Source organism: Streptomyces hazeniae (assembly GCF_031845485.1).
GTDB classification, from domain to species: Bacteria; Actinomycetota; Actinomycetes; order Streptomycetales; family Streptomycetaceae; genus Streptomyces; species Streptomyces hazeniae.
Map to the genome: position 1 here is coordinate 56114 of NZ_JAVREQ010000006.1, position 56406 is coordinate 112519.

The following is a 56406-nucleotide window of genomic DNA, read 5'->3' on the forward strand; positions in this document are numbered from 1 at the left end:
GCGCGAGCCCGAAGGGCCGTCGGCACCGCCCCGTCAGGCCTGACCCGGGCGTCGGCCGCTCCGGATCAGCTCGCGGGGGCGACGTCCTGGATGCGCCGCCAGGGCCGGTCGGCCTCCAGGGCGAAGGCGACGTCGAGCAGGGCGCGTTCGTCGCCCGGCCGGGCGGAGAACATGACCCCGATCGGCAGCCCCTCGTCCGTCGCCCTGGCGGCGGGCAGGGAGAGCGACGGCGTGCCCACGACGTTGTTCAGCGGGGTGAACGCCACGTAGGCGGTGATCCGCTCGATGAGCGTGTCGTACGGGACGGCGGGGCTGAGCCTGCCGAGCCGGGGCGTGGTGTGGGCGAGGACCGGGCTCAGGATGAGGTCGAGGCCGCGGAACGCCGCCGCGTAGCCCTCCCGGGACCGCTTGAGCCGTCGCAGCACGGCTGGTGTCCGGTGCATGGCCCGGAGGTAGTCGGCGCGCAGGCCCCGGCTGAGTCCGTCCATGCGGCGGTGGTCGAAGCCGGTGCCGAGCCTGCGCCCGGTGACGGCGATGAGGAAGGCCAGCATGCCCCAGTAGGTCAGGAAGTCCTGCGTGAACCGCGGGTCCACGGCGACGCGCACCGGTTCGACGGTGTGTCCCAGCCTCTCCAGTGCGGCGGCCGTCTCCGTCACGGCTGCCCCGGTGGCTGCGTCGATCGGGACGCCGGTCGGCGACTCGGCGAGCAGCCCGATGCGCAGCCGTCGCGCGGAGGGCCCTTCGACCAGGCCCAGCGGCGGCAGCTTCGGGTTGCGCCAGTGCGTCTCGGCGGCGGCGAGGAACGCGGCGGTGTCGCGTACGGAACGGCTCACGATGCCGTCGTTGACGACGTCGATCGGCAGCGGCCTGCTCTGCTCGTTCGCCACGAGGCGGCCGCGGGTGGCCTTGAGCCCGACCAGTCCGCAGCAGGCGGCCGGGATGCGGATGGATCCGCCGCCGTCGTTGGCGTGCGCGACCGGCACCGCGCCGGCCGCGACCAGCGCCGCACTGCCGCCGGACGAGCCGCCCGCGGAGTAGTCGGTGTGCCAGGGGTTGCGGACGGGTTCCTCGTCCTCGAACTCCGTGGTCGCGTTGAAGCCGAACTCCGGCAGCCTGGTCTTGCCCAGCACCGTGACACCGGTGCTGAGGAACTGCTCGCCGAACGGCGCGTGCCGCCGCGCGATCCGGGGCACGAACGCCCCGCTGCCGTGCCCGGTCGGCAGCCCCAGGTAGTCGACGTTGTCCTTGACGAAGCTGGGCACCCCGGCGAACGCGCCGCCTCCGCCGGGCGAGCGGGCCGGGACGTCGAGGTCCGCCTGGACGGCGTTCAGGGCGCGGGCGTCCCCGACCCGCACCGCCGCGTCCCGCGCCACTTCGGCCGCGCCGACCTCGCCGCGCCGTATCGCCGCGGCGAGCCCGACGGCGTCGTGCTCGCCGAGGGCGTCGTCCCGGAACGTGTGCACCGTGGTCCGCTTCTCCGGAGCCGTCACCGCCGTCTCCCCCCTGCCGCGTCCGTCATCGGCCGCCATCATGACTTACCAGCGGGTAATAAGCGAGGGGTTCCCCGCACCGTCCCAGGGTGCGGTCACGCACGCTCCGACCGGTAGGCTGCCCTCCCCGATTCCCCTCCGGCCACCTGGAGCCGCACGTGCCGATCCTCGTCGCCCGGTTCGTCCAGGCCCTGCGCTCCCGCGTGCACGGGTGGCGGGCGGCGCTCGCGGTCGGCCTGTTCGTGTTCGGCAGCAGCTGGCTGGCGATGTGGCTGGCCGAGCCCGGGTCGAACGCGATCACCGAGCCGCAGAACTACTGGTGGTACTTCCTGGTCACCGGATCGACGGTCGGATACGGCGACTTCTTCCCGGAGACGGGCGCCGGTCACGTGGTCGGGGGCTATGTCATCGTCGGCGGAATCGCCACTCTCACCATCCTCTTCACCGAGCTGGCGAGCCACATCCAGTCCGTCAGGGGGAAGCGCATGAAGGGCGTCGTCGCTCTCGACCTCGCAGACCACATCGTCATCCTCGGCTACCACCCGGGCCGCACCGAGCGGATCGTCCAGGAGCTGCTGCTGGAGGAACGCGTCCGTGAACTCGTGCTGTGCGCCTGGGACGACGTGCCGCAGCACCCGATGCCGGAGCAGGACGGCGTCCTGTTCGTGCGCGGTGACCTGCGCGACGCGGACGTGCTGAAACGGGCCTGCGTGGACCGTGCCGCGACGGTGGTGATCGACGCCCGGGACGACAACGAGGCGCTCGCCCTGGCCGTCGCCGTCGACCACCTGCGTCCCGAGGTGCACATGGTGGCGGCGCTGCACGACATGAACCGCGCCGCGCACCTGCGGTACGTGAGCCCGACGGTCCAGTGCGTGCAGTGGCACGTGCCGAACCTGCTGACCGAGGAGGCCCTCGATCCGGGTATCACCGAGGTGTACGCGGACCTGATGAGCAGCCGCGGTGAGGGCAACACCTACTCGGTGCGGCTGCCGGAGGCCCTGGGCGGACAGCAGTTCGGCGCCTGCCAGCAGCGGTTCGGCCGCGACTTCGGCGCCACGGTGATCGCCGTGCGGCAGGACGGCTCCATGAAGGTCAGCCCGCCGTGGGACGCCCCGCTGCGCGCCGGAGCGGTGCTGTACTACCTCGCCGGGGAGCGCATCGACGAGAGCCGCCTGGCCGCCAGGACCCGCTGATCCGCCCGCCGGCCCCCGTCAGAGCTGGGCGGGGGCCTCGGTGGCGATGCGGGCGAACACGTCCGGGTCGGCCTCGAAGCGGGTGCCGGGGATCGGCCAGTGCAGCACGACCTCGTCGATGCCCGCCTCCGCGTGCCGCCCGGCGAAGTCCACGAAGGCGTCGACGGAGTCGAGCAGCGGGTCGGGAGTGAAGCCGACGAGCATGATCCGGTGCAGGTCGGCCGGGTCGCGTCCCTCCTCGGCGCAGGCCTCCCCGAGGCGTGCGACCTGCCGTTCGACGGCGGCGAGCGATGCCTGAGGGGTGGCGTCGGGAGCGGAGACGACCTTGGGGTCGCCGGTCGTCACCCACGCCTGCCCGTAACGGGCGGTGAGCCGCAGGCCGCGGGGCCCGGTGGCGGCGACGGCGAACGGCAGCCGGGGGCGCTGTACGCAGCCGGGGATGTTCCGCACCTCAAGCGCGGAGTAGTAGGTGCCGCGGTACGTGGTCGCGTCACCGGTCAGCAGCTGGTCGAGCAGGGTGACGAACTCGGCGAACCGGTCGGCCCGTTCGCGCGGCGTCCACGGCTCCTGGCCGAGCGCGGTGGCGTCGAAGCCGGTGCCGCCGGCGCCGACGCCCAGCGTCACGCGACCGCCGCTGACGTCGTCGAGGGTCAGCAGCTCCTTGGCGAGGGTGACGGGGTGGCGGAAGTTCGGCGAGGTCACCAGCGTGCCGAGGCGCAGCCGGGAGGTGACACCGGCCGCGGCGGTCAGGGTGGGAACCGCCCCGAACCAGGGGCCGTCCCGGAAGGGGACCCGCCAGGACAGGTGGTCGTAGGTGTAGGCCGCGTGGAAGCCGAGTTCCTCGGCGCGCGTCCACCGTTCCCGGCCTCCCTCGTGCCAGCGGTGGACCGGGAGGATGCAGGTACTCAGTCGCATGTCACGACCCTACGGCGCCGGTTCCGGCACCCGTGCGGCGCGGCGCCGGTCGGGACTGCCCCGGCCGGGGCGGAGGACGGCGGTCCTCCGCCCCGGAGGGCTGGTGCGTCGTCAGCCCCGGAGACGGTCCAGAACGGTCTCCGCCCGCTTCAGCAGTTCGGCCAGCACCTCCGCGGACTCCGCCCGGGCGCCGGCCTTCTGCCCGTCGCCGCCCTGCCCGTCGCCGCCCTGCCCGTCGCGCAGACGCTCCAGCTCGGCCGCGAAGGACTCGACGCGTGCCACGGACTCCTCGCCCCGGCCCAGTTCGCACGCGGCCCACGCCGCCCCGGCGCACACCTGGAAGCGCTCCTCCAGCGCTTCCCCGCCGAGATCCGCGTAACCGGCCTCCGAAGCGGTGTACAGACCGAGCACCTCCTCGCGCAGCGCCCGCACCTCCGCGGACTCCGCCCGGTCGTCCCCGTCCGCCGCGCTTTCTGCCTCGCCGCCCCCGTCCGGGTACGTCGCGAGGACCTCGTCGGCGTACTGGTCGATCAGGCGGGCGAGCTGCTGCGCGGTCTGCGCACGCTCGAAGCGCAGGGGCGGCGCGTCCGGGTGCGCGTCGAGCACCGCGGACGCCTCGCCCATCCGGGCGCGTGCCCGCTCCAGCGCGGCGGCGGCCCGCGCCGCGTACACCCCTTCCTGCTCCCCGTCCTCGTCGTACCAGTCGTGCGTCGCCAGCCAGGCCAGCGAACGGAGCACCCGCACCTCGGCCACCGGCTCGTCGCCCGCCTGCCGCCACAGGTCCAGCGACCGGACGTACGCCGCCTCCGCCTGGTCATCGAGCCCGGCACGGGTGAGCGCTTCGGCGGCCCCGTGCGCCAGTTGCGCCTGCCCTCGCGGGTCGTCCCAGCCCTTGGCGACGTCGGCGGCCAGCAGGAACTGCTCGGCGGCGGCGCGCGGGTCGTTCAGGTTCAGGAGCAGCCCGCCGAGGGTCTCGCGGGCCGCCACCTCCCGCCCCTCGCCGTGCTGCACGAGATCGGGCAGCGCCGACTGGAGCACCTCGGCCGCCTCGGCGGTACGCCCTGCCGTCGCGTAGGCCCGCGCCAGCAGTTGCCGGGCCTGCGCGCCGCCGGCCTCGGCCAGTCCGGCCTGGTCGAACCAGTGCGCGGCGTCGAGGGCGTGCCGCGCCGCCTCTTCCGGAGCCCGGCCCCGTCGCAGCAGGATGTCGGCCAGGGTGAGACGTACGGCGCCCTGCTCCTCGGGGTCGGTCAGCTCGGCGGCGTGGTCCAGCGCGGTACGTGCGCAGGTTTCGGCCCCTGCCGCGTCCCCGTGCCCGAAGAGCAGGCCGGCCCGGGTGGTCAGCGGCTCCGTGGCCTCCCACGGCCGGCCCGCGGCGACGGCGCGTTCCGCCGCGGAGGCGAACAGCCGCTCGGCGGCGGCGGGGTCGCCGCGGTCGAGGGCGAGCCGGCCCAGCGTCGTCTCGGCCTCGGCCAGCAGATGGGCCACACCGTCCTCCGTCGCGCACCCCGCGCTGTCCGCCACGAAGGCGGCCACCTCCTCGGCGTAGCGCGCGTCGGCGTCGTGGGGATGGCCGTCGGCGTGGTCGGACTCCCGCACCCGCAGGTACGCCTCGACCCGGATGCGCAGCCACTGTGCGGTGGCGATGCGCCGCGCCCGCTCGGGGTCGTCCGCGGCGAGCCCCGCCGCTGCACGGTCGGCGGTCTCCAGCAGCGCCCGTATCTCGTCGGGTTCGGCCCCGGAGGAGGCCGCGGCGCTGACCGCGCGGACCGCGGCGAAGGCGGCGCGGCCGGGCTGACCGGCCGCGTGATGGGCACGCGCGCTCTCCGCGATCAGGTCCCGGGCCTCTGGGGCGCCGGCCAGGGCCGCGCACCGCGCGCGATGCTCGAGCAGGTCGGCCGCCAGGGCGCGGTCCGGCTCGGTGCCGTCGGCGGCGATCCGGGCCGCGACCCGGTCCCAGGCGGCGTGCGTGCCCGGGTGTCCCTCGGCTCGCAGCTCCCGCGCACGCACCAGCAGGTCGTCGAGCGGATCGGCCGGTGCGCGCCGCGGGGCGTGACGTGCCGGCACCGGTGGGGGTGCGGCCGCGGGCTCGGGCAGCCGCGCGCTGCGCACGCCGAGCGGCAGAGCGTCGATCAGTGGCTGCGCGGCGATCCGGGCGGTGAACCGGTCGGAGACGACGGTGTTGCCGTTGCGCGCGTCGAACCGCGCGGCGATGGCCGCGGCCTCGGCGTGCAGCAGCCGGTGCAGGTCGGCTGCCGTCCGCATCTCGCCCTGGTAGGTGACGGTCGGCTGCTCGCCGTGCCCGAGGTCCACGAGGCGCCGCAGCAGCACGAGGACGCCGCCGGTCAGGCGCAGCCGGGCCTCCACGTCGGCGAGCGGGCCGAGATGGGCGGCGTGCGCGGCCAGGATCTCCAGGCCGCGCGCCTCGTTGCCGGTCAGCGCGCAGAACTCGATGTGCTCGCCGGTCTCGCGCAGCAGGCTCTCGTTTCCACGGGTCAGGCGGTAGCCGCGCAGGTGGTGCGTGCGGGCGTCGTCGAGCCGGCCGAGCCGGAGCAGGGGGAGCAGCGAGTGGGCGAGGACCCGGTGCGGCTCTTCCATGCAGGTGTCACGCCCGGCGAGGACCGGTCCCCACACCCGCAGCGCCTCCGGGTCGTCGTCGCGGCGCACCCGGTAGGTGCCCTGCTCGTTGAGTTCGCAGGCGTGGCAGTCGCTCATCGCGTCCCGCTCGGCCGCGGTCCACGCGGCGAGGGCCCGGTCGGCCCGGTCGGTGTCCGCGACGGCCTCGGCGAGGTAGTACTCGGCCTGCCGTACCGCGCGGACGCTGTAACCCGCCAGGCGGTAGCGCCGCTCCATGTCCTCGAGCCACTTCTCCACCGATGCGAGGGGCACGTCGGGAGAATCGAGGATGCTGCCGGTCACCCACTTGAAGCGCCAGAACAGGCTGTGCACCTCATGCCTGCCGAACGCCGCCGGGTCGCGATCGTACTCCTGGAGTACTCGCGCGAAGGGCACCGTCATCCGGGTGCGTTCGGCGCTGTACTCGTAGGCGTCGATCAGGGAGAACAGCGCGTGCCGGAAGACCTCGCGGTCGCCGCAGCGTTCGGCGGCGGCGGCCAGTTCCTCCGCGCGGGCGTTGCGCACGGGACCGTTGGGGGAGGCGTTGTTCTCGTACAACGCCGAGCGTATCTCCGCGGGGGTGGTCGTACTCATGCGCGGTCCTCCGGGGAGTCGTCGGCCGGCGTGTCGGTCGCCGGGTGGGTGGCCCACTCCAGAAGGCCGAGGAAGGCCCGGTTGAGCAGGTTGGTGTCGGCGGGCCGCAGCGGACGCTGCGACATCAGCAGCGCCTGCCCGTACAGCGACTCGACGGCGGTGCCGGTCAGTTCGGCCTCCGGCAGCCCGGCGACGCGGCGGATCAGCGGGTTGTTGTGGTTGAGGACCAGCCTGGCGCGGGGTGCGGAGCCGCGCAGCGAGCCGAGGATGTCGCTCCACAGGCTGTCGGCGTTCTCCTGCGCGGTGGCGCGGTCGCGTTCGTGGCGCGCCTGGCGGTCGTCGAGGAACAGCGCGGGAACGCCCACCGGCTGGAAGGCGCGCAGGGCGACGTCGCAGCCGAGCGGGTCGAGCCGGGTGCGGGCGGTGGCCAGGAAGGCGGCGAGAGCCAGTTCGGCGTCGGCGCCGACCGGGTCCAGCCGGTCTGTCACGGCACCGGCGTCGAGTTCGGCGACCTTCACGGTGGGCCGGACGGCCGGGACCTGTGCCAGCAGGTCGGCGTCGTAGGTGTAGCCGGCGTTGACGACGCCGAGGCCGTGCGCGGCGGCGATCGGCGCGATCTGCCGGAACTCCTCGACGGTGCGCGTGAAGTGGATCTCGTTGTGGACGGCCGCGAACTCCTCGAGGTTCATCTGCCCGTCGCTGGTCTCGAAGGGCAGCCAGGGCAGCATCAGGTCCAGCAGCTCGGTGTCGTGCCGTGCGAGCGACTTCACTCCGAGGTGGTGCACGCGCAGGAACGCGGCCAGCCGGTCCGGTTCGCCGGCAGCCAGCTCGGTCAGCCAGTCCCGCACCCGGGCGCCGAGCGCGTCCCGCACGGCGGCGAGGGTTTCGTCGTCGTACAGGTTCTCCCGCGACGCGGTGGGACGCAGGGTGTCGGTGTCCAGGACGACGCGCACGAAGAACGCCCAGTCCGGCAGCAGGTTGTCGGCCCGGTCGGTCAGCAGCATGCCCTTGAGGTGTACGCGGTGTCCGGCGCGGTGCGCGGGGCTGGTCGGCTCGGGCAGCACGTACGCCACACCGCGTATCCCGGCGAGCGGCAGGTCGAGGTCGATCGAGTCGAGCGGGCTGAACCCGAACAGCTCGGTGCAGTGCCGGGCCAGGGCCACGCGCCGGGCCGCGGGAGAGGGATGGCCGCGGTCCCAGACGGCGGGCAGGTCGGTGACCGGCCGGGACGCGCCGTCGTCGCCCGTGAAGGTGATGTCGTAGGGCAGCAGGGAGCCGTAGTCGCGGGCGAGTTCCTCGACGCGGGCGGGTGTCGTCCACTCCTCGGCGCCGGGGCGCGGCTCCAGGTGGACCGTGGTGCCCGGCTCGGGACGGGCGTCGTCGGGAAGCGTGCGGACGGTGTACGAGCCGTCGTCGGCGGCCAGCCATTCCACCGGCGGAGCCTGGGGGTCGCGGGCGGACCGGGTCACGACGCGGATGCGGCGGGCCACCACGAAGCAGGCGAGCAGTCCGATGCCGAACTGGCCGAGAAACTCGCGGCGGGCGCTCTCCAGCCCGTGTTCGCCGCCCCGCTTGGAGCTGCGGCCGATGGTGGCGAGCAGGGTGTGCACCTCGTCGGCGGTCAGGCCGATGCCGGTGTCCTCGATCCGGACCGCGCCGTCGGCGGCGACCAGCCGGATCCGGATGCGCGCTGCCCCGTCGTGCGCGCGGCGTGCGGTGACGGCGTCCACGGCGTTCTGCAGCAGCTCGCGGACGTAGACCCGCGGGCTGGAGTAGAGGTGGTGGGAGAGCAGGTCGACGAGGCCCCGCAGATCGACCTGGAAACTGTTCACCGCCGGGACGTGTTCGCCGTCGACGGCGTGCTCGTCGGGAACGGGTGACGGCATGCTGCATCTCCTCGCGCACGGAAGGAACCGATCGCGAGGACCCCCCTCATCGATCGCGGACTGGACACCACAGTAGGCCCGGCCGCCGACAACGGGCTGCGGATTTCTTCGCGGCGCACGCACGGCGGGCCCATGTTTCGGGCACGCTTCCTCCACATGCGCACCACCACGATTGGCTCATCCGTGCGCCTTGCCGCACGCCTGTGCGGCGAAATAGGCGAAGATGTGTGCGTGATGCATCCTGCCGCGCACCGCGCGCCCGCCGACGCCCTCAGGTCACGGCCCCGGCTCATCGCCACCGACCTGGACGGGACCCTGCTGCACGACGACAAGTCCGTCTCCGACCGCACGGTCGAGGCACTCGCCGCCGCCGAGCAGGCCGGCGTCGAGGTCTTCTTCGTGACCGGCCGTCCGGCCCGCTGGATGGGGGTGGTCAGCGACCACGTGCACGGCCACGGGCTGGCCATCTGCGCCAACGGGGCGGCCGTGGTGGACCTGCACCGCGGCCGCCGGATCGTGCAGGTCCGGGAGCTGGCGGAGCACGACGCGCGGAGAGTCGTGCACGCGCTGCGGGAGGCCGCTCCGGGAGTGACCTTCGCCGTGGAGCGCACCGGCGGGTTCCACTACGAGCCGTCGTATCCGCCCGTGCACCTCGATCCCAGCGCCGTGGTGGCGCCGGTGGAGAAGCTGCTGGCCGAGGCCGGCACCGACGGCACGGGGAAACCTTTCACCAGCCAGCCGGTGCTGAAGCTGCTGGCGCAGCACCCCCGGCTGGATCCGGACGCCTTCCTCACCCTGGCACGGCTGAGCGCGGGACGGTACGCCGAGATCACCCGTTCCAGCCCCACGGCTCTGCTGGAGATCAGCGGTCTCGGCGTGAGCAAGGCCAGCACGCTGGCGCTGTGCTGCGCCCAGCGCGGCATCTCCGCCGACGAGGTGGTGGCCTTCGGCGACATGCCCAACGACCTGGAGATGCTCGGCTGGGCCGGCACCTCGTACGCGATGGCCAACGCGCACCCGGACGTGCTGGCCGCGACCACCCACCGGACGGCGTCCAACCAGGACGACGGCGTGGCCGCGGTCATCGAACGGCTGCTGGCGGACGGCCACTGACCGTCCGCACCGGACCGCCCGGCGCGCACGCCGATCGGGCCGTTCGGGAGCGGCCGGGACCGCGCTCCGCCTACGCCGTCCGTCCGGCGGCGCGTTCCGCCGTGGCCGCCTCGCGGTCCAGCATGGCGCGGAAGCGACCACCCTTCCGGGCGGCGAGTTCGGCGTACGTGCCGCGCTCCGCCGTGCGGCCGCCGTCGAGGACGATCACCTCGTCGACGGCCTCCAGCCCGTGCAGGCGGTGGGTGATCAGCACCGTGGTGCGGTTCTCGGTGACGGCCAGCAGGTCGGCGGTCAGCGCGTCCGCGGTGGGCAGGTCGAGGTGTTCGGCGGGCTCGTCCAGCACCAGCACCGGGAATCCGGCGAGCAGCGCCCGGGCCAGGGCGAGGCGCTGACGCTGTCCGCCGGAGAGGCGGGCACCGTGTTCGCCGACGCGGGTGTCCAGGCCGTCCGGCAGGCTGTGCACCCAGGCGTCGAGGCGGGCGGCGGCCAACGCCCGGTGCAGCACGGCGTCGGTGCCCGCGCCGCCCTCCGCCGGGGCGCCCTCCGCCGGGGCGCCGTCCGCGGTGCGGGGCAGGGCGAGCCGGAGGTTCTCCCGGAGGGTGCTGTCGAAGAGGTGGGCGTCCTGGGCGCACAGGCCCACGAGGCGCCGTAGGGCGTCGCCGTCCACCGACGTGGCGTCCACCTCGGGCCCGCCGCCGCTCGGCGCACCACCGTTCGGCACACCGCTGTCCGGCGCGCCGCTGTCCGGCGCACCGCCGTGCAGCAGATACGCGCCGGACTCCGGGTCCAGGAAGCGGAGCAGCACCTGCGCCAGCGTCGTCTTGCCGGAGCCGGACGGGCCGATCACGGCGACCCGGTGACCGGGTGTCAGGTCGAGGTCGAAGCCGGCGAGGGCGGGCCGCTCCTGGCCGGGGTGGCGGGCGGTGACCCCGCGCAGCGTGAGGCGCGGACCGTTCGCGTCGTGGGGGCGGTGGCCGGACCGCTCGTCGGCACGCCATGCCGCGGTGAGGGCTGCCAGTCGTTCCCGCCCGCTGCCCGGGTGCTCCTGCACGGGCGCGGGTGCGTCGAGCACGTCGTGGACGCGTTCCGCCGCCCGCCGCGTGCGCTGCCGGTACTGCACGGCGAGGGGCATGCCCGCGACCGCCTCGAAGGCGGCGAGCGCGGTGAGCACCACGACGGCGAGGAGCACCCCGTCCAGCCGTCCGCCGCCGACCGCGACCGCGCCGGCCCAGGCCGCGGCGGTCACCGTCCCGCCGGTGACCAGCGCGGTCAGCCCGGCGCCGGCACCGGTACGGGCGGCGCTGCGGGCCGCGATGCGCGTCAGCTCGGCGTCGGCGGCCCGCACGGCATCGGTGCGTGCGGGCAGGGCCCCGGCAACGGTCAGTTCGCCGGTACCGCCGAGGAGGTCGACGGTCCGGACGGCCAGGGTGCCGCGGGCGGGGGCGAGGCGCCGTTCGGTGTGCCGGGACAGCGCCGCGGTGAGCAGGGGAACGGCGGCGCCCGCGGTGACCAGGCCGACGGCGAGCACGGCGCCCGCCTCCGGGAGCAGCGCGGCGGTGAAGCCGACCGCACCGAGGGACACGGCGACGGCCGTTCCGGCGGGGAGCAGCCAACGCAGGAAGTGGTCCTGGAGGGCGTCGACGTCGGAGACCAACCGGGAGAGCAGGTCGCCTCGTCGGGTCTCCCGGAGACCTGCCGGGGCCAGACGCTCCAGGCGGGTGTAGACGGCGACCCGGAGTCCGGCGAGCAGCCGCAGCACCGCGTCGTGGGAGACGAGGCGCTCGGCGTAGCGGAAGAAGGCGCGCCCGATGCCGAAGGCGCGGGTCGCGGTGACCGCGACCATCAGGTAGAGCACGGGCGGCTGCTGGGAGGCGCGGGAGATGAGCCATCCGGAGGTGGCCATGAGGCCGACCGCGCTGCCGAGCGCGAGCGTGCCGAGCAGCAGGGCGAGGGCGAGGCGGGCGCGCAGCGGACGGGCGGCGCGGCGCACCCGGGCGAGCGGGCTGCGCCCCGGTCCGCCCGGGTCGCCGGCTCCGGCGGCGGCCTCCACGGCCGGCTCCCGCTCTGCGGACCGCGCCTGCGCATGCTGCGCTGCGGCGGCGTCGGGCGCGGCGGGCTCGGGTCCGACGGCCCTCGCCGCGGCGGCCTCCGGGGTGTCGCCATGGGCGACCGCCTCCGCCCAGTGCGGGTGGGCCTCCGCGGCCGTCGCCGGCCGGTCGTCGGGAGCGGGGAGGACGACGACCCGGTCGGCGAGCGGGAGCAGAGCGGGCCGGTGGGCCACCAGCAGCGTGGTGCGGCCCCGGGTCAGGCGTCCGATGGCGGCGGCCACGGACTCCTCGGTGGCCAGGTCCAGGGCGGCGGTGGGTTCGTCGAGCAGGAGGATCGGCCGGTCGGCGAGGAAGGCCCGGGCCAGGGCGACGCGTTGGCGCTGTCCCGCCGAGAGCCCTGCGCCCTGTTCGCCCAGCAGGGCGTCGGGGTCGAGGTCGGGGGCCCCGGCCGCGTCCAGCGCGGCCCGCACTTCGGAGTCGTCGGCCTGCGGGCGGGCCAGACGTACGTTCTCGGCCAGAGTGCCGGCGAACAGGTGCGGGTGCTGTGGCACCCAGGCGATCCGGGCGTGCCAGCTCGTCGGGTCGGTGCCGGCGAGGTCCTGGCCGTCCAGCAGGACGCGTCCCTCGGTGGGGCGGGTCAGGCCGAGGAGGGTGTGCAGCAGGGTCGACTTGCCCGCCCCGGACGGTCCGACGAGCGCGACGGTCTCTCCGGGCGCGAGGGTGAGGGTGGTCGGGGGCAGCGAGTCACCCGAACGGCCCTCGTGGCGGACGCGTACCCCCTCCAGGGTGACGACGGGCCGGGCGGGGGCCGGGCCGGTGCCCGGGACCGGTGCGGGGGTCTCCAGGACGCGGAACACCTGGTCGGCGGCGGAGAGCCCCTCGGCGGCCGCGTGGTACTGGGTGCCGACCTGACGCAGCGGCAGGTAGGCCTCGGGCGCCAGGATCAGCACCACCAGGCCGGTGGCGAGGTCCAGGTCGCCGTGCACCAGGCGCATGCCCACGCCGACGGCGACCAGCGCGACGGAGAGAGTGGCGAGCAGTTCCAGGGCGAAGGAGGAGAGGAAGGCCAGGCGCAGGGTGCGCAGGGTGGCCCGCCGGTAGTCGCCGGTCAGCGCGCGGATACTCTCCGCCTGCGCCTTGGCACGGCCGAACACCTTGAGGGTGGGGAGCCCTGCGACGACGTCCAGGAAGTGGTGCGCGAGCCGGGACAGCAGAGCCCACTGGCGGTCCATGCGGGCTTGGGTGGCCCAGCCGATGAGCACCATGAAGACCGGGATGAGCGGCAGGGTGACCGCGATGGTGAGGGCGGAGATCCAGTCGGAGACCACGATCCGGGCCAGCACGGCGGCGGGTACCACGACGGCGAGCCCGAGTTGCGGCAGGTAGCGGGCGAAGTAGTCGTCGAGGGCGTCGATGCCGCGGGTGGCGAGCGTGGCCAGCTCGCCGGTGCCCTGCACCCTGTCCGGGCCGAGGGCGGTGGCGTGAACGAGCAGCCGCATCCGCAGTTCCGACTTGACGGCCGCACCGGCCCGGTGCGCGGCGAGTTCGGTCAGCCAGGCGACGGCGGCGCGCCCGACGGCGGTGGCCGCGAGCAACGTCAGGGCGTCGGCGGCCAGGCGGTCCCGCTGGAACGCCTCGACGATCACCTCGGCGAGCAGCACCGCCTGGGCGACGACCAGGCCCGCCCCGGCCAGCCCCAGGGCCACGCTCGCGAACAGGAAGACGCGGGTGGCGCGGGCGTACCGGAGCAGGCGGGGGTCGACGGGTTTCACGTGAAACCTTCCCTGCGGTCGGACGGACGAGCGAGGATCCGGACGGGTGTGCGCATGGCGAACGGGGGCGGGAGGTCAGTGTGAGGTCTGCTGGAGGTGCCGGGTTCCGATGCGCTTGCGGAAGACCCAGTATGTCCAGCCCTGGTAGAGCAGGACGACCGGCGTGGCGAGGGCGGCGAGCCAGGTCATGATCTCCAGCGTGTACGGGCTGGAGGCGGTCTGAGCGACGGTGAGGCTCCATTCCGGGTCGAGCGTCGAGGGCATCACCGCCGGGAAAAGGCTGAGGAAGAGCATCGCCGTGGTGGCGACGACGGTCAGCCCGGAGCAGGCGAACGCCCAGCCCTCCCGCCCCCGGTGGTTGGCGACCAGCGCGGCGGCCAGGGTGGCGACCGCCACGGCCAGGGCGACCAGCGCGACGCCGTCGCCGTGCCGCAGCTGCGTCCGGCCCAGGAAGAGCGTGAGGACGGCCAGCGCACCGGCCCCGACTCCGGCGGCCAGCCGGCGGGTGCGGCGGCGGATGTCGCCGAGGGTCTTGAGCGCAGCGAAGACGGCGCCGTGGAAGGTGAACAACGCCAGGGTGGCCAGCCCACCGAGCAGCGTGTACGGCGAGAACAGGTCGAGCAGCCCGCCGGTGTGCTCCTTGTCCGGGCCGATGGGCAGCCCGCGCACCATGGCGGCGAAGAGCAGTCCCCACAGCAGGGCGGGCAGCAGGCTGCACCAGAAGATCGCACGCTCCCAGTTGCGCTGCCAGCGCTCCTCGTTCCGCTTGGCGCGGTATTCGAACGCGACTCCGCGCAGGATCAGGCAGACCAGGATCAGCAGCACCGGCAGGTAGAAGCCGGAGAGCAGGGTGGCGTACCAGTCGGGGAAGGCGGCGAAGGTGGCGCCGACAGCGGTCAACAGCCACACCTCGTTGCCGTCCCAGACCGGGCCGATGGTGTTGATCAGGACGCGCCGCTCGGCACGGTCCCGGGCGAGCAGCCGGGTGAGGACGCCGATGCCGAAGTCGAAGCCCTCGAGGAAGAAGTAGCCGGTCCACAGGACGGCGATGAGGACGAACCAGAGGTCGTGGAGTGCCATCGTCTTCTCTCCTCGCTTCTCAGTAGGAGAAGGCCATGGGGCGGTCGGCGTCGGCGGGGTCGCCGCCGACCCGGTCGGGCGGGTTGCGGTCGGAGTCGGTGAGTTCGGGCGGCCCGGCCTTGACGTATGTGGCGAGCAGCCGGACCTCGATCACCGCGAGGACGGCGTAGAGCAGGGTGAAGACGGTCATGGAGGCCAGCACCTCGGCCTGGGACACTCCGGGGGAGACGGCGTCGCGGGTGCGGAGCACGCCGTAGACGACCCAGGGCTGGCGGCCCGTCTCGGTGAAGATCCAGCCCCAGGAGTTCGCGACCAGGGGGAAGCCCAGGGTGAGGAAGGCCAGCTTCCAGTACCAGTCGCCGAGGGCCGGCCCGAGCGTGCGGTCCCGGGTGAGGGCCAGCCGGGGCACCTCGTCGGGCCCGGTGCGCAGCCGGGGCGCCAGCCACAGCCTGCGCCGGGTGAGCCAGAGGCCGACGGCGCCGAGGGCGGCGGAGGCCATGCCGAAGCCGATCATCCAGCGGAAGCTCCAGTAGGCCACGGGGATGTTGGGCCGGTAGTCGCCGGGGCCGAAGCGTTCCTGCGACGCCTCGTTGACGTCGTTGATGCCGGGCACGGTCGTGGTGAAGTCGCTGTGGGCCAGGAAGGAGAGGGCCGCCGGGACCTCGACCGCCACCTCGTTGTGTCCCTCGTCCACGTCGCCGTAGGCGAACAGGGAGAAGGGAGCGGGCGCCTCGGAGTCCCAGAGCGCCTCCGCGGCGGCCATCTTCATGGGCTGCTGCTCGAACATCACCTTGGCGAGCTGGTCGCCGCTGACGGCCGTGAGGGCGCCACCGGCGACGAGGGTGACCAGGCCCAGTCGCAGCGAGGTGCGCATCACCGGTACGTGCCGGCCCCGCCGCAGGTGCCAGGCGGCGATGCCGGCCACGAAGGCGCCGCCGGTCAGGAAGGCGGCGGTCAGGGTGTGGAAGACGACGACCACGGTGGTGTTCTGGGTGAGGACGGCGAGGAAGTCGGTCAGCTCGGCGCGTCCGCTCCCGGGGTCGATCCGGTAGCCGACGGGGTGCTGCATCCAGGAGTTGGCGGCCAGGATGAAGTACGAGGAGAGGAGAGTGCCGGCGGAGACCGTCCACATGCAGGCGGCGTGCAGCTTGGGCGGCAGCTTGTCCCACCCGAAGATCCACAGGCCGATGAAGGTCGACTCGAAGAAGAAGGCGATGAGCGCCTCGAACGCGAGCGGGGCGCCGAAGACGTCGCCGACGAAGCGCGAGTAGTCGGACCAGTTCATGCCGAACTGGAACTCCTGGACGATGCCGGTGACCACGCCCATGGCGATGTTGATCAGGAAGAGCTTGCCCCAGAACTTGGTCGCCCGCAGGTACTTCTCGTTCCGGGTGCGGACCCAGGCGGTCTCCAGGCCCGCGGTGAGGGCGGCGAGCGAGATCGTCAGCGGGACGAAGAGGAAGTGGTAGACGGTGGTGATCCCGAACTGCCATCGGGCCAGCGTCTCCGGTGCCAGCGCGAGGTCCATCTCGCCGCCTCCTTCGGTCGCACGGCACGGCGGGGTGCCTGCCGGTGTGCGGGGTGCGCACAGCGCGGCTTGTGAATGCGTTCACATTCACAAGCAATTATCACCCCCTGCCTCCGGCGATCTGGCACCGGGGGTGGGTGAGGACGGACACATCCGCCACCGGGGCCCGGTGGGCCCGTGCGAAAACGGGTGAGCCCCGGCCCGCGAAGGGGCCGGGGCTCACCCGGTGAGCGGCTCGGACGACGACGCGCCGTGCGTGTCGTGTCGTGCTGTGCCGTGCCGTGTCCTGCGTGCCGTGCGGTTGCCTACAGCTCCTTGCGGAACGCGGCGGCCGCCTGGAGGAAGAGGTCGTTCGCCTCGGTCTCGCCGATCGTCACCCGCACGCCCTCGCCCGGGAAGGGCCGGACCACCACGCCTGCCTCGTCGCAGGCGGCCGCGAAGTCCGTCGTACGGTCCCCCAGCCGCAGCCACACGAAGTTGGCCTGCGACTCCGGCACCGTCCAGCCCTGGGTGACCAGCTCGCGGGAGACCCGGGCGCGCTCGGCCACCAGGCCCTCGACCCGCTCCAGCAGGGCGTCCTCGCTCTTCAGCGACTTCACCGCGGCGTCCTGGGCGAGCTGCGTGACACCGAACGGGACGGCGGTCTTGCGCAGCGCCGCCGCCACCTCGGGGTGCGCCACCGCGAACCCCACCCGCAGGCCGGCCAGGCCGTACGCCTTGGAGAAGGTGCGCAGCACGCAGACGTTCGCACGCTCCCGGTACAGCTCCAGGCCGTCCACCACGTTCTCGTCGCGGACGAACTCGCGGTACGCCTCGTCCAGCACCACCAGCACGTCGCCCGGCACGCGGTCCAGGAAGCGCTCCAGCTCGGCGCGGGGGATGGCCACGCCGGTCGGGTTGTTCGGGTTGCAGACGAAGATCAGCCGGGTGCGCTCGGTGATCGCGTCCGCCATCGCGTCGAGGTCGTGCTCCTCGTCCGCGGTCAGCGGCACCTGCACCGGCTTCGCGCCGGAGATCTGCGTGATGATCGGGTACGCCTCGAAGGACCGCCAGGCGTAGATCACCTCGTCGCCCGGGTCGACGGTCGACTGGAGCAGCTGCTGGGCGACGCCGACCGAGCCGGTGCCCGTGGCAAGGTGGTCGACCGGGACGCCGAAGCGCTCGGAGAGCGTCTCCATGAGCTCGGTGCAGGCCATGTCCGGGTAGCGGTTGAACGAGGCCGCGGCCGAGGTCACCGACTCCATCACGCCGGGCAGCGGCGAGTGCGGGTTCTCGTTGGAGGAGAGCTTGTAGCTCACCGTTCCGCTTCCCGCGTCCCGCTTGCCGGGCTTGTACGTCGGAACGCCGTCGAGCGCTGCGCGCAGCCTCGGGGTCTTCTCGGTCACCGCAGGTCCTCCTTGACCCTCGCAGGAAAAGCTCCGCCGCCGCCGGCGGCCGCGCAGGATCACTGGACGTCGGCCGGGGCGCGGCCCGGACCCCACCCTATGCGGCGCCCCCCGGAGGGTGCACAGGCCGTGGGTCACAGTCCGCCCGGTCCCTTGTCCGCACATCCCTCTCCGCACACCCCGCGCGCGTCCGCGCCCCCACGCCCGCGCACACCCGTGCCCGCGCGCCCTGGCGTGCGCGGTGGCGCGCGTCACTCGTGAAGGTGAGTTGCAACCTCATCGCAACCTTGGGGATTGTGCGGGGACAACGCGGCCGGAAATGCACGATCCACTTGGCTGCCCCGTCAACTACCGTTTATTCCAAGGCTGTTCACGAGTTTTCGTCGTGCAGAATCGTGCCTTCCGCCCCTTGTCCTCTCGTCCCCGCCCACACACCTTCGCGGGCCTACGATCGGGTCGCCATGACAGCAGCAGAGAAGCATCAGGTGAGCCGGAGCTCCACCTCCCACGCTGGACGCCGGCGCCAGGGCCGTGCAGGGATCCGTGATGTCGCGGCCGCCGCCGGTGTCTCCATCACGACTGTCTCCGACGCGCTCAACGGCAAGGGCCGCCTGCCGGACGCCACCCGCAGCCACGTGCGCGCCGTGGCCGACCGCCTCGGCTACCGCCCCTCGGCGGCCGCCCGGACGCTGCGCACCGGGAAGTCCGGCCTCATCGGGCTCACGGTCACCACCTACGGCGAAGAACCGTTCACCTTCACCGAGTTCGCCTACTTCGCCGAGATGGCGCGGGCCGCCACCTCCGCCGCGCTGGCCCGCGGCTACGCCCTGGTCATCCTGCCCGCGACCTCGCGCCACAGCGCCTTCGACATCTGGTCGAACGTCGCCCTCGACGGCACCGTGGTCATCGACCCGTCCGACCGCGACCCGCTGGTCACCGAACTCGTCCGCTCCGGCATCCCCGTCGTCTCCGACGGCCGCCCGGCCGGAAACCTGCCCGTCACCGCCTGGGTCGACAACGACCACGAGGCCGCCGTACGCGGACTGCTCGACCACCTCGCGGAGTCCGGCGCCCGCCGCATCGGCCTGCTCACCGGCACCAGCACCGACACCTACACCCGCCTGTCCACCAGCGCCTACCTCGACTGGTGCGAGCGCGTGGGCCAGGAGCCGGTGGTGGAGGCCTACCCGGCGCACGACCCGGCCGCCGGCGCCGTCGCCGCCGACCGCCTGCTGGCCCGGCCCGACCGCCCCGACGCCGTCTACGGCCTCTTCGACCCCAACGGGACCGACCTGCTGGCCGCCGCGCGCCGCTACGGGCTGCGCGTGCCCGAGGACCTGCTCCTGGTCTGCTGCAGCGAGTCGGCCGTGTACGCGGGCACCGAACCGCCCATCACCACGCTCTCGCTCAAGCCGGGCCGCATCGGCAACACGGTGATCCAGCTCCTCATCGACGCCATCGAAGGAGAGGGCTCGGCGCGCCCCGTGGAACAGGTCATGCCCACCGACCTGATCGTCCGCACCAGTTCACGCCGCCGCCCGCCCCGCACGACCGTCAGCGCCCCCCGCGGACCCTCGTCCGAGTGACGCCGGCACGACGGCGGACCGCGCGGCGCGCAGCGTGAGGAGCCGCGGGACCGCGCCGTCCGGGAACAGCGAGCGGGAACGCCCCGGGGCCGTACCGCGGGAAAAGGGGAGGAAAGGCCCCGCCGGAAGGTACGCGTGACGATCCGCCGGGCAAATGCCGACCCAGGTATGTCACAAGGAGCGACCGTCGTTCCTATGATGGGCTCTCCACGCACCGGGACCGGCGCGCGACCTGGGGAGACCACTCCGGGACGTCGGCCAGGGCAGGACTCCGGCAGGGGATGAGGCGCGCGAAGGTGGAGGGGTCGATGATCCAGGGGGCAGGGCACGTACCCGGCGGGTGGCCGGGCACGTCAGGATCCGTGCCGGGCGGCGCCGCCACGCACGCGCACCACCCGCAGTCCTCGCGCAGCGGCGGGCCGGTGACGCCGCAGGCTCCGCCCGCGACGCTCCCCGCCCAGCCCGCCGGCTACACCCCGACCCAGCGCGATCTGCCCGTCATCGGCGCCGCCACGCACCCGCCCGGACACGAACCGACTGTGATCGACATGCCCTCCCCCGCACCCGCCCCCGAAGGCCCCTCGCCGCTCTACGTCGTCGGCGACGTGCACGGCTACCTCGACGAACTCCGCGACGAGCTGCGGAAAGCAGGGCTCGTGGACGCCGACGACCAGTGGACCGGCGGCAACGCCCGGCTGTGGTTCCTCGGCGACTTCACCGACCGCGGCCCGGACGGCATCGGCGTCGTCGACCTCGTCATGCGACTCTCCGCGGAGGCCGCCGCCGCGGGCGGCTACTGCAAGGCCCTGCTGGGCAACCACGAACTGCTGCTCATCGGCGCCAAGCGGTTCGGCGACACCCCCGTCGAGTCCGGCGCCGGCACCGCGTCCTTCCAGGCCGCCTGGCTGCTCAACGGCGGCCAGCAGGCCGACATGGAGCGGCTGGAGGACCACCACATCCAGTGGATGTCCCGGCTGCACGCCATGGCCGTCGAGGACGACCACCTGCTGCTGCACTCCGACGCCACCTGCTACCTCGAGTTCGGCGACACCGTGTCCGAGGTCAACGAGGCGGTCACGCAGGCCGTGCAACGCGCCGACGCCGACGAGACGTGGGACCTCTTCCGCCGCTTCACCAAGCGCTTCGCCTTCCGCGACGAGGGCTCCGGCACGGCCGCGGCCCGCGAACTCCTCGACGCCTTCGGCGGCAGCCGCGTCGTGCACGGCCACAGCCCCATCCCGTACCTGACCGGCGACACCGGCGACGACTCCGGCGAGACGCCGCAGGTCACCGGCCCGCACGTGTACGCCGACGGGCTGGCCGTCGCGATGGACGGCGGCGTCACCATGGACGGCAGGCTGCTCGTCACCCGCCTCCCGGTGAACGAGGCGTCCGTGAACGGCCGCCGGTAGCGGTGCCGTAGCGCCCCGCCGCGGCCCTCACGACGGGCCCCGCGGACGAGCCCGCGGCGGTCTCCCGGCCGGGTGCGCGGCACCCACGGGCACAGGGGGCGCGCGTACGGATTCGGTGAACTCCCTGTCACCGGCCGCCATGAGCGCTCTACCATCTACTCCTGCCGTAGCAGCTCTCCTCCGTCGTCCGCGCCGAGAACCGACGCCGCGGAACCACCCGCGACGTCGCCGCGGCGACCCGCGGAACCACGGAGCATCGGGGGGATGCACATGAACAGCGCTCCGCAACTGCTCAGGGAGGACCGCGCCGAATTCGAGCGGCTCCTCGACGAGACGCTGCGCACCGCCGACCGCTACCCCGGCCTGTCCCGGGTCGGTGACCGGCTCGGCCGGGCGCAGCTGCGCAGCATGGCCGTCAGCGCCGCCCTGCCGATAGCCGCGTGCGCCGACGCCGAGTACCGCCGGTTCGTCGCGCTGCGCCGGGAACTGCGCGAGCGCGCCAACGACGCGACGGCCACAGTGGCCGGCCGCGACGGCGCGGGCCTCCTCGCGATCGTCTCCGTCCTCGCCCCGCTGCTGGCCGGCACGGCCGCACTGATCTTCCTCCTGGTGGGCTACGGGCTGCATCTGCTCGACCCGGAGCCGTCCCTCGCCGCCCCGATGCGCAACGCCGGCTGGACGTTCGCCGTCCTGGCCGCCGGAACCGCCCTGCTCGGCATGGGCGGGGTGCTGCTGACCGCGCTGCGCAACGGTCCCAGCGCCGTCGCCGCCCCCGGCAGACCGCGCCGCAGACGCGGCCCCGCGCCCGAGCCCGCCTCCGTGCCCGGAGATCTTGCCCAGGAGGTCGCCGCGGCCCGGTCCGCCTGGCAGACGGCGCTGCGGGACCGCGGCATCGTGCCGTTCCTGCGCGAGGCGCTGGCCGACCCGGCGGGGGCCGAGAAGTCCCCCGAGGCGCTGGCCCGCGAACTGCCGGAACAGCCCCGCACGCCGCGGCTGGGGTACTCCCACCCCGGCTTCTCCCACCCCGGCTTCTCCAGCCCCGCGACGGGTTCCGGCAGCGACTCGGCGTCCACGCGCCCCCGGTTCTCCAGCCCGGAGTTCGCCGCACCGGACTACGACGGCCCGGCCTACGGCGGCCCCGAGACGCAGCCGGAGTGACGCTCCGGGCGCAACACCACCGGAAGGGTCACCGGACGGCGAAGACCGGCCGCCGTACGCCGTCCGGCGAGGACGAAGCGCGGCGGCGCAGCGCCTACCGCACCGAACCGGGGTCCTTCAGCCCGTCGGTGTCGTGGGTCGCCAGGTACTCCGTGACGCGGTCCTCCCGGATCGCCTCCCACAGCGGCGCGGCCCGCTCACGGTCCAGCAGCACCACGGACTGCCCCTGGCGGGTGCCGAAGCCGTCCACGGGCGCGTTGAGGAACCGCACGTCGGAGGTACGCAGCCCGCGCATGCCCCACGCCAGGTCGTACAGGCCGCTGTTGGACAGGCCGTCGTCCACCCCGACCACGTCGCCGACCGAGTCCAGCAGGCCGCTGATCCGGGAAGGGCTGGACAGCGTCTCGCCGCTGAGCACCCGGCCCATCAGCGCCCGCAGGAAGTTCTGCTGCCGCGCCGTACGGTCCAGGTCGCCGCGCGGCAGGCCCTTGCGTTCGCGGACGTAGGCCAGCGCCTCCTCGCCGTTCATGCGGTGGGTGCCGGCCCGGTGGGCGAGAGCGTCGCCGCGGCCGGGTATGTCGCGCGGCACGGTGATGTCCACACCGCCCACGGCATCGGTCAGCTCACGGAAACCGTTCCAGTCCACGACCGCCAGGTGGTCGACCCGGACACCGGTGAGGTCCTGCACGGTCCGCACGGCGAGGGCCGGACCGCCCCAGGAGTAGGCGGCGTTGAGCTTGGCCTCACCGTGCCCCGGTATCTCCACCCAGGTGTCGCGGGCCAGTGAGACCACCGCCGCGTCCTCGCGGTCCGCCGACAGGTGGAAGAGCATCATCGTGTCGCTGCGCGAGGCCCCGGCCCTCCACGCGGGCGCCTGCGCGTCGTCACCGGTGGTCGGCACCCCGGACCTGGTGTCGAGGCCGACGAGCAGGAACGTCACGCCGTCCCCGGGCGGCGGCTGCTGCCTCTCGGGCACGTCCGGCAGAGCGTCCGGGATGCGTGGGATCGAGTCGGCGGCACTCTCCGCCCGCCACCACCCGTACCCGGCGGGGCCGCCGACCAGCAGCAGCACACCGGCGAGGCACCAGAGCAGCACCCTCCGCGCACGGCGGCGCTTCGGCCCGCCGGACGGCGTCGCCGCACCGCGGTCTCCGCTGCCTCCGCCACCGCTCCCGTCCCGCCCGGGGCGGGCGGCGGGGACGTCCGCGCGCTCTTCGACAGTGCTTTCGGTGTGCGTCATGCGGGCATTCTTCCGCCGCTGACGCCCTTGCGCCGTCGAACAGCGATATCGACCGAAAGGCCCGACCCGTCAGCCCTGTTGCGCGGCCGCGTGCTCCACCGCGTGCCGGAGGTCGGCGACCAGGTCCTCCGGGTCCTCCACACCGACGGACATCCGCACGAAACCCTCCGGCACGGCGTCGCCGCCCCACCGGCCACGCCGCTCCGCGGTGCTGCGCACGCCGCCGAAGCTGGTGGCGTCGTCGACCAGCCGCAGCGCGGCCAGGAAGCGTTCGGCGAAGCCCTTGTCCGGCAGCGTGAACGACACCACGCAGCCGTAGCGGCGCATCTGACGGGCCGCCACCGGGTGCGACGGGTCCTCGGGCAGCCCGGGGTGGCGTACGTCCGTCACCCCGGGCAGCTCGCGCAGCGCCCGCGCGACGGCCAGCGCGCCGGCCGCCTGCTGCCGGGTGCGCAGCTCCAGGGTGGCCAGCGAACGGTGCGCCAGCCACGCCTCCATCGGGCCGGGGACGGCGCCGACTGTCTTGCGCCACAGACGCACCGCGTCGGCGAGGGCGGCGTCCCGGCAGGCGACGTAGCCGAGCAGCAGGTCGCCGTGGCCGGTGAGCGCCTTGGTGCCGGAGGCGACGGAGAAGTCCGCGCCGAGTTCCAGCGGGCGCTGCCCCAGCGGGGTGGCGAGGGTGTTGTCGACGGCCACCAGCGCGCCGCGTGCGTGGGCCTCGTCCGTCAGGGCCCGGACGTCGCACACGTCCAGCCCCGGGTTCGACGGCGACTCGATCCACAGCAGCCGGGCGCCGTCGAGGAGTTCGCGCTGCGCGTCACCGCCGGTCGGCGCCGTGCGCACCTCGACGCCCAGCGACTCCAGGCGTTCCCGGGTCGGCACCAGCAGGTTGTACCCGTCGGACGGCAGCACCACCGCCTCGCCGGGCCGCACCTGGGAGAACAGCACGGCGGAGATCGCGGCCATGCCGGAGGCGAAGGCGAGCGCGTGCACCTGCTCGCCGGGGACCCCGGCAGGCGCCTCCAGTGCACCGACGGCGCGCTCCAGCGCCGTCCAGGTCGGGTTGGCGTCCCGGCCGTAGGCGTACGGGGCGTCGTGCGGGTCGCCGGGCAGGTGGTAGTGCGCGGCGAACACCGGCCCGGGCAGCGGCGGCGCGTACGGCTCCTCCGGCGGCAGCCCCGCCCGCACCACCCGGGTCGCGTCGCGGTCGTCCCTGCTCATCTCGCTGCGCCTGCCTCTCACTCCGGTCACTCGGGTCACTCGGGTCACTCCTGCCAGGCCCGTTCGCCGCGGCCTCCGCAGGTCCGCCGGTGTCACCGGTCCCGCGGGTCACGCCAGGGCGGCGCGCGCCACCTGCCCGCAGCGGGCACCGTACCCGCCGCCGAAGAGCACCGCGTGCACGAGGAGGTGCTGCAGCTGATGCAGCCCCGTCCGCGCGGCGCGGCCGGGAACGGGCCGCACCTCCTCGTACGCGGCGAGCACGCGGTCCAGGTGCGGGCAGCCGAACAGCTCCAGCATCGCCAGGTCGGTCTCCGGATGGCCGCCCTGCGCGGCGGGGTCGATGAGCGAGGCCCGGCCGGTCGCGGACCAGTGCACGTTGCCGGACCACAGGTCGCCGTGGATCACGGCCGGCCGCTGCGGGGGCCCGGCCACCTCGTCGATGCGGGCGCACAGCCCCTCCACGGCCCGTACGTCGCCGTCGGCCATCGCGCCGGCGTCGGCGGCCCGCCGCAGGAAGGGGAGCAGCCGGTACGCGGCGTGGAAGGCGGGCCAGTCGCCCGGATCGGCCAGGCGTGCGTCGGGCGAGGGCAGCGGCAGCGGCCCGAGGAAGGCGGGCCGGCCGGGCGTGCCCCATGCCTCGGCCGGGCTGTCGTGCAGCGCGGCCAGATCGCGGCCCAGCCGCTCCGCCGCCCCGGGCGACGGCCGGCCGGGCTCGATCCAGTCGAGCACCAGCACGTCCCGCGCCGCCGCCACCACCGCGGGCACCGCGACCACGCCCGTTCCGGCAAGCAGCGCCAGGCCGTCCGCCTCGGCGCGGAAGAAGCCCTCCGGAGCGTCGGCGAGGGTCTTGGCGAAGAGCGTCCGGCCGTCGGCGTCGAGCCGGTAGGCGGCGCAGACGTCGCCGCCGCCCACCGGCCGCGCCTCCCCGACCGGCACGCCGGACACCTCGCGCACCCGGTCGGCGATCACGGCCCGCCGCCCCCCGCAGGGTCGCTCCCGGTCCGGCCCTCCCGGCCCTCCACCACCGCGGCCACCTCGGCGAGCAGACCGGGCATGGCCGCCTCGACGAGATCCAGGCACTCCCGGAAGCCCTCGTCACCGCCGTGGTACGGGTCGGGGACGTCCAGCTCACCGTGCTCGGCCGACACCGGGTCGTACGACCTCAGCAGCCGGACCTTCCCGGCTTCCGCGGCATCCGGCGCGAGCCGACGCAGCTCGCTGCGGTGCCCCTCGTCCAGCGCGATCACCAGGTCGATGTCCTGGAACCAGTCCGGCTCGAACCGGCGCGCGGCGTGCAGCAGCGGGTAGTCGGCCGTCCCCAGCACCGCGGCGGTACGGGGGTCTGCGGGGTCGCCGACGTGCCAGCCGCCGGTGCCGGCGCTGTCCGTGCGGACCCGGTCGTCCAGCCCCGCATCCTCCAGCCGGGCCCGGAACACCGCCTCGGCCATGGGGGAGCGGCAGATGTTGCCCGTGCACACGAAGCACACCCGGTAGCGGCGGTCGGGGTCGTGCACCGGCATCAGTCGTCGTCCGGAAGGATCATGTTCAGGGCCCAGGAGACGATCGAGATGATCAGGCCGCCGAGCAGTGCCGCCCAGAAGCCGTCGACGTGGAAGCTGAGGTCGACCACGTCCGCCAGCCACGACGTCAGCAGGAGCATCAGCGCGTTGATCACCAGGGTGAACAGGCCGAGGGTGAGGATGAGCACCGGCAGCGAGAGCAGCTTCACGACCGGCTTGACCACGAAGTTGACCAGGCCGAAGATCAGGGCGACGAGCACGAGGGTGAGCGCCTGGCGGCCGGTGTCCTCGCCGGTGAGCGTGATGCCGGCGATCAGCCACACGGCGACGAGCAGCGCCGCCGCGTTGGCGACGGTCTTGATGAGGAAGTTCGTCATACGCTGATGGTTCCATCCGAACCGGTGGATCGAACACAGAAGGTGGGGGGCCGGTGTGAAGGCGTTCCGGCTGGAAGAGCTGGAGGCGGAGCGCGCCGCGAACGACGGCGCCTATCTGCAGTTCCTGCGCGAGCGTCACATGTCGGTCGGCCTGTACGCCGTGGACCGGGGCGGGGCGGACCCGCAGCAGCCGCACGCGCAGGACGAGGTGTACTTCGTGGTCAGCGGCCGTGCGGCGCTCACCGTCGGGGACGAGACGACGCCCGTGGCGCGCGGCAGCGTGGTGTACGTGCCGGCCGGCGTGCCGCACCGCTTCCACCACGTCAGCGAGGACCTGCGGGTCATGGTGGTGTTCTCGCCCCCGGAGAGCTGACGCGCGCCCGCCGGAGCCGTAGGGGTCGATTCAGGGTCGCGCCGGGGTCGGTGCCACTCCCGCAGCGCCGCCGCTCGCCTTAGCATCGAGGGCAGACGGTGCGTTCGTCCCGGGCGCACCGCCGTCCTCGAGTCCTTCACGGAGAGTTGTCATGGCTGTCAAGGAAGTGCTCGCCACCTTGCCGTGGTGGGTGAAGTGGGTCGCCATACCGGTGATCGCGCTCGTCGTGTTCGGCGGGCTGATCGCCAGCGTGGTCGGCTTCCTGGTCGGCCTGCTCTTCAAGGTGCTGCTCTTCGCGGCCCTGGTGGGCGGTCTGATCTACCTGGTGCGCCAGTTCACCTCTTCTTCCTCCTCCTCCCGCGACGACTGGTGACCGTCGCGCCGGGCGCCGCCCCGGCGGGCACCGGAGCGCCGGGGACCTCGGCGGTGCCGGGGGCCGTCCCCGGCCGGCGGTCCGCGGAGACCACCAGCGCCGCCAGGAGCGTGGTGACGGGCACGGACGCGACCAGCCCGATGGACCCGATGAGGGTCCGCACGATCTCCTCCGCCACCAACTCCGAACCGGCGACCGTGGCCACGCTGCTCTCCGCGATGGAGAAGAGCAGGAGCAGCGGCAGGGCCGCGCCCGCGTAGGCGAGCACCAGGGTGTTGACCACGGACGCGATGTGGTCGCGTCCGATGCGCATCGCGGCGCCGTACAGCTGCCGCCAACCCGCCGACGGGTCGGCGTCCCTCAGCTCCCACACGGCCGAGGTCTGGGTGACCGTGACGTCGTCCAGTACGCCGAGCGAACCGATGAGCACACCGGCGAGCAGCAGGCCCTGGATCTTGATGTCGGGGTAGAGCCCGTGCACGAGCCCCGTCTGGTCGTCGGTGTTGCCCGTGAGTTCCGCCCAGCCGATGAACAGCGAACCCAGCACGCCGATCAGCAGCAGCGACACCAGCGTGCCGAGCGCCGCGACGGAGGTGCGTGCGGACAGGCCGTGACAGAGGTAGAGCGTGGCCAGCATGATCGCGCTGCCGCCCACCACGGCGACCAGCAGCGGGTTGGAGCCCTGGAGGATCGCCGGGAGGATGAACAGCGTCAGCACGGCGAAGCTCACCCCCAGCCCGACCAGCGCCAGCATCCCGCGCAGCCGTCCCACCAGCACCACCACCACGGCGAAGATCGCGGCGAGCAGCGCCATCGGCAGGTCGCGGTCCACGTCGATCACCGCGTACTGGAGGTCCCGCGGCGCGTTCTCCGCGTAGGCGACGACGACGTCCTGCCCGGCGGACAGGGTGCGGGTGGCGTCCGGGGTGATGACGTGGGGGAAGGTACGTCCGGTGCCGGGGCCGCTGGTGACCTCGACGGTCGCCAGGCGGCACGCCTGGTCGCCGCCGGCGCCGGCGCCGCCCGCGCCGGATTCGGGCTGCTGCCCGATCCCGCCCGACGGGCGGGCGTTGACGTCGGCGCAGTCCACCGTGCGCACGGCCGTGACGCGCGCGTCGTAGGTGGGCCGGTCGAAGCCGACGCCGCTGCGACCGTCCTCCTGCCCGCCCGGTGTCCCGCCGGGCCAGAGCAGCACCAGCCCCGTGACGACGGCGGCGGCGAAGGGGATGAGCACGGAGGCGACGACCTTGCGCAGGTGGCGGGAGACGGGCGTCGCCGGGCCATGCGCGTGCCCGTGGCCGCCGTGGCCATGGCCGCCGTGACCGCCGTGACCGCCGTGGCCGTGCCCGCCGTGCCCGCCGTGACCGCCGTGACCGCCGCCGTGGGCGGGCGGGTGGCCGTACTCGGGGCGCCGGCCGTGCTGGTGGGCGTGGCCGGACCGAGGGCCGTCCCCCCACCCGGAGGACGGCGGCTGCGGCTGCTGCGGTGGCGTCGTCACACACCGATCATCGCAAGAAGCCGGGGGCCCTCTGGCCACCCCGCCCGGTGAGCCGTTAGCGTGGAGCCGCTTTGCACATCGCGGGAGCTCCGAGCACGGGGCTGAGAGGGCGCTGAACGGCTGCGTCGACCGCCGAACCTGTTACCGGGTAATGCCGGCGTAGGGAGTAGGTCTCATGACCATGCAGGATGCACGCACGCCCGAAAACCCCTCCGGCGCTGCCGAAGCGCAGCGGAAGCCGGGCTGGCACAAGGGCTACGTCGGGGGATCGCGCCCGGACATCCGGGTCCCGGTCCGCCGGGTGCACCTCACCAACGGCCAGGACGTGACGCTGTACGACACGTCCGGCCCGTACACCGACCCCACCATCGACACCGACGTCCGCCGCGGCCTGCCGCCGCTGCGGGAGAACTGGATCATCTCCCGGGGAGACACCGAGGAGTACGCGGGCCGTGAACTGCGGCCCGAGGACGACGGGATCAAGCACACCTCGCCGCGCGGCGGTCTGAAGAACCTGGACGCGGTCTTCCCCGGCCGTCCGCGCCAGCCCCGGCGGGCACGCGGCGACGTGGCCGTCACGCAGCTCGCGTACGCCCGGCGCGGCGACGTCACCCCGGAGATGGAGTACGTCGCCGTCCGGGAGAACGTCTCCCCCGAGTTCGTGCGCGACGAGATCGCGGCGGGACGCGCCGTCCTCCCGGCCAACGTCAACCACCCGGAGAGCGAGCCGATGATCATCGGCAAGAACTTCCTGGTGAAGGTCAACGCCAACATCGGCAACTCCGCCGTCACCTCCTCCATCGAGGAGGAGGTGGAGAAGATGACCTGGGCGAGCCGCTGGGGCGCCGACACGGTCATGGACCTCTCCACGGGCCGCAACATCCACACCACCCGCGAGTGGGTGCTGCGCAACTCTCCCGTGCCCATCGGCACGGTGCCGCTCTACCAGGCGCTGGAGAAGGTCGACGGCAAGGCCGAGGAGCTGAGCTGGGAGGTCTACAAGGACACCGTCCTGGAGCAGTGCGAGCAGGGCGTCGACTACATGACCGTCCACGCCGGCGTGCTGCTGCGCTACGTGCCGCTCACCGCGCGGCGCAAGACCGGCATCGTCTCGCGCGGCGGCTCCATCATGGCCGCCTGGTGCCTGGCGCACCACCAGGAGAGCTTCCTCTACACCCACTTCGAGGAACTCTGCGACATCCTGCGCACGTACGACGTGACGTTCTCGCTCGGCGACGGCCTCCGGCCGGGATCGATCGCCGACGCCAACGACGAGGCGCAGTTCGCCGAACTGCGCACGCTCGGCGAACTGAACCGGATCGCCAAGGCGCGCGGCGTGCAGACGATGATCGAGGGCCCCGGGCACGTCCCGATGCACAAGATCAAGGAGAACATCGACCTCCAGCAGGAGATCTGCGAGGAGGCGCCCTTCTACACCCTGGGCCCGCTCACCACCGACATCGCCCCGGCGTACGACCACATCACCTCGGGCATCGGCGCCGCGATGATCGGCTGGTGGGGCACGGCGATGCTCTGCTACGTCACGCCGAAGGAGCACCTGGGCCTGCCCGACCGGGACGACGTCAAGACCGGCGTGATCACGTACAAGATCGCGGCGCACGCGGCGGACCTGGCCAAGGGCCACCCGGGCGCGCAGGACTGGGACGACGCGCTGTCCGACGCGCGCTTCGAGTTCCGCTGGGAGGACCAGTTCAACCTGGCCCTCGACCCGGACACCGCCCGGGAGTTCCACGACGCGACCCTCCCGGCCGAACCGGCCAAGACGGCGCACTTCTGCTCAATGTGCGGGCCGAAGTTCTGCTCGATGAGGATCAGCAGAAGCATCACAGAGCAGTTCGGCGCGGGCGAGTCTCTGACCAGCGAAGACGAGATCCGAGACGGGATGCTTGCGAAGTCCCGCGAGTTCGCCGAGTCGGGCAACCGCGTCTACCTTCCGCTGGCCGACTGACCGGGCGCACCGCCGTCCGCCGCCCGCAGCGGTGCGCCGCACCGGGCGGCGGGCGGCGGTGCGTTCCACGGACGGCGGTGCGCTCACGGCGGGCGGTGGCGCTCACGGCGGGGGCTGGTTCCGGTCAGCCGCCGTCCACGCCCGCCGCACCCACCGGGCCTGCCGGTGACGCCGAACGGTGGCGGCGCTGCCACTCCCGCGGCGCGACCCCGTGTGCCGCGCGGAACCGACGGGCGAAGTGGCTGGGGTCGGTGAATCCCCACGCGGCGGCGACGGAGGCGATGGTCCGGGAGCTGCCCGGTGGGACGGCGAGCGCCAGGCTCGCCCCGTCGAGCCGTCGCGCGATGATCCACTGCTCCAGACTGACGCCCGCCTCGTGGCACAGGCGATACAGGTGGCGCACCGAGACGTGGTGCGCGTCGGCGATCCGGCCGGGGCTGAGTTCCCGGTCGGTGAGGTGGGCTCGCGTGTAGTCCAGGACGTCCTCGATGCGGGGCGCGCCCGGGGTCTCCGGGTCCGGCGGCGCGCTCCTGCCGGCGGCCGACGCGATGAGCGCCCGGAGCAGTTCGGCCGTGGCCGCTCCCACGGCCGCCCGCCCGGGGTCGTCCGCGATGCCGCCCGCTTCCCTGGACATCTCGGCGAGGTGGTGCCCGACCAGGTCGTGCAGCGGACTGTCCCGAAGGGCGCCACCGCCGCTGCGTACCGTCTCCGAGGGAAGGCCCAGGGTCTCCCGGTCCACCAGCAGGGCCCGGCCCGCGCCCTCGCCGTGCCAGGTGAGCTCGCTCGGCGCGGCCAGGTCGTCCAGCACGAGAGCGCCGTCGGTGAGTGGCTGCCGTCGCCCGTGCTGCGCGAACCGCCCGGACCCGCGCGTGCTCTGCATCAGCAGCACCCCCGACGTGCCGTCCTCCCGGCGGCGGTGACGGCCCCGGCGCATCCGCAGCCCGCTGGCGACCGTACTGAGCAGGGTGACCGGCCCGAGCCGCCAGTACTCGATCCGGGCGTGTACGGCCGCGCCCTCCGGCACGTCGTGGGTGACCGCGCACGGCGCCCCCACGACCTGCGCCAGGGCACGGTCCACCGCACGGATGCGCCGGTGAGCGGGGATCTGCCGGGTGTCGATGAGCAGCATGTGCGTCACCGCCCTGCTCGACGGGTCGGGTCGGTCAGTGTGGGCCTCTCACGGTGCACTCAGGGCCGCACCGCGGGCCACGCGTCGGGTATGCCCGAAACGTACCGGTCTACTCGTGCTGCGGAGAGGTGCCGACATGACGACCGTCCCGAAACCGACGATGCGGCGCGACCTCGAGCGGATCGAGGAGGTGAACGCCGGTACGCGCACCCCCGTCGTCTTCGTGCACGGGCTGTGGATGCTCGCCGGGAGCTGGGAACCGTGGGCGAGGTACTTCGAGGAGCACGGCTACGCCCCCCTGTCCCTGTCCTGGCCCGACGACCCGGAGTCCGTCGCCGAAGCCCACGAGCACCCCGACGCCTTCGCCGGGAAGGCGGTGGGCCCGGTGGCCGACCACCTCGAGTCCCTGATCGACCGGATCGACCGCAAACCCGTGGTCGTCGGACACTCCTTCGGCGGGCTGCTGACCCAGATCCTCGCCGGCCGCGGGCTCGCGGCCGCCTCCGTGGCGATCGACCCGGCGCCGTTCCGCGGCGTGCTGCCGCTGCCCCTCTCCGCCCTGCGCGGCTCCCGGCCGGTACTGGGCAACCCGGCCAACCGGCGCCGGGCGGTGGCACTGACCTTCGACGAATTCCGCTACGCCTTCGCCAACGCGGTCGACGAGGACGAGGCCCGCACGCTGTACGAGCGGCACGCGGTCGCCGCCTCCGGCATCCCCCTCTTCCAGGCCGCGTCCGCGAACGTCAACCCCCGCACGGAGGTGCGGGCGGACACCCGCAACCCCGACCGCGGGCCGCTCCTGATCGTCTCGGGCGAGAAGGACCACCTGGTGACCTGGTCGATGGCGCACGCCGCCTACCGCAAGCAGCTCAGGAACCCCGGCGTGACCGAGATCGTCGAGATGCCGGGCCGTGGCCACGCCCTGGTCATCGACTCCGGCTGGCGCGAGGTGGCGGACACCGCGCTCCGCTTCGTCCGGCGCTTCGCATGACCCACCCCGCCGCCGTACCCCGCCGCCGTACTCCGCGCGGGACGCAACGAGGCAAGGAGGACCGCAGATGCCGCACGTGACCACGACCGACGGAACCCACATCCACTACAAGGACTGGGGTGCCGGGCGTCCCGTGGTGTTCAGCCACGGCTGGCCCCTGAACGCCGACGTCTGGGACCCCGAACTGCTCGCCGTCGCCGAGCACGGCCACCGCGTCGTCGCGCACGACCGGCGCGGGCACGGCCGGTCGTCGCAGCCCTGGCACGGCAACGACATGGACACCTACGCCGACGACCTCGCCGCCCTCGTCGAGGCCCTGGACCTCACCGACCTCACGCTTGTCGGCCACTCCACGGGAGGCGGCGAGGTCACCCGCTACCTCGGACGGCACGGCACGGCACGGACCCGGTCGCTGGTACTGCTCGGCGCCGTACCGCCGCTGATGCTGCGCACCGACCACAACCCGGAGGGCCAGCCGATCGAGGTGTTCGACGATCTGCGCGCCTCGGTCCGCGCCGACAGGTCCCAGTTCTACCGCGACCTGTCCGGCCCGTTCTACGGTGCGAACCGGTCCGGTGCCACCGTCTCGCAGGGCGTCCGGGACGCCTTCTGGCTGATGAGCATGCAGGTGGGGATCAAGGGCGCGCTCGACTGCATCGCGCAGTTCTCCGAGACCGACTTCGAGGAGGACCTGCTCCGCATCGACGTTCCCACGCTCGTGGCCCACGGCGACGACGACCAGATCGTGCCTCTGCAGGCTTCCGCGCCCAAGTCCGCGGAACGACTGAAGGACGCCACGCTCCGCATCTATCCGGGAGCACCGCACGGGCTGGTCGGCGACTACCGGACGCGGTTCCACCGGGATCTGCTCGACTTCCTCGCCGGGTGAGCCGGGACGGTCTCCCGGCAGGGGAGCGCCCCCGCGCCGACGACCGGGGGCCGCACCGATCGGTGCGGCCCCCGGTCGCGGTGTGCCCCCGTACATCCCCCCGGCGCCCCTGTACGTCCCCCGGGGCGTGCGGCCGAAGCGGTCGGTGAACGACGTTTCGAGACTCCCCCCTCCTGTCTCGAACGCGCCGTTTTTCAACGCGCGAAGAACCGCACCCCAAGGCTAGTTGACTCAGCGTCAGTGTCCAATCACCGTAGTGACACTTGCCTATCGATATATTTATCGTTGCGATACCCACCGTGACGATGCGGAAGGGACCGGGGACGCACAGCCACACCCCGTCCGCTTCCTCGCGCGCCCCGGCGCGCGTTCCGCACGTTCGCACCCCCGCACACGAGTGGAGGACCGATGGACCTGGCGCTGCTGCGCACGTTCCTGGCGGTGCACCGCGCCGGTTCCTTCACCCGCGGCGCGGTACTCCTCGGTCTCTCCCAGCCGGCCGTCACCGGGCAGATCCGCACCCTGGAGGGCCAGATCGGCCGTCCGCTCTTCCACCGGATGGCCCGCGGCGTCACCGCCACCGCCGTCGGCGAGGAGCTCGCCCGCAAGGTCGCCCCACACCTCGACGCCCTGACCGAGATCACCGAAAGGGGCCTCGACGAGGAGAGCGCCGGCCGCACCGTGCACCTCGCCGGCCCGCCCGAGTTCACCGCGCTGCGGGCCGTGCCCGCACTCACCGCCCTGGTCGACCAGGGCCTTTCCCTGCGCGCCGCGTTCGGCAGCACCGAGGAGGTTCTCGAAGGGCTCGCCGCCGGCCACAGCGACCTCGCCCTCACCACCGGCCGCCCCCGCGGCCGCCTCCTGGCCACCACCCCGCTGTGCGACGAGGAGCTGGTCCTGGTCGCCGCGCCCCGCTGGGCCGCCCGGCTCGGCGGCGCGGCCGTGGTGCGCGCAAAGGGACCCGCCGCGCTGGAGGACGTACCGGCGCTGTCGGTCCACGAGAGCATGCCGCTGATGACCCGCTACTGGGCCGCCGTCTTCGACCAGCCGCTGCTCCAGTCCGGCACGGTCATCGCCCCGGACCTGCGCGCCGTGCTCCAGTGCGTGCTGCACGGCGCGGGCATGGCCGTGCTGCCCCGCTACCTGTGCGCCGAGCACCTGGCGAGCGGGGCGCTGGCCGCCCTGCTGGAGCCGCCCGTGCCCCCGCTGCGCACCTACTTCCTCACCGTGCGGGCGGGCACCCTGGCCCTCCCGCACATCGCCCGCACCCACGAGTGGCTGTTGCGCGCGTCCGCCGACTGGTGACCTCCGGCGGCTCCGCCGGGCCAACGGCGCGCACGCCGCGCCCCCGGGCCGGCCGCGCAGCAGGCGGGTTTCAGCCGCCGCACCACGGGCCAGACCTCCTGCATGACCCCCGAACGTCCCGTGGTCAAACGCACCGCCCGCGCCATCCTGCTCGACGGCGACCACATGATCGTCATCAAGCGGACGAAGCCCGGCCTGGCCCCGTACTGGATCACCCCGGGCGGGGGCGTGGAACCCGACGTGGACGAAAGCGTCGTACGGGCCCTGCACCGCGAGGTCGACGAGGAACTCGGCGCCGAGGTGGGCGACGTCGTCCCCGCCTTCGTCGACACCGTCCCGCACACCACGGACGACGGCCGGGAGGGCGTGAAGGTGCAGTTCTTCTTCGCCTGCCGGCTGGAGAGCATGGACCTCTCCCGGCGGCACGGACCCGAGGTCGAGGAACCCTGCGGCGAGTACGAGGTCGTACGTCTCCCCTTCACCCGCGAGGGCATCGCCTCCGTCGACGTCGTCCCGCCGACGCTGCGCGGCTACCTCGACCGCAACCTGGAGGGCGTCCGGGCCCTGCTGGACCCCGGCCTCGACTGAACCACGACCGGGGCCGCCGTGCCCGCCCGTTTCCCCCGACGCCCGACCGGCCGCGACGACCCGGAACCGGTCTCAGCCGAACCAGCCCTGGAACGAGGAGGACTCCTCGTCCGCCGCCCGTTGCTGCGCGTCCTCCAACGCCCGTTCCGCCTCCATGCGCCAGGACTCCGCGTCCTCGCCCGTCGGCACCGCGCCGCGCGCCGCGATCACCGCGGACGCCCCGGCCGCCGCACCCGCCCCGGGCGGCACCCGGGCGGCGCCGTTCTCGCCGTACACGTCACCACCGCCGAACGCGTCACCACCCGGGAACGCGTCACCACCCGGGAACGCGTCACCACCGCCGTACGACCCGGCGCCGTGGGTGGATGCGTGGACCTCACCGTGCCGGTACCGCCACGGCGCGTCGCCTCGCGCGGCGGCCTGCGGCGGCACCCCGGGCAGCGGCGGCACCTGCCGACCCGAAGCACCCGGCACGGCCCGCCACTGCGCGACCGGCGTCTGGTGCTCCGGGTACCTGCGGGCGTGCCGCGGCGCGCCGTACGCGGGTATCCGCTCGAAGCTCTGCGTGGGGGCGTCCTCGGGAACCTGCTCCCTCGACGCGACGGGTTCCAGGGCCGGTTCGGCCGCCGGCACACCCGCCGGTTCCGCGGCCGGTTCCGCCGCCGGCTCGGCGCCCGGCTCCGCGACGGACGGCAGCGCGGGCCGGGGCGGCAGGTCCTCCGGCTGGGCCAGCGGCCGCTGCCCGGGCAGCGGCGGCGGCTCGTGCTCCCGCGGCTCCCACTCGACCGGTCCGCGCTCCCGCGCCTCCCGCGCGCTGCCGAAGAAGTCGCCGCCCTTGCGCTTGTGGTCGTCGGTGCCCCAGTCGCGCCCCGCGCCCTTGGGGACCTTCTGCAGGTGAGGGATGTGCTTCGCACAGTGGATGTACGCCTCGTCCACCCACACCTTCACCCACATCCGCGCCCGGCGGCCCGGCACCGGGTCCTCCGGCAGATCGGGGTGCTCGGTGCGCACCGCCGTGTCCTCGAGGACCTCCGCGCGCCCGTTGACGTGCAGACCGATCCGCGCCCGGAGGAAGTCCATCAGCAGGATGCCCACGTGCGGGTTCTCCTGCAGGTTGCCGAGCGAGGCGTGCACGCCGTTGCCCCGGTACTCGGGGAAGAGCAGAGTGCGTTCGTCCAGCACCCGCAGGAAGCCGGGCGGCCCGGCCCGGAAGGTGTTGTCGCACTCGCCGTGCCGGTCCGCGGTGGCCAGGAAGAACATCTCCTGGCCCTGCACGAACTCCCGCATCCGCTCGTTGAGGTGGTCCAGGACCTGCTGGTCGTAGAACCGGTCCGCGCGCTCCGCCGTGCCCATGCGCTGCTGCAGCGCATGCTCGCCGTCGCTGCCCGGCCGGCGCAGCGGGACGGCCGTCGCCGCACCGTGCTCGTCGGATCTCCCGTCCGCCCCGGCCCCGTGGGCCCTCTCGGCGTCTGCCACCTCAGCTGTCTCCTTCTCCGACTTCCCCTGGACCCGGCCGCCGACCGCCGGCCCCAACCATGTTCCGCGCGTAGAGCGGCGGCGTCACTCCGCCGCGGCGACCAGTTCCTCCAGGGAGTCGTGCCGTATCCGGTGCGCCGGTATCCCGACCCCCCGGAGCGCGTCGACACCGCTGCGGATCAGCCCCGGCGGACCGGAGAGATACCCGGTGTACGCACTCCACGGCCCGTACTGCTGCACCACCTCGGGCAGGTCGCCGGCCAGCAGCGCGGCCCCCGCCGCGTCCGCGTTCACCGACGGGCGCCGGAACGCCGGATCGCCGTCCGAGACCACCGGCCGCACCGACAGCCACCGGTGCCGCTCCTCCATGCGCAGCATGGTCCGCAGGTCGTACAGGTCGTGGTCGTTGCGCGCGCCGTAGAACACCTCGACCGGACGGGCCCGGCCGTGCTCCGCGACGTCCTCGATCAGCGCCTTGATCGGCGCGATGCCCGTACCGCCGCCCAGACAGAGCAGACCGCTGTCCGTCGCGTGGTCGACCGTCATCGAACCGGCAGGCGGACCCAGCCGGACCACGTCGCCCTGCCGCGCCCGGTTGACCAGCGCACTGGAGACCCAGCCGGCGGGCACGCACTTCACGTGGAAGGTGAGCAATCCGTCCGAACGCGGCGCCGACGCGAAGGAGTAGTGCCGCCACACCCGCGGCCACCACGGCGTCTCCACGCTCGTGTACTGCCCGGCCAGAAAGGGATACGGCTGGTCCGGGCGCACGGTGATCACCGCGATGTCCCGGGTCCGCATCTCGTGCGCCACGATCTCCGCGTTCCACCACGCGGGCGCGTGCTTCTCGTCCTCCGCCGCCGCGTCGATCATCGTCTGCGAGATCGCGGTGTACGCCCGCACCCAGGCGGCCTCCGCCTCGTCGCTCCAGGTGGTGCGGCAGTACTGGGTGAGCGCGCCCAACAGGCACTCGCCGACCGCCGGATAGTGCTCCGGCGCGGTGCCGTACTTGCGGTGGCCGCGGCCGAGCCCGGACAGGTACTTGCCCAGGGTCTCCGGCTCGTCGATCAGCCGGGCCGCCGTCAGCAACGCCCGGAACAGGCGGTCGCGCTGCGCGTCCATCGAGGCCGGGAACAGCTCCCGCAGATGCGGATGCTGCACGAACAGCATCGCGTAGAAGTAGGCGGTGGCCGCATCGGCGACCGGCTCGATCTCCGTCATGGTGCGCCGGATCAGCACGGCGTCAGGAGACGCCTCCGGCGCCGCCGGCTCCTGCGCGGGCGGCTGGTCATGGACGCCGAACGGGTCGTGGGCCGCGGGGTTCCGGGCCTCCGGCGGACGTCCCGCCGGCTCGTGCGACGGCGCACCCGCGGGCCCGCCGGACATCCGGTCCCCGGGCCCGAACCCCTGGTACGGACCCTCCGGCTCGACACGCTGGTGCTCCTCGCCGCCCGGACCGTGCTGCCGCACCGGCCCCGGCCGCCCGGGATGCAGGGGAGAGCCGTACGGAGAGGGCCCTCCGTAAGCGCCGGCCGCGCCCGGATTCCCGTACGGCGCCGCCGCACCCGGACCGGGCCCGCCCGGCTCCGGGGCCTCCGCACGCGGCGGGGGCACAGCGCCCTCGCCACCGGGATACGGGGATCCGCCCGGGGTGGAGGCACGTCGCTCGGCACCCGACCCCACCGGACGTATCGGTGTCACCGGCCGGCTGGGCGTCCCGCCCGCTTCCGGCTCACGCTCCTGCCCGTCGCCCTCCGGCGCGGATGCGGCACCCTTACGGGCCGGGGCGAACCAGCTCCAGTCGCCGCCGCCACCGCTGTCACCCGCAGAAGTGCCGTCACCGGCCGACGTGGTGGTCATGATCTGCCTCGCCTCGAACGTCTTCCTTCGGTCCACGCACACCCGGAGCCGGAAAGTGCCTGCATTTGAGACCCCCTGAGGCATCGGCCGTGGAACACCAACCCGGCGATGCGGAGTCGACCATACCGTTATGGCATCGATCCACAAGCCCCGCTCACCGTTCCGCCCAATTCCTGGATTCTGCCCATCATGGGGAATTGGTGACGGTACTGTACGACCTCGTACGTCTCGCGCGGATCGCCCTCCTCGCCCTGCGGGGACACGGCACCCCACAGCCCGGAACACCCCTTCACACACCCGCCCGCGAGCCGGACCGGGAAGTCGGCAGGAACCACCGGATACCGCACCGAGCCGTCCGAACAGCGCTGGTGGACACGGAATTCGAGGGAAATTCCCCACGGCCCCCGATTCCACACCCGTTCACCCCCTGACGCACCGTTCACCTCTGCTCACCCGTCACACCCGGTCCTTCCGCGACACGGACAACACCGCGCATGCAGGTGCCACGGTTTCAGCATCTCCACAACCTGGTCGGGTGCAGTGAGACACAGATCACCTTCCCGGGTCCCGCCGGTCACTCGGCCCCTCGGTCCTCGGTCCCTCGGTCCGCCCGTACTCGCGGGCGAGTAGGCGCGGATACTCCACCGGGCAGACGCGCACCCCCTCCCACGCCGGGGACCGTGCACACATGGCCTCCACACCCGCCTCCCCCGGAGCGCGAGCCGCCCTCCCGCGCCCGCTGCGCCGCGCCCTGCTCGTCGTCCACGTCGCCGCCTCCGCCGCCTGGCTCGGTCTCACGCTCTGCCTCCTGACCCTCGCCCTCACCGCAGCCGCCACCGCGTCCCCGGCCACGGACGAGGTCGCCTACCGGGCGATGGACGTCTTCGGGGACCTGCTCGTCGCCCCGCTCGCCCTCCTCACCTTCACCACCGGGCTCGTCCTCTCCCTCGGCACCCACTGGGGCCTGGCGCGGTACCGCTGGGTGTGGACGAAGTTCTGGCTCACCCTCGTCGCCGGCACCGCCTCACTCCTCGCCCTCCGCCCCGCCCTCGACCGTGCGGCCGCCGCCGTGACGGCCGGCGACAGGGTCGACGCGTACGCAGTGCTCTTCCCGCCGAGCGTCTCCCTCGCCCTCTACCTCTTCATGACCGCCGTCTCCGTGCTCAAGCCCTGGGGCCGCACCCGCCGCGGCCGCCGCCCCGGCACGCAAGACCACCGTCGCGGCGAGCCGTACGGAAGCCCGCAGGAAAGAAAGACCAGGCCAGAGCGGAAAAGACCTGGCCACCCCGACGCCCCGTCAGGCACGCTGGGCACGTGACGACTTCCTCACCCACCGCGTCCACCGAGCTGCTGCGGCCCCACGTCCGCCGGCTCACCCTCGACGACCTCGCCGCCTGCGGTGACCTCGCCGAATCCCGCGGCTGGGGACGGGAAGCCCACAAGTGGCGCCTGCTCCTCACCGCGGGCCGCGGCTACGGCATCGACGCACCCCACCGGCCCGGGGCCCTCGCAGGTGCCTTCGTCCTCACCCCTTACCCCGCACTCCCCGGCGGGCGCGCCTACACCTGCGTCAGCATGGTCCTCGTCGCCGAACGCTTCGCCCGCCGCGGGCTCGGCCGCCACCTCATGCGCCACGCACTCTCCGAGTCCGGCGACCGCGCAGCGTTCCTTTCCGCCACCCCCAACGGCCGCCCGCTCTACGAGGAACTCGGCTTCAGACCGGTCGGCACCTCCTGCATGCTGCGCGGCCCGTTCACCCCCGTCGACGGCGACGACGTCCGGCCCGCCGCCGTACGGCCCGCGCGGGCCGCGGACCTGGCCGCCGTACGCGCCCTGGACGCCCGCGCGTTCGGCGCCGACCGCACCGAACTCCTCGCCCGCCTCCCGGCCTTCGCCGACCGCTTCGTCGTCGCGCACGACCCCGACGACCCCCACGGCACCCTTTCGGGCTTCGCCGCCTCCTGGCCCAACGACGGCACCACCGTCCTCGGCCCGGTCGTCGCCCACGACACCGCCACCGCCCAGAAGCTGATCACCGACCTCGCCCTCCACGCACCGGGCCCCGTCCGCTTCGACCTCGGCGGACATCACCCCGAACTCGGCGACTGGCTCCGTGCTCGCGGCCTGACCGGCGACTTCAGCTGCACCCTGATGGTCCGCACCGCCCCCGACATCCCCGGTGACCCCGCCCTCCGCTTCGCTCCCTACTCGGTCGCCCTCGGCTGACCGCAACCCGCAACCCGCCAGCCGCCAGCCGCCAGCCGCCCGAACAACGTGCCTAAGCTGCCGGGATGACCTCAGCATCCGTCGACTTCACCATGCGGCGCGCCACCCGCGACGACCTCGGGGCCCTCGTCGCCATGCTCGCCGACGACGCCCTCGGCGCCCGGCGCGAGAGCCCCGACGACCTCACGCCGTACGAGACGGCCTTCACCCACATCGCCGACGACCCCCACCAGCACCTGATGGTCGCCGAGCACGAGGGCCGAATCATCGGCACCCTGCAGCTCACCCTCATCCCCGGCCTCTCCCGCAAGGGCTCCACCCGCGCCCTGATCGAGGCCGTGCGCGTCCACAGCTCGGCCCGCGGCACGGGACTGGGCACCCGCCTCATCGAGTGGGCGATCGAGGAGTCCCGCCGCCAGGACTGCGCCCTGGTCCAGCTCACCTCCGACGCCACCCGCACCGACGCGCACCGCTTCTACGAGCGCCTCGGCTTCGAGGCCTCCCACGTGGGCTTCAAGTTGTCGCTCCACAGCGCGAGTTGACACAGAAGCGGATCAGTCGCAAGAACGCTCGTATGTCGCTCGTGTCTTCATACGTTCGCAGTCGTTACTCCATTCGAGGGCTCGCCGTGAGGGCGAGCCCCTGACATGGGCGAAGAGCCCGAAGGGAGTGATGGCGCATGGTGCACGAAGGCGTACTGCTCGAGTCGCAGACCCTGCGCGCGAGCGTCGCGGAACGCACGGACGTCCTCGACAGGGTCAGGGCCCTGTCCCTGCTGCCGGACGGTCTGCACGTGACGACCCGGATGGTGGCCGACTACTTCGAGGTGGGCGAGCGCGTCGTCAACCGACTGATGCAGCGCCATCGCGAAGAGCTCACACAGAACGGCATGCGGGTACTGCGAGGCTCTGAGCTGGACGTCTTTAAGAGAGACACCCTGTCTCTCTATGAGCAGAGTCGTCCACAGCCTCGCTCCAACCTGACCCTGTACACGCGCCGGGCCGTGCTCAACGTGGCGATGCTCTTGCGAGACAGTGAAGTCGCGCGGGCGATTCGCAGGTACCTGCTCGACGCCGAGGAGGCCTCACGCGCCCCGCGGGCGGGCGAGCCTGTGGACGACTCGGTTCTCCACAGCCTCGTGACGTGGCTGGACGAGCGCATCGAGCGGACCGTCACCGACCGGCTCGCACAGCAGGACGCGCGGATGGCCCGCGTGGCGGAGGACGCGGTCCGGACGGTCATCGGCCAGACCGTCGTGCCGCTCCTCAACCACATGATCGAGGTCTGCGGCGAGAACCGGCGGGAGATCTCCGGGATGCGCGGGGAGATCACGCGCATCGACCGGGCTCTGCGGGCGCGAATGCCCGACGGCGGCATGGCGGCGATGGACGCCATGACCTGGCGGGAGTTCGAGGACCACGTCGCCGGCCTGTGCCGCCGCGACGGGTGCCCGAGCGTCGCCAACACCAGCAGCAACAGCGACCTGAGCGCCGACCTCGTCGGGCGTACGGCCGACGGCCGCACGCTCGTCGTGCAGTGCAAGCACTTCGCACCGTTCCGCCGCGTGGAGAGCGGCGAGATGCAGAAGTTCATCGGCATGGCGCGGGTGGAGTACGACGCGGACGTCGCTCTCTTCGTGACGACGGCGACCTTCACCCCTGCCGCGACGGACCTCGCCGTCCGCCACGGCGTCACCGCCGTCCACCGGCGCCTGCTGGAGCGGTGGAGCGCGGGGACACGCCTTCCGGTGCTGCGGCAGCCGTAAGGACCCGGCAGATGGGCCCGAAGCCGCAAGAAAGAGTTGCGGCTTCGGGCCCGCGCAGTCTAGTCGGCGGCGCCGGGCCGCCGCAGGGGAAACGCCATCAGGGACAGCCCCACCGGCATCGTGCCCTCCGTACGGGGCGGGCGAGCGGCGGCGTGCAGGGCGTCGGTGGCCTCGACGAGCGCCCGCCGGGCGTCCTCCCACACCTGCGGGTCCACCCACAGTTCCGCGTCCGAGGTGACGCCGTCGCCCTCCGGGTCGCGGCGGGCGATCCGCTCCCTCAGGGTGTGCGCCAACGTTTCGGCCAACAGCACCGCGCCCTCCCGCTGTGCGGACAGCGGCCGTCCCCGTACGGCGGCGTAGCGGCGCTCGCGGCCCCCGCGACGGACGCGTTCCTCCGCCATCTCCACCAGCCCCGCGTCGCGAAGCTGCCGCAGATGCTGGCTTGCCAGCGCGTGGGAGACCTCCAGTTCGCGTGCGAGTTCGGCGGCGGACAGCGGGCCGGGCCACATCAGCGTCATCATCCGCAGTCGCAGCGGATGGGCGAGCGCGCGCAGTACGGGATCGGTCTCGGTCACGTCCCCACCGTAGCCGTCGACAGACGCCACCCCCAATCATTACATTGGGAGTAGGTCGTCACCGGGACGGCCACCGCAGGAGGGCCGACCGGATGGCATGGCAGACGCTCCGCGTCCTCCGCGACCGCAACGCCGGGCTGTACCTCGGCGGCGTCCTGGTCTCCGGTTTCGGCGACTCCGCGATGGCGCTGGCCGCCGGCATCTGGGTCAAGGTGCTCACCGGCTCCGACGGCCTCGCCGCCCTGGTCACCTTCTGCTTCTGGCTGCCCGCCCTGGCCGGGCCCGCGCTGGGCGCACTCGCCGACCGCCTCCCCCGCCGCCGCCTGATGGTCGCCGTCCACCTCCTGCTGGCCGCGACGCTGCTCCTCCCCCTCCTCGTCCACGCCCCGCACGACACCTGGCTGCTGTTCGCCGTGCTGACCCTCGTCGGCACGGGAGCCGTCGTCTCCGACGCGGCCGAGGCCGCCCTCGTCCCCGCCGTCGTACCGCCGGAGCTGCGCGGCGACCTCAACGGCCTGGTACGCACCGTCACCGAGAGCGCCAAACTCCTCGCGCCCCTCGCGGGAGCGGCCCTCTTCACCGCCTTCGGCGGGCACGCCGTCGCCCTGCTGGACGCCGTCACCTTCGTACTCGCCGCAGCCGCCTTCGCCCTCATCCGGCTGCCACGACGCCACCCGCCCGCGGCCACGCCCCCGCCACCGGACGGCACCCGTACCACCGGGACCGCCGCAGGAGCCCGCTACCTGTGGGGACACCCGGCGCTGCGGCCCCTCGTCCTCACCGGCGGCACAGCGATGGCCGCCGCCGGCCTCAGCAGTGCGGCGACCTTCGCCCTCATCGACCACGCTCTGGACCGGGCCCCCGCGTTCGCAGGCGTCCTGACCGCCGTGCAGGGCGCCGGTTCCGTCGCCGTCGGCCTCTGCACCGGCGCCCTGCTGCGCCGCTTCCCCGAACGGCGCGTCGTCGTCTGCACCGTCGTGGTGTTCGCCGTCGGCCTCCTCGCCCGTGCGACGCCCTCCACTCCGGCGGTGCTGGCCGGCAGCCTCCTGATCGGCGTCGGCCTGCCCGTCCCCCTCATCGCCGCGATGACCGCCGTGCAGCGCGAGACCCCCGACCACCTCGTCGGCCGGGTCGCCGCCACCGCCCACACGCTCCTCTACGTCCCCACGGGCATCGCCCTGCTGATCGGCTCCGCGATGGTCGCCACACTCGACCACCGCGTCCAGATGGGCACCGCCGCCGCCCTCACCCTCGCCGCGGCCGCCGCGCTGTCCCGTACCCGACACGGGCCCTCGTGACGGGACTTCCCCCTCGTGCCCCTGCGCCGGCCGTCCCCACAGCCGGACGCGGGCAGATCCCCCGTCCTCGGGGGATCTGCCCGCGGTACCCGAGCCGACGGGCCGCGCTCAGGCTCCGGCGGGCACCTTGTCGAGGAAACCGCGGACGTCGAGGATGCGGCCGTCACCGTCCAGGACCAGGACGTCGAAGCCGACCACCGAGGGCTCGACGCCCTCGGGCCCCAGGCCCCAGCGGAAGCGCAACTGGCTGTGGTGGGCGTCCACGTCGCCGACGCGCGTGAACACACAGCCGGGGAACTGCTGGTGCACTCCCTCGATCAGTTCGGCGAGCGCCGCGTGGCCGGAGACCTCGGCCAGCGGATCGGTGTAGGCCACCTCGGGCGCCCAGTGCTCGTCGATGAGCTTCGCCCGGTGCTCGCCCTCGGAGTTCCACGTGGACAGGTAGGCCTCGACGACGCCGTTCGCGTTCATGGTCACTCCTCCGGCTGGTTCGCTGCGTTGACGAGTCCACAGTGGACGCCCCACGGCAGCCGCACCATGACCTGTGAGGTCATGACGAGCCTGCCGGAGCGCTCTACGCTGGCGCCATGAGCACCGCCACGGACACCCGCGAGGTCGGCCCCCTGCTGCGCGGCTGGCGGGAACGCCGCCGCCTCAGCCAACAGGAGCTGTCGAACCGCTCCTCGGTGTCGGCGCGGCACGTCAGCCGGGTGGAGACCGGCAGGGCACACCCGACGCCGGAGATGATCCTGCACCTGGCGGACTCCCTCGACGTCCCCCTGCGCGACCGGAACCGACTCCTGCTGGCGGGCGGCTACGCGCCGCAGTACCGGGACCGCGGCCTGGACGACGCCTCGGTCGCCGTCGTCATGGACGGCCTGCGCAACCTGCTGGACGCGCACCTGCCCTACCCGGCGCTGCTCCTGGACGACTACTGGGACGTCGTCGACTCCAACGCCGCCGTCGAGGCACTGCTGAAGGGGTGCGCACCGGAGCTGCTGGAACCCCCGGTCAACGTCATCAGGTTGTGCCTGCACCCGGGCGGACTGGCCCCGCGGATCGGCAACTTCGCCGAGTGGGCCTCGCACCTGCACCACCAGATCGTCCACCGCGCCGAGTGCACCCACGACCCGCGCCACCTCGCCCTGGCCGCGGAGGCCGGGGCACACCTCACGGGCACCCCCCGGACCGCGCCGACCGGCAGCCCGGTCCTCGCCCTCGAACTCACCACGGAGGACGGCGGCCGGCTCCGCTTCTTCAGCACCTCGGCGCAGCTCACCACCCCCACCGACGCCACCCTGGAGGGCCTCCACATGGAGACCTTCCTCCCGGCCGACGAACCCACCCGGCAACGCTTCACCTGAGCGCGCTGGTCGCCCTGGGCTCCGTCAACGACCGGTGATGGCCGACGGCTTGGTCCGCAACGGTTTCGATGCCCGCCAGGAGCAGGTCCCGCAGCGCCCACCCACGGGCCCGCAGCCACGCTGTTCCGCCGACGGTGAAGACCGGCCCGACCGGGCTCGACGGTCACTACTGTCCCGTTTCATGACGACTGTTACCACGCGGACGGTCGAGTACCCGGCCGACGGCTTGACGATGATCGGGCACCTCGCGCTCCCGGCCGGTGCCGGCCGCCGACCCGCGGTGCTGATCGGGCCCGAGGGGCCGGGGCTGAACGACTTCCAGCGCCGACGTGCCGACGCCCTGGCCGAACTGGGGTATGTGGCGCTGGCCTTCGACATCCACGGCGGACGCTGGTTCACCGACCCCGAGGAGATGCTGGCGCGCTGCATGCCGCTGCTCGCCGACCCCGACCGGATGCGGAACATCGGCCATGCGGCGCTCGAAGTGCTGCGTGCCGAACCGCGGACCGACCCCGGCCGGATCGCCGCCATCGGCTACGGCACCGGGGGCGCGATCGTGCTGGAACTCGGGCGCGACGGCGTCGACCTGCGGGCGATCGGGACGGTCAACGCACTGACCACCGGTCGGCCGGGCGGGGCGGCGCGCATCCGTTGCCCGGTGTGGGCCGGGGTCGGATCGGAGGACCCGATCATGCCCCCTGAGCAACGGGACGCCTTCGCCGCCGAGATGCAGGCCGCGGGCGTCGACTGGCGCCTCGTGGTCTACGGAGGCGCCCTGCACGCCTTCCACCACCCCACGGTCGACCAGACCGTGCTCCCCGGCGTCGGCCACCACCCGCAGCACGCCCAGCGGGCCTGGCGCGACATCGTCGGCCTGCTCGCCGAGTGCCTGCCCGTAGCGGAGTGAGCCGGAGCCGCAGGACTGCCCTCGTCAGGTCACGACGGGGCAGAAGCCGACAACGGGATCGGCGAACCTGCCGCAGGTCTCACATGCCGCCGGCCATGTCGACGAAGCGGGAGTAGTGGCCCTGGAAGGCCACGGTGATGGTCGCGGTCGGGCCGTTGCGGTGCTTGGCGACGATGAGATCGGCCTCGCCGGCGCGGGGGGACTCCTTCTCGTAGGCGTCCTCGCGGTGCAGCAGGATCACCATGTCGGCGTCCTGCTCGATGCTTCCCGACTCACGCAGGTCGGAGACCATCGGCTTCTTGTCCGTGCGCTGTTCGGGGCCACGGTTCAGCTGGGACAGCGCGATGACGGGCACCTCCAGTTCCTTGGCGAGGAGCTTGAGGTTCCGGGACATCTCCGAGACCTCCTGCTGGCGGCTCTCGGGGCGCCGGGAACCGCCGGTCTGCATCAGCTGGAGGTAGTCGATGACGATCAGCTGGAGGTCGTTGCGCTGCTTCAGGCGGCGGCACTTGGCCCGGATCTCCATCATCGACAGGTTCGGCGAGTCGTCGATGTACAGCGGCGCGTCCGTCACCGACGGCATCTGGCGGGCCAGGCGGGTCCAGTCCTCGTCCGTCATCGACCCGGACCGCATGTGGTGCAGCGCCACCCGCGCCTCGGCGGACAGCAGGCGCATCGCGATCTCGTTCCGGCCCATCTCGAGCGAGAAGATCACGCTCGGCAGGTTGTTCTTGATGGAGCACGCCCGGGCGAAGTCCAGGGCGAGGGTGGACTTACCCATGGCGGGGCGTGCCGCGATGACGATCATCTGGCCGGGGTGGAGGCCGTTGGTGAGGGAGTCGAGGTCGGTGAAGCCGGTGGGGACGCCCGTCATCTGCCCGCTGCGGGAGCCGATGGCCTCGATCTCGTCGAGGGCGCCTTCCATGATGTCGGCCAGCGGCAGGTAGTCCTCGCTGGTGCGTTCCTCGGTGACGGCGTAGATCTCGGCCTGGGCGGAGTTGACGATCTCGTCGACGTCGCCGTCGGCCGCGTAGCCCATCTGGGTGATGCGGGTGCCGGCCTCGACGAGGCGGCGCAGCACGGCCCGTTCGTGGACGATCTCGGCGTAGTACTCGGCGTTCGCGGCGGTGGGGACGGACTGCACGAGGGAGTGCAGGTAGCCGGGTCCGCCGACGCGGCCGATCTCGCCGCGCTTGGTGAGTTCGGCGGCGACGGTGATGGGGTCGGCGGGCTCGCCCTTGGCGTAGAGGTCGAGGATCGCCTGGTAGACCGTCTCGTGCGCGGGGCGGTAGAAGTCGTGGCCCTTGAGGACCTCGACGACGTCCGCGATGGCGTCCTTGGAGAGCAGCATGCCGCCCAGGACGGACTGCTCGGCCTCCAGGTCCTGCGGGGGCACCCGCTCGAAGGGGGTGCCGGACCAGACGCCGCCGTCGGAGCCGCGGTCGTGCTGTTCCGCTCCGGGACCGCCGGAGCCCCCGGAGCCGTTGCGGCCCGCACGTCCGCGGCGCTGCTGGGAGACGGACGGCAGCCGGTCGCCGGGGGCGGAGTCCGCGGCCCAGGGATCCTCGACGTGTTCCGGCTGCTGGGTCACGCCGCACCTCCTCCCGTCCGCCCGTCGCCTCCGGTCCGGACCTCACCGCAGTGCCCCCTCTTCCTACGGCACGGCTCTGACAATTTCGCGGCGCCGGCCCGTCGTGTCGGCGCCCCGAGGACGCGGTGAAGAAGAGGGGAACGGAAGGCAGGCGCCGGACTACGTTAGGCGGGTCACGGTGGCCTCCTCCACTCTGTTATCCACAGGCTCTGTGGACAGCACGGAGGTTCCTGTGGAGAAGTCGGCCGAAGCTGTGCACGGAACGGTGGACAGGGCTGTGGAGTAGTCGGCCGGACCCCTCCTGCACGCCTTCTGACCTGCACGAACGACATCCACTGCCTGTGCGCGGAAAAAACCTGCCGCCGGGTCGCGAGATCACGACGAACGGCGCAGCGGACGTCACCCTTCGCAGTCGTCGGTAAGAGATGAAAGCACCTTGCAGCTATTACCTGTGGATGCTTGAATCGAACCCATGACCAGCCCCGCCCGCGGCTCCGCCGGCATGCGCCGCCACGACCGCGAGATCCTCGCGCTCGCCCTCCCCGCCTTCGGAGCACTCGTCGCGGAGCCGCTGTTCCTTCTGGTCGACAGCGCGATCGTGGGCCACCTCGGGACCCCGCAACTCGCCGGGCTCGGCGTCGCCGCGACGCTGCTGCAGACCGCGGTGCACGTCTTCGTGTTCCTGGCCTACGCCACGACCGCCGCGGTCGCCCGCCGGGTCGGCGCGGGCGACCTGCCGGCCGCGATCCGGCAGGGCATGGACGGCGTGTGGCTGTCCCTGCTGCTCAGCGCCCTGCTGGTGGCCGCGGTGCTGCCCGGCGCCCCGGCGCTGGTGGAGCTGTTCGGCGCCTCTCCGACGGCAGCGCCGTACGCCACCACCTACCTGCGCGTCAGCGCGCTCGGCATCCCCGCGATGCTGGTGGTCCTGGCCGCGACCGGTGTCCTGCGCGGCCTCCAGGACACCCGGACCCCGCTGTACGTGGCGATCGGCGGTTTCTCAGCGAACGCACTGCTCAATCTGCTGCTGGTGTACGGGTTCGGCTGGGGCATCGCCGGTTCGGCGTGGGGCACGGTCCTGGCCCAGTGGGGCATGGCCGCCGTCTACCTGGCCGTGGTGGTGCGGGGGGCGCGACGGTACGGGGCGTCGCTGCGGCCGAACCTGGCCGGCATCCGGGCCTGCGCCCAGGCCGGGACGCCGCTGCTGATCCGCACGCTGTCACTGCGCGCCATCCTGGTGCTGGCCACGGCGGTGGCCGCCCGCCTGGGGAACGCCGAGGTGGCGGCGCACCAGATCACGCTGACCATCTGGTCGCTGATGGCCTTCGCCCTGGACGCGATCGCCATCGCGGGGCAGGCGATCATCGGCCGGTACCTGGGCGCGGGGGACGAGGCGGGCGCCAGGGCCGCGTGCCGGCGGATGGTGCAGTGGGGCGTCGTGTCCGGCCTGGTGCTGGGCACGGCCGTGGTGCTGGCGCGTCCGCTGCTGATGCCGCTCTTCTCCTCCGACCCCGACGTGCACGCCCGGCTGGCCGCCGCGCTGCTGGTGGTGGCGGTGACCCAGCCGATCGCGGGCGTGGTGTTCGTCCTGGACGGCGTGCTGATGGGCGCGGGCGACGGCCCGTACCTTGCGGGGGCGATGCTGGCGACGCTCGCGGTGTACGCGCCGGTGGTCCTGCTGGTACCGACGCTCGGCGGCGGTCTGACGGCGCTGTGGTGGACGATCGCCGGTCTGATGATGGGCATGCGCCTGGCCACGTTGTGGGCGCGGGCGCGCTCCGGGCGCTGGGTCGTCACGGGGGCGGTGCGCGCGTAGCGCGGGGGGCTCCCCGCACGGGCGGCGCCGGCCGCCGTGTACCGGTCGGCCGATCGGTCGGAGCGCCGCGTGCCGGCGCGCCGCGTGCCGGCGCGCCGTGGGCCGGTGGGCCGTGGGCCGGTGGGCCGTGCCGGAGCATGCGCAAGGGCCGCACCCCGCATCGCGGGGTGCGGCCCTTGATCGTCGGCTACCGCGAGTGCAGCGGTCAGGCCGGCTGGACCTCGATGTCGAAGGAGGCGAGGACCTCCGGGTGCAGGCGCACGGACACCTTGTGGGTGCCGAGCGTCTTCACCGGGGCGCCCAGCTCGACGCGCCGCTTATCGACGTCCGGGCCGCCCGCGGTCTTCACCGCCGTGGCGATGTCGGCCGGGGTGACGGAGCCGAAGAGGCGGCCGCCGTCGCCGGCGCGGACCTTCATGCGGACCTTCACGCCCTCGATCTGGGCCTTCACGTCGTTGGCCTGCTCGATCGTGGCGATCTCGCGGATCTTGCGGCCGCGGCGGATCTGCTCGACGTCCTTCTCGCCGCCCTTGGTCCAGCGGATGGCGAAGCCACGCGGGACCAGGTAGTTGCGGGCGTAGCCGTCCCGCACCTCGACGACCTCGCCGGCGGTGCCGAGGCCGGAGACCTCGTTGGTAAGGATGATCTTCATGTCGTGGTCACCCTTTCCTTAGCGAGCGGTCGAGGTGTAGGGGAGCAGCGCCATCTCACGGCTGTTCTTCACGGCCGTGGCGACGTCACGCTGGTGCTGGGTGCAGTTGCCGGTGACCCGGCGGGCACGGATCTTGCCGCGGTCGGAGATGAACTTCCGCAGCAGGTTCGTGTCCTTGTAGTCGACGTACTTGATCTTTTCCTTGCAGAAGACGCAAACCTTCTTCTTCGGCTTGCGAGCAGGCGGCTTCGCCATGGTCTCTCTCCAGTGAGTTCAAGAAGTGTGCAGCGTGAGCTGCGCCTTCCTCGGGCCCCGCAGGGCCGTCAGAAGGGCGGCTCGTCCGAGTAGCCGCCGCCGCTGGGGCCGCCGCCCCAGCCACCGCCACCGCCCTGCTGGCCGCCGCCGGCCGGTGCGCCGGTCGCCCACGGGTCGCCCGCGGGTCCGCCGCCGCCCTGCTGGCCGCCGCCACCGGGGCCGCCCTGGCCGCCGCCCCAGCCACCGCCACCCTGGCCACCGCGCCCGGTGGTCTTGGTGATCTTCGCGGTGGCGTTGCGCAGACTGGCGCCGACCTCGTCGACGTCCAGGTCGATGACCGTGCGCTTGATGCCCTCGCGGTCCTCGTAGGACCGCTGCTTCAGCCGGCCCGTCACGACGACGCGGGTGCCCTTGGTGAGGGACTCGGCGACGTTCTCCGCCGCCTGCCGCCAGACCGAGCAGGTGAGGAACAGGCTGTCGCCGTCCTTCCACTCGTTGGTCTGCCGGTCGAAGGTGCGGGGAGTGGACGCGACGCGGAACTTCGCGACCGCCGCACCGGAGGGGGTGAAGCGCAGCTCGGGGTCGTCGACGAGATTGCCGACGACCGTGATGACGGTCTCGCCTGCCATGGGTGAACCTCTCGGCGGTGCTGCTGGCTGCTTGGTGCTACTCGTTCGGCCCCCGTGCGGGGACCGGCGGGTCAGTGGGTCTCGGGACGCAGGACCTTGGTCCGGAGCACGGACTCGTTCAGGTTCATCTGACGGTCGAGCTCCTTGACGAGCGCGGGCTCGGCCTGCAGGTCGATGACCGAGTAGATGCCCTCGGGCTTCTTGTTGATCTCGTAGGAGAGACGACGACGGCCCCAGGTGTCGACCTTCTCGACCTTGCCCTTGCCCTCGCGGACAACGGAAAGGAAGTTCTCGATCAGCGGGGAGACAGAACGCTCATCGAGATCGGGGTCGAGGATGACCATCACCTCGTAGTGACGCATGTGTGAACCCACCTCCTCTGGACTCGGCGGCCACGGTCGTTCCGTGGCAGGAGGTTCGTATGCGTTTCCGCACCGTGGTCCCGTGGGACGCGCCTTCGCGGGGCCTCTCCGGCGTGGGCCGGCGGACGTCGGGTGCAGACCGTACAGAGTACCCGCACTGCGGCGTCCGGTTGAAATCCGGCCACGTATCGCCGCAAGCTGTACACCACGGGTGTGACCGGCGTCATACTGCGTGGCCCCGGAGGGCGGCGCGGTGCGGGCCCGGGGAGCCGCCGCGGGCGGTCCCTTCGGGCCGGGCGCCGGCTCGCGTCCGGGATGGCCCGGAGTTTCCGGGTGTCCGGTGTTTCCCGGCGACGGAGGTGCCCCATGGCACAGGCAGCACGGACGCAGCAGGCTTCGCACGGTCACGGCCTCCTCGGCCTCCTCAACACCGACGGCAGGACGCATCCCGTCGAGAACACCCTCGCCGCGGCGGCGCTGGTGCTCGGCGCGGTGGCGCTGCTGACCGGCCTGCTCACCCAGTTCGAGGTGGCGGACCTGCACCTGGTCGCCTCGTGGGTGGGGATCGTGGGCGTGGTCGCGGCGGGCTGGGGACAGTACGTCTCGGCGACGCTGGGGGAGCGTTTCCTCCTGATCATCGGCCTGGGTGCTTCGGCGTTCGGTCTGCTGCTGGGCTTCGCGTACGGCGGCCCGTTCGGCGGCGTGCTGGGCTGACGCCTGCCGCGCCGGGTCGGTGCGGGACGTCGTGGGCGGTGCGGGACGTCGTGGGCGGTGCGGGACGTTTCGGGGCGTGAGCGTGGCGTGCGCCTGGTACGGCGCGGGGCACCGCGCAGTAGGCTTCCGGCGAGCCTCCGCCGCAGTAGGGCCGGGGGTGTTTCCACGTTGTGCCTACAGGAGCGTCCCCCATGAGCCTGACCCTGAGGACCATCAGCCGAGAGCAGCACCTGGCGTACGTGCAGAGTCTGCCCTCGGCGAGTCACATGCAGGTGCCGGCCTGGGCCGAGGTGAAGAACGAGTGGCGCTCGGAGAACCTGGGCTGGTTCGACCGCGACGGGCAGCTCGTCGGGGCCGGGCTGGTGCTGTACCGGCAGCTCCCGAAGGTGAAGCGCTACCTCGCCTACCTGCCCGAGGGCCCGGTCATCAACTGGTACGCGACGAACCTGGAGGACTGGCTCAGGCCGATGCTGGCGCATCTGAAGCAGGCCGGCGCCTTCTCCGTGAAGATGGGTCCGCCCGTGGTGATCCGGCGCTGGGACGCCCCCGCGATCAAGAAGGGCATCCAGGACCCGGACGTGAAGCGGCTCCGCGACGTCGAGGCCACGCACATCGAACCGCGTGCCTTCGAGGTCGCGGACCGGCTGCGCCGGATGGGCTGGCAGCAGGGCGAGGACGGGGGCGCCGGCTTCGGCGACGTCCAGCCCCGGTACGTCTTCCAGGTGCCGCTGGAGGGGCGGACGCTGGAGGAGGTGCACAGGGGCTTCAACCAGCTCTGGCGACGCAACATCAAGAAGGCGGACAAGGCCGGCGTCGAGGTGGTGCAGGGCGGATACGACGACCTGGCCGAGTGGCAGCGGCTGTACGAGGTCACCGCGGAGCGGGACCGGTTCCGGCCGCGACCGCTGGCGTACTTCCAGCGCATGTGGAAGGTCCTGAACGGCGAGGACCCGAACCGGATGCGGCTGTACTTCGCCACGCACGAGGGGGAGGCCGTGGCGGCGGCGACGATGCTCGTCGTGGGCGGCCACGTCTGGTACTCGTACGGTGCGTCCGCGAACCACAAGCGGGAGGTGCGCCCGTCCAACGCGATGCAGTGGCGCATGCTGCAGGACGCGTACGCACTCGGGGCGAGCGTGTACGACCTGCGCGGCATCGGCGACGTGCTCGACGAGTCGGACCACCTTTTCGGGCTGGTTCAGTTCAAGGTGGGCACGGGCGGGCAGGCTGCCGAGTACCTGGGCGAGTGGGACTTCCCGCTCAACAAGCTGCTGCACAAGGCGCTGGACATCTACATGTCCCGGCGCTGACGCCCCGACGACCGACCCCCGAGCCGTCGCTCCGGCCCCCTGGCCGCCCCGACGGCCGCCTGACGACCTGACGAGAAGAAAGGCCCCGCACCAGCCATGGCGCTCACCCTCTACGTCGACACCGAACGCTGGCGGGCGCACCAGCAGTCGGTGCTCCAGCAGTTCCCCGGGATCGTCCCGGTCTGCAAGGGCAACGGCTACGGCTTCGGACACGAGCGGCTCGCCGAGGAGGCCACCCGCTTCGGCTCGGACGTCCTCGCGGTCGGCACCACCTACGAGGCCGCCCGCACGAAGGACTTCTTCAGCGGCGACCTGCTCGTCCTCACCCCCTACCGGCGGAACGAGGAGCCGGTGCCGCTGCCCGACCGGGTGATCCGGTCGGTGTCCTCGGTGGAGGGGGTCGGGCTGATGCGCGGGGCGCGCGTCGTCATCGAGGTCATGAGCAGCATGAAGCGGCACGGCGTCACGCCGGAGGACCTGGGCAAGCTGCACGCCGCCATAGACGAGGTGCGGCTGGAGGGCTTCGCGATCCACCTGCCGCTGGACCGTACCGACGGGTCGGACGCGGTGGACGAGGTCATCGGCTGGATGGACCGGCTGCGTGCGGCGCGGCTGCCGCTGCACACCATGTTCGTCTCCCACCTGCACGCGGAGGAGTTCGCGCGCCTCCAGCAGCAGTTCCCGCAGACCCGGTTCCGGGCGCGGATCGGCACGAGGCTGTGGCTGGGCGACCACGCGGCGACGGAGTACCGGGGAGCGGTGCTGGACGTGACGCCGGTGGCGAAGGGCGACCGGTTCGGCTATCGGCAGCAGCGGGCCGCGGGCGACGGCTGGCTCGCGGTGGTGGCCGGCGGTACGTCGCACGGCGTCGGCCTGGAGTCCCCGAAGGCGCTCCAGGGCATGACGTCGAGGGCCAAGGGGGTCGCGCGGGCCGGGCTGGCCACGGTCAACCGCAACCTGTCGCCGTTCCTGTGGGGCGGCAAGCAGCGGTGGTTCGCGGAGCCTCCGCACATGCAGGTGTCGATCCTGTTCGTGCCGGACGACGCGCCCGAGCCCAAGGTGGGCGAGGAGCTGGTGGCGCAGTTGCGGCACACGACGACGGCGGTGGACCGGACGGTGGACCGCTGACGCGGGACGGGTCGTCCGGCATCCGGCCTCCGACGAACGACGAACGCCGCGAGGGGCCGGTGCCTGTGGCACCGGCCCCTCGCGGCGTGGGCTGTCAGCGGGTCAGCGCTCGACCTCGCCGCGGATGAACTTCTCGACGTTCTCGCGGGCCTCGTCGTCGAAGTACTGCACCGGCGGGGACTTCATAAAGTAGGAGGACGCGGAGAGGATCGGGCCGCCGATGCCCCGGTCCTTGGCGATCTTCGCGGCGCGCAGAGCGTCGATGATCACACCGGCGGAGTTCGGGGAGTCCCAGACCTCCAGCTTGTACTCCAGGTTGAGCGGCACGTCGCCGAAGGCGCGGCCCTCGAGCCGGACGTACGCCCACTTGCGGTCGTCGAGCCAGGCGACGTAGTCGGACGGACCGATGTGGACGTTGTTCTCGCCCAGCTCGCGGTCGCGGATCTGGGAGGTGACGGCCTGGGTCTTGGAGATCTTCTTGGACTCCAGGCGCTCACGCTCGAGCATGTTCTTGAAGTCCATGTTGCCGCCGACGTTGAGCTGCATCGTGCGGTCCAGGATGACGCCGCGGTCCTCGAAGAGCTTGGCCATCACCCGGTGCGTGATGGTGGCGCCCACCTGGGACTTGATGTCGTCGCCGACGATCGGGACGCCCGCCTCGGTGAACCTGTCGGCCCACTCCTTGGTGCCGGCGATGAAGACCGGCAGCGCGTTGACGAAGGCGACCCCGGCGTCGAGGGCGACCTGGGCGTAGTACTCGACGGCGGACTGGGAGCCGACCGGCAGGTAGCAGATCAGCACGTCGGCGCGGGTGTCCTTGAGGGCCTTGACGACGTCGACCGGGGTCTCGTCGGACTCCTCGATGGTCTCCCGGTAGTAGCGGCCCAGACCGTCGTGCGTCTCCGCGCGCTGAACGGCGACGCCGGTGGAGGGCACGTCGCAGATCTTGATGGTGTTGTTCTCGCTGGCGCCGATGGCGTCGGCGAGGTCGAGGCCGACCTTCTTCGCGTCGACGTCGAAAGCCGCCACGAACTCGATGTCGGAGACGTGGTAGTCCCCGAACTGGACGTGCATCAGGCCGGGGACCTTGCTGTCCCGGTCGGCGTCCTTGTAGTACTCGACGCCCTGCACCAGCGAGGCGGCGCAGTTGCCGACGCCGGCGATGGCTACGCGAACCGAACCCATTCCGGTTGCTCCTTGTTCGAATCTCGTCTCGGGTCGTGCAGGGTGCA

At 73.1% G+C, this 56406-nt stretch carries 49 protein-coding genes (1 of these 49 running past the window's edge); 24 read left to right on the plus strand and 25 right to left on the minus strand.

Annotated elements, in window-relative coordinates:
• Positions 1-43 carry the 3' end of an RNA 2'-phosphotransferase gene (locus RM572_RS08975; protein WP_311672735.1) on the plus strand. 539 nt of this gene lie to the left of the window's left edge, so only the last 43 of its 582 coding nucleotides appear in the window; its start codon lies off the left edge, out of view; the stop codon is at positions 41-43.
• Between the two features lie 22 nt (positions 44-65).
• Here RM572_RS08975 and RM572_RS08980 read toward each other — a convergent pair whose 3' ends face one another.
• Complete coding sequence (locus RM572_RS08980) at positions 66-1490, minus strand: amidase (RefSeq protein ID WP_311672736.1); 1425 nt, start codon at positions 1488-1490, stop codon at positions 66-68.
• A 158-nt stretch (positions 1491-1648) separates the two neighbouring features.
• Between RM572_RS08980 and RM572_RS08985 the strand changes: the two genes are divergently transcribed.
• Positions 1649-2686: an ion channel gene (locus RM572_RS08985; RefSeq protein WP_311672737.1), complete on the plus strand. Its 1038-nt coding sequence runs from the start codon at positions 1649-1651 to the stop codon at positions 2684-2686.
• Between the two features lie 18 nt (positions 2687-2704).
• Here RM572_RS08985 and RM572_RS08990 read toward each other — a convergent pair whose 3' ends face one another.
• From RM572_RS08990 to RM572_RS09000, 3 genes are all read right to left on the minus strand, one after another.
• Positions 2705-3601, minus strand: a complete 897-nt coding sequence (locus RM572_RS08990) for an LLM class flavin-dependent oxidoreductase (protein WP_311672738.1) — start codon at positions 3599-3601, stop codon at positions 2705-2707.
• Between the two features lie 111 nt (positions 3602-3712).
• Positions 3713-6808, minus strand: a complete 3096-nt coding sequence (locus RM572_RS08995) for a tetratricopeptide repeat protein (RefSeq protein ID WP_311672739.1) — start codon at positions 6806-6808, stop codon at positions 3713-3715.
• A complete protein-coding gene (locus tag RM572_RS09000; protein ID WP_311672740.1) occupies positions 6805-8694 on the minus strand; it encodes an HSP90 family protein in 1890 nt (629 codons plus the stop codon). Before RM572_RS09000 ends, RM572_RS08995 begins: the two co-directional genes overlap by 4 nt.
• A gap of 234 nt (positions 8695-8928) precedes the next feature.
• On the opposite strand from RM572_RS09000, the gene RM572_RS09005 reads away from it, so the two are divergent.
• Positions 8929-9807 carry a Cof-type HAD-IIB family hydrolase gene (locus tag RM572_RS09005; protein ID WP_311672872.1) on the plus strand — a complete coding sequence of 293 codons (879 nt, stop codon included), beginning with the start codon at positions 8929-8931 and terminating at the stop codon, positions 9805-9807.
• A gap of 70 nt (positions 9808-9877) precedes the next feature.
• Here the strand turns inward: RM572_RS09005 and cydD are convergent, their stop codons facing one another.
• The 4 genes from cydD to hisC form a co-directional block, all read right to left on the minus strand.
• Positions 9878-13627 (minus strand): thiol reductant ABC exporter subunit CydD, encoded by a 3750-nt coding sequence (cydD, locus tag RM572_RS09010; RefSeq protein WP_311672741.1) that lies wholly within the window; start codon positions 13625-13627, stop codon positions 9878-9880.
• A 75-nt stretch (positions 13628-13702) separates the two neighbouring features.
• A complete protein-coding gene (gene cydB / locus RM572_RS09015; protein WP_311672743.1) occupies positions 13703-14707 on the minus strand; it encodes a cytochrome d ubiquinol oxidase subunit II in 1005 nt (334 codons plus the stop codon).
• Positions 14708-14726: 19 nt separating this feature from the next.
• Positions 14727-16235: a cytochrome ubiquinol oxidase subunit I gene (locus RM572_RS09020; protein WP_311672744.1), complete on the minus strand. Its 1509-nt coding sequence runs from the start codon at positions 16233-16235 to the stop codon at positions 14727-14729.
• Between the two features lie 305 nt (positions 16236-16540).
• Positions 16541-17620, minus strand: coding sequence for a histidinol-phosphate transaminase (gene hisC / locus RM572_RS09025; RefSeq protein ID WP_311672745.1), 1080 nt, complete (start codon positions 17618-17620; stop codon positions 16541-16543).
• A 461-nt stretch (positions 17621-18081) separates the two neighbouring features.
• Between hisC and RM572_RS09030 the strand changes: the two genes are divergently transcribed.
• From RM572_RS09030 to RM572_RS09040, 3 genes are all read left to right on the plus strand, one after another.
• Positions 18082-19206: a LacI family DNA-binding transcriptional regulator gene (locus tag RM572_RS09030; RefSeq protein ID WP_311672746.1), complete on the plus strand. Its 1125-nt coding sequence runs from the start codon at positions 18082-18084 to the stop codon at positions 19204-19206.
• Between the two features lie 308 nt (positions 19207-19514).
• Positions 19515-20618, plus strand: coding sequence for a metallophosphoesterase (locus RM572_RS09035; protein WP_311672747.1), 1104 nt, complete (start codon positions 19515-19517; stop codon positions 20616-20618).
• 264 nt (positions 20619-20882) lie between these two features.
• Positions 20883-21776 carry a hypothetical protein gene (locus RM572_RS09040; protein ID WP_311672748.1) on the plus strand — a complete coding sequence of 298 codons (894 nt, stop codon included), beginning with the start codon at positions 20883-20885 and terminating at the stop codon, positions 21774-21776.
• Between the two features lie 94 nt (positions 21777-21870).
• Here RM572_RS09040 and RM572_RS09045 read toward each other — a convergent pair whose 3' ends face one another.
• The 5 genes from RM572_RS09045 to RM572_RS09065 form a co-directional block, all read right to left on the minus strand.
• Positions 21871-23016: an LCP family protein gene (locus tag RM572_RS09045; RefSeq protein ID WP_311672749.1), complete on the minus strand. Its 1146-nt coding sequence runs from the start codon at positions 23014-23016 to the stop codon at positions 21871-21873.
• Between the two features lie 69 nt (positions 23017-23085).
• Positions 23086-24237, minus strand: a complete 1152-nt coding sequence (locus RM572_RS09050; protein ID WP_311672750.1) for a cystathionine gamma-lyase — start codon at positions 24235-24237, stop codon at positions 23086-23088.
• A 108-nt stretch (positions 24238-24345) separates the two neighbouring features.
• Positions 24346-25206 (minus strand): fructosamine kinase family protein, encoded by an 861-nt coding sequence (locus RM572_RS09055; RefSeq protein ID WP_311672751.1) that lies wholly within the window; start codon positions 25204-25206, stop codon positions 24346-24348.
• Complete coding sequence (locus RM572_RS09060; RefSeq protein ID WP_311672752.1) at positions 25203-25757, minus strand: low molecular weight protein-tyrosine-phosphatase; 555 nt, start codon at positions 25755-25757, stop codon at positions 25203-25205. Before RM572_RS09060 ends, RM572_RS09055 begins: the two co-directional genes overlap by 4 nt.
• A complete protein-coding gene (locus tag RM572_RS09065; protein ID WP_027765534.1) occupies positions 25757-26134 on the minus strand; it encodes a phage holin family protein in 378 nt (125 codons plus the stop codon). The genes RM572_RS09060 and RM572_RS09065 overlap by 1 nt, the downstream gene beginning before the upstream one ends.
• A gap of 55 nt (positions 26135-26189) precedes the next feature.
• Here RM572_RS09065 and RM572_RS09070 point away from each other — a divergent pair, with 55 nt between their 5' ends.
• Together RM572_RS09070 and RM572_RS09075 are read left to right on the plus strand one after the other, a co-directional pair.
• The gene (locus RM572_RS09070; protein ID WP_311672753.1) at positions 26190-26507 is read left to right on the plus strand and encodes a cupin domain-containing protein; all 318 of its coding nucleotides are present in this window, start codon (positions 26190-26192) and stop codon (positions 26505-26507) included.
• Positions 26508-26658: 151 nt separating this feature from the next.
• Complete coding sequence (locus RM572_RS09075; RefSeq protein WP_027765532.1) at positions 26659-26880, plus strand: DUF5326 family protein; 222 nt, start codon at positions 26659-26661, stop codon at positions 26878-26880.
• On the opposite strand, the gene RM572_RS09080 is transcribed toward RM572_RS09075, so the two are convergent.
• The gene (locus tag RM572_RS09080) at positions 26843-28378 is read right to left on the minus strand and encodes a YibE/F family protein (protein ID WP_311672754.1); all 1536 of its coding nucleotides are present in this window, start codon (positions 28376-28378) and stop codon (positions 26843-26845) included. The two genes, RM572_RS09075 and RM572_RS09080, sit on opposite strands and share 38 nt — an antisense overlap.
• A 175-nt stretch (positions 28379-28553) precedes the next feature.
• On the opposite strand from RM572_RS09080, the gene thiC reads away from it, so the two are divergent.
• Positions 28554-30347 (plus strand): phosphomethylpyrimidine synthase ThiC, encoded by a 1794-nt coding sequence (thiC, locus tag RM572_RS09085; RefSeq protein ID WP_311672755.1) that lies wholly within the window; start codon positions 28554-28556, stop codon positions 30345-30347.
• Between the two features lie 124 nt (positions 30348-30471).
• Here thiC and RM572_RS09090 read toward each other — a convergent pair whose 3' ends face one another.
• Entirely contained in the window at positions 30472-31476 is a 1005-nt protein-coding gene (locus tag RM572_RS09090) for a helix-turn-helix domain-containing protein (protein ID WP_311672756.1), read from the minus strand.
• A 136-nt stretch (positions 31477-31612) separates the two neighbouring features.
• Between RM572_RS09090 and RM572_RS09095 the strand changes: the two genes are divergently transcribed.
• The 4 genes from RM572_RS09095 to RM572_RS09110 all read left to right on the plus strand — a co-directional run bounded on the left by RM572_RS09095 (position 31613) and on the right by RM572_RS09110 (position 35249).
• Complete coding sequence (locus RM572_RS09095) at positions 31613-32467, plus strand: alpha/beta hydrolase (RefSeq protein ID WP_311672757.1); 855 nt, start codon at positions 31613-31615, stop codon at positions 32465-32467.
• Between the two features lie 67 nt (positions 32468-32534).
• Positions 32535-33356: an alpha/beta fold hydrolase gene (locus RM572_RS09100; protein WP_311672758.1), complete on the plus strand. Its 822-nt coding sequence runs from the start codon at positions 32535-32537 to the stop codon at positions 33354-33356.
• Positions 33357-33764: 408 nt separating this feature from the next.
• Positions 33765-34661 carry a LysR family transcriptional regulator gene (locus tag RM572_RS09105; RefSeq protein ID WP_311672759.1) on the plus strand — a complete coding sequence of 299 codons (897 nt, stop codon included), beginning with the start codon at positions 33765-33767 and terminating at the stop codon, positions 34659-34661.
• A 102-nt stretch (positions 34662-34763) separates the two neighbouring features.
• Positions 34764-35249 carry an NUDIX hydrolase gene (locus RM572_RS09110; protein ID WP_311672760.1) on the plus strand — a complete coding sequence of 162 codons (486 nt, stop codon included), beginning with the start codon at positions 34764-34766 and terminating at the stop codon, positions 35247-35249.
• 72 nt (positions 35250-35321) lie between these two features.
• Here RM572_RS09110 and RM572_RS29745 read toward each other — a convergent pair whose 3' ends face one another.
• Together RM572_RS29745 and RM572_RS09120 are read right to left on the minus strand one after the other, a co-directional pair.
• A complete protein-coding gene (locus RM572_RS29745) occupies positions 35322-36725 on the minus strand; it encodes a pyridoxamine 5'-phosphate oxidase family protein (RefSeq protein WP_394813560.1) in 1404 nt (467 codons plus the stop codon).
• An 84-nt stretch (positions 36726-36809) separates the two neighbouring features.
• Positions 36810-38585, minus strand: coding sequence for a globin domain-containing protein (locus RM572_RS09120; protein ID WP_311672761.1), 1776 nt, complete (start codon positions 38583-38585; stop codon positions 36810-36812).
• A gap of 688 nt (positions 38586-39273) precedes the next feature.
• On the opposite strand from RM572_RS09120, the gene RM572_RS09125 reads away from it, so the two are divergent.
• The 4 genes from RM572_RS09125 to RM572_RS09140 all read left to right on the plus strand — a co-directional run bounded on the left by RM572_RS09125 (position 39274) and on the right by RM572_RS09140 (position 42576).
• Positions 39274-39903 (plus strand): DUF2269 domain-containing protein, encoded by a 630-nt coding sequence (locus RM572_RS09125; protein ID WP_311672762.1) that lies wholly within the window; start codon positions 39274-39276, stop codon positions 39901-39903.
• Entirely contained in the window at positions 39900-40811 is a 912-nt protein-coding gene (locus tag RM572_RS09130) for a GNAT family N-acetyltransferase (protein ID WP_311672763.1), read from the plus strand. Before RM572_RS09125 ends, RM572_RS09130 begins: the two co-directional genes overlap by 4 nt.
• Positions 40812-40876: 65 nt before the next feature.
• On the plus strand, positions 40877-41353 hold the full coding sequence (locus RM572_RS09135) for a GNAT family N-acetyltransferase (RefSeq protein ID WP_311672764.1): 477 nt from the start codon (positions 40877-40879) through the stop codon (positions 41351-41353).
• A gap of 137 nt (positions 41354-41490) precedes the next feature.
• On the plus strand, positions 41491-42576 hold the full coding sequence (locus RM572_RS09140) for a restriction endonuclease (protein ID WP_311672765.1): 1086 nt from the start codon (positions 41491-41493) through the stop codon (positions 42574-42576).
• A gap of 59 nt (positions 42577-42635) precedes the next feature.
• Here RM572_RS09140 and RM572_RS09145 read toward each other — a convergent pair whose 3' ends face one another.
• Complete coding sequence (locus tag RM572_RS09145; protein ID WP_311672766.1) at positions 42636-43151, minus strand: ArsR/SmtB family transcription factor; 516 nt, start codon at positions 43149-43151, stop codon at positions 42636-42638.
• A gap of 92 nt (positions 43152-43243) precedes the next feature.
• Here RM572_RS09145 and RM572_RS09150 point away from each other — a divergent pair, with 92 nt between their 5' ends.
• Positions 43244-44449 (plus strand): MFS transporter, encoded by a 1206-nt coding sequence (locus RM572_RS09150; RefSeq protein ID WP_311672767.1) that lies wholly within the window; start codon positions 43244-43246, stop codon positions 44447-44449.
• Positions 44450-44557: 108 nt separating this feature from the next.
• On the opposite strand, the gene RM572_RS09155 is transcribed toward RM572_RS09150, so the two are convergent.
• Positions 44558-44920, minus strand: coding sequence for a nuclear transport factor 2 family protein (locus RM572_RS09155; RefSeq protein ID WP_311672768.1), 363 nt, complete (start codon positions 44918-44920; stop codon positions 44558-44560).
• Between the two features lie 116 nt (positions 44921-45036).
• Here RM572_RS09155 and RM572_RS09160 point away from each other — a divergent pair, with 116 nt between their 5' ends.
• Both RM572_RS09160 and RM572_RS09165 read left to right on the plus strand, forming a co-directional pair.
• Positions 45037-45813 (plus strand): helix-turn-helix domain-containing protein, encoded by a 777-nt coding sequence (locus RM572_RS09160; RefSeq protein WP_311672769.1) that lies wholly within the window; start codon positions 45037-45039, stop codon positions 45811-45813.
• A gap of 181 nt (positions 45814-45994) precedes the next feature.
• Positions 45995-46720 (plus strand): dienelactone hydrolase family protein, encoded by a 726-nt coding sequence (locus tag RM572_RS09165; protein ID WP_311672770.1) that lies wholly within the window; start codon positions 45995-45997, stop codon positions 46718-46720.
• A gap of 79 nt (positions 46721-46799) precedes the next feature.
• Here the strand turns inward: RM572_RS09165 and dnaB are convergent, their stop codons facing one another.
• Positions 46800-48311, minus strand: coding sequence for a replicative DNA helicase (gene dnaB, locus RM572_RS09170; protein WP_027765516.1), 1512 nt, complete (start codon positions 48309-48311; stop codon positions 46800-46802).
• A 472-nt stretch (positions 48312-48783) separates the two neighbouring features.
• Here dnaB and RM572_RS09175 point away from each other — a divergent pair, with 472 nt between their 5' ends.
• Positions 48784-50124, plus strand: coding sequence for an MATE family efflux transporter (locus tag RM572_RS09175; protein WP_311672771.1), 1341 nt, complete (start codon positions 48784-48786; stop codon positions 50122-50124).
• Positions 50125-50329: 205 nt separating this feature from the next.
• Here RM572_RS09175 and rplI read toward each other — a convergent pair whose 3' ends face one another.
• The 4 genes from rplI to rpsF all read right to left on the minus strand — a co-directional run bounded on the left by rplI (position 50330) and on the right by rpsF (position 52022).
• The gene (gene rplI / locus RM572_RS09180; protein ID WP_027765514.1) at positions 50330-50776 is read right to left on the minus strand and encodes a 50S ribosomal protein L9; all 447 of its coding nucleotides are present in this window, start codon (positions 50774-50776) and stop codon (positions 50330-50332) included.
• Between the two features lie 18 nt (positions 50777-50794).
• Positions 50795-51031, minus strand: coding sequence for a 30S ribosomal protein S18 (gene rpsR, locus RM572_RS09185; RefSeq protein WP_027765513.1), 237 nt, complete (start codon positions 51029-51031; stop codon positions 50795-50797).
• A 68-nt stretch (positions 51032-51099) separates the two neighbouring features.
• Positions 51100-51660 (minus strand): single-stranded DNA-binding protein, encoded by a 561-nt coding sequence (locus tag RM572_RS09190; RefSeq protein ID WP_027765512.1) that lies wholly within the window; start codon positions 51658-51660, stop codon positions 51100-51102.
• A 71-nt stretch (positions 51661-51731) separates the two neighbouring features.
• Positions 51732-52022, minus strand: coding sequence for a 30S ribosomal protein S6 (rpsF, locus tag RM572_RS09195; protein ID WP_027765511.1), 291 nt, complete (start codon positions 52020-52022; stop codon positions 51732-51734).
• Between the two features lie 366 nt (positions 52023-52388).
• Between rpsF and RM572_RS09200 the strand changes: the two genes are divergently transcribed.
• From RM572_RS09200 to RM572_RS09210, 3 genes are all read left to right on the plus strand, one after another.
• Positions 52389-52736 carry a hypothetical protein gene (locus RM572_RS09200; RefSeq protein ID WP_136183278.1) on the plus strand — a complete coding sequence of 116 codons (348 nt, stop codon included), beginning with the start codon at positions 52389-52391 and terminating at the stop codon, positions 52734-52736.
• A gap of 191 nt (positions 52737-52927) precedes the next feature.
• Complete coding sequence (locus RM572_RS09205) at positions 52928-54046, plus strand: lipid II:glycine glycyltransferase FemX (protein ID WP_311672772.1); 1119 nt, start codon at positions 52928-52930, stop codon at positions 54044-54046.
• 96 nt (positions 54047-54142) lie between these two features.
• Positions 54143-55174 (plus strand): alanine racemase, encoded by a 1032-nt coding sequence (locus RM572_RS09210; RefSeq protein WP_311672773.1) that lies wholly within the window; start codon positions 54143-54145, stop codon positions 55172-55174.
• A 102-nt stretch (positions 55175-55276) separates the two neighbouring features.
• Here the strand turns inward: RM572_RS09210 and RM572_RS09215 are convergent, their stop codons facing one another.
• Positions 55277-56359: an inositol-3-phosphate synthase gene (locus tag RM572_RS09215; RefSeq protein WP_027765507.1), complete on the minus strand. Its 1083-nt coding sequence runs from the start codon at positions 56357-56359 to the stop codon at positions 55277-55279.
• Between the last annotated feature and the right edge of the window lie 47 nt (positions 56360-56406).

What these genes read in the sequence shown, in the direction of transcription:
- RM572_RS09200 (WP_136183278.1), top strand. Translation starts at nt 52,389, where the DNA reads ATGGCACAGGCAGCACGGACGCAGCAGGCTTCGCACGGTCACGGCCTC.
- RM572_RS09065 (WP_027765534.1), bottom strand. Translation starts at nt 26,134, where the DNA reads ATGACGAACTTCCTCATCAAGACCGTCGCCAACGCGGCGGCGCTGCTC.
- RM572_RS09155 (WP_311672768.1), bottom strand. Translation starts at nt 44,920, where the DNA reads ATGAACGCGAACGGCGTCGTCGAGGCCTACCTGTCCACGTGGAACTCC.
- RM572_RS09100 (WP_311672758.1), top strand. Translation starts at nt 32,535, where the DNA reads ATGCCGCACGTGACCACGACCGACGGAACCCACATCCACTACAAGGAC.
- RM572_RS09095 (WP_311672757.1), top strand. Translation starts at nt 31,613, where the DNA reads ATGACGACCGTCCCGAAACCGACGATGCGGCGCGACCTCGAGCGGATC.
- cydB (WP_311672743.1), bottom strand. Translation starts at nt 14,707, where the DNA reads ATGGCACTCCACGACCTCTGGTTCGTCCTCATCGCCGTCCTGTGGACC.
- RM572_RS08990 (WP_311672738.1), bottom strand. Translation starts at nt 3,601, where the DNA reads ATGCGACTGAGTACCTGCATCCTCCCGGTCCACCGCTGGCACGAGGGA.
- RM572_RS09040 (WP_311672748.1), top strand. Translation starts at nt 20,883, where the DNA reads ATGCACATGAACAGCGCTCCGCAACTGCTCAGGGAGGACCGCGCCGAA.
- rpsR (WP_027765513.1), bottom strand. Translation starts at nt 51,031, where the DNA reads ATGGCGAAGCCGCCTGCTCGCAAGCCGAAGAAGAAGGTTTGCGTCTTC.
- RM572_RS09190 (WP_027765512.1), bottom strand. Translation starts at nt 51,660, where the DNA reads ATGGCAGGCGAGACCGTCATCACGGTCGTCGGCAATCTCGTCGACGAC.
- RM572_RS09045 (WP_311672749.1), bottom strand. Translation starts at nt 23,016, where the DNA reads ATGACGCACACCGAAAGCACTGTCGAAGAGCGCGCGGACGTCCCCGCC.
- RM572_RS09215 (WP_027765507.1), bottom strand. Translation starts at nt 56,359, where the DNA reads ATGGGTTCGGTTCGCGTAGCCATCGCCGGCGTCGGCAACTGCGCCGCC.
- RM572_RS09205 (WP_311672772.1), top strand. Translation starts at nt 52,928, where the DNA reads ATGAGCCTGACCCTGAGGACCATCAGCCGAGAGCAGCACCTGGCGTAC.
- RM572_RS09020 (WP_311672744.1), bottom strand. Translation starts at nt 16,235, where the DNA reads ATGGACCTCGCGCTGGCACCGGAGACGCTGGCCCGATGGCAGTTCGGG.
- RM572_RS09135 (WP_311672764.1), top strand. Translation starts at nt 40,877, where the DNA reads ATGACCTCAGCATCCGTCGACTTCACCATGCGGCGCGCCACCCGCGAC.
- RM572_RS09060 (WP_311672752.1), bottom strand. Translation starts at nt 25,757, where the DNA reads ATGCCGGTGCACGACCCCGACCGCCGCTACCGGGTGTGCTTCGTGTGC.
- RM572_RS09050 (WP_311672750.1), bottom strand. Translation starts at nt 24,237, where the DNA reads ATGAGCAGGGACGACCGCGACGCGACCCGGGTGGTGCGGGCGGGGCTG.
- rpsF (WP_027765511.1), bottom strand. Translation starts at nt 52,022, where the DNA reads ATGCGTCACTACGAGGTGATGGTCATCCTCGACCCCGATCTCGATGAG.
- RM572_RS09090 (WP_311672756.1), bottom strand. Translation starts at nt 31,476, where the DNA reads ATGCTGCTCATCGACACCCGGCAGATCCCCGCTCACCGGCGCATCCGT.
- RM572_RS09000 (WP_311672740.1), bottom strand. Translation starts at nt 8,694, where the DNA reads ATGCCGTCACCCGTTCCCGACGAGCACGCCGTCGACGGCGAACACGTC.
- RM572_RS09120 (WP_311672761.1), bottom strand. Translation starts at nt 38,585, where the DNA reads ATGACCACCACGTCGGCCGGTGACGGCACTTCTGCGGGTGACAGCGGT.
- RM572_RS09150 (WP_311672767.1), top strand. Translation starts at nt 43,244, where the DNA reads ATGGCATGGCAGACGCTCCGCGTCCTCCGCGACCGCAACGCCGGGCTG.
- RM572_RS09125 (WP_311672762.1), top strand. Translation starts at nt 39,274, where the DNA reads ATGGCCTCCACACCCGCCTCCCCCGGAGCGCGAGCCGCCCTCCCGCGC.
- RM572_RS09105 (WP_311672759.1), top strand. Translation starts at nt 33,765, where the DNA reads ATGGACCTGGCGCTGCTGCGCACGTTCCTGGCGGTGCACCGCGCCGGT.
- rplI (WP_027765514.1), bottom strand. Translation starts at nt 50,776, where the DNA reads ATGAAGATCATCCTTACCAACGAGGTCTCCGGCCTCGGCACCGCCGGC.
- RM572_RS09140 (WP_311672765.1), top strand. Translation starts at nt 41,491, where the DNA reads ATGGTGCACGAAGGCGTACTGCTCGAGTCGCAGACCCTGCGCGCGAGC.
- RM572_RS09075 (WP_027765532.1), top strand. Translation starts at nt 26,659, where the DNA reads ATGGCTGTCAAGGAAGTGCTCGCCACCTTGCCGTGGTGGGTGAAGTGG.
- RM572_RS08995 (WP_311672739.1), bottom strand. Translation starts at nt 6,808, where the DNA reads ATGAGTACGACCACCCCCGCGGAGATACGCTCGGCGTTGTACGAGAAC.
- RM572_RS09035 (WP_311672747.1), top strand. Translation starts at nt 19,515, where the DNA reads ATGATCCAGGGGGCAGGGCACGTACCCGGCGGGTGGCCGGGCACGTCA.
- RM572_RS09160 (WP_311672769.1), top strand. Translation starts at nt 45,037, where the DNA reads ATGAGCACCGCCACGGACACCCGCGAGGTCGGCCCCCTGCTGCGCGGC.
- RM572_RS09210 (WP_311672773.1), top strand. Translation starts at nt 54,143, where the DNA reads ATGGCGCTCACCCTCTACGTCGACACCGAACGCTGGCGGGCGCACCAG.
- RM572_RS09110 (WP_311672760.1), top strand. Translation starts at nt 34,764, where the DNA reads ATGACCCCCGAACGTCCCGTGGTCAAACGCACCGCCCGCGCCATCCTG.
- thiC (WP_311672755.1), top strand. Translation starts at nt 28,554, where the DNA reads ATGACCATGCAGGATGCACGCACGCCCGAAAACCCCTCCGGCGCTGCC.
- RM572_RS09175 (WP_311672771.1), top strand. Translation starts at nt 48,784, where the DNA reads ATGACCAGCCCCGCCCGCGGCTCCGCCGGCATGCGCCGCCACGACCGC.
- RM572_RS09165 (WP_311672770.1), top strand. Translation starts at nt 45,995, where the DNA reads ATGACGACTGTTACCACGCGGACGGTCGAGTACCCGGCCGACGGCTTG.
- RM572_RS09030 (WP_311672746.1), top strand. Translation starts at nt 18,082, where the DNA reads ATGACAGCAGCAGAGAAGCATCAGGTGAGCCGGAGCTCCACCTCCCAC.
- RM572_RS09005 (WP_311672872.1), top strand. Translation starts at nt 8,929, where the DNA reads ATGCATCCTGCCGCGCACCGCGCGCCCGCCGACGCCCTCAGGTCACGG.